The following is a 57,671-nucleotide window of genomic DNA, read 5'->3' on the forward strand; positions in this document are numbered from 1 at the left end:
TCCACATAAATCCCCGGCGTGTGGATATGGTCGGGATCGAGGCTGCCGATCGGCACGATCTCCTCGACCTCGGCGACCGTCACCTTCGCCGCCGTGGCCATCATCGGGTTGAAGTTGCGGGCGGTCTTGCGGTAGATCAGGTTGCCTTCCACGTCGCCCTTCCACGCCTTGACGATGGCGAGATCGGCGGTGAGCCCCGTCTCCATCACATAGTCTTCGCCGTTGAACTGGCGGATTTCCTTGCCCTCGGCGACGATGGTGCCGACGCCGGTGCGGGTGAAGAAGGCCGGAATGCCGGCGCCGCCCGCCCGGATGCGCTCGGCGAGCGTGCCCTGGGGATTGAACTCGAGCGCGAGCTCGCCCGACAGATAGAGCTTCTCGAACAGCTTGTTCTCGCCGACATAGGACGAGATCATCTTCTTGATCTGTCCCTTGCCAAGCAGGATGCCGAGCCCGAAGTCGTCGACGCCGCAGTTGTTCGAGATGAAGGTCAGATCCCGCGTGCCTTTGCGGGCAATGGCGGTGATCAGATGCTCCGGGATCCCGCACAGGCCGAAACCGCCGGCCATGATCACCATCCCGTCAAACAGAACATCGTCCAGTGCTGACGAGGCGTCCTCGTAACGCTTATTCCGCATGTACCCTCCCTCACCTCGATCTTGCGATCTCAAGGCGTCGCTGTGCGCTTATGGCCTCACACGTTCGAACACGCTATGCGACACTCGATCATGCTGCACAAGCTAAAATGCTAACAGCCGATCTTCGCCCGTGCAGCAATCGCGTCGAAGATAACCGCGGAGTGAAACAACGCCAATGAGATATGCACGCCTCGCAGGCGCATGCGACAGATAGGGCTTGACGGCCTGACCGGCAGCCGGAAAACCCGGACGGCGCCGTCCATGACGGGCTTTGGAAAATGCCTGTCGTGACGCGTTAGGTCTATGAAATGTCCTGTAGAAATGCGCCGTGGTCGATCCGGCCCAGCATCAGCCGGGACCGGATGTCGCGAGCAGGCTCGCCATGTTGCCGCCAAGCACCGCGGGCAGGTCGGCCGCGGCAAAAGGTCCGTGGCGGGTGAGCAGGGCCAGACACTGCTTGTAGGTCATATGCTTTCGGGACACGGGGAAGTCGGAGCCCCACAGGATCCGCCCAGGGCCGAAGGCCGCGGCGATATCGGTCAGGATCCATGCGAGCGGCGTATAGGGGTACACCTGGTCCGGCGCCGCGACATTGCCAAGCCCTGAATATTTGATGTGGATGTTCGGGCATGCCGCTGCGGCAAGCACAAGGTCTCGCGCATTGTGCGTGGCCGCCGTCCGGGGACCGAGGAAGGCGAAATGGTGGAGGAGGATCGGCAGATCCGGCAAGCGCTCCGCCAAGGCGATCACGGCGGGCATCTGGTGCGGCAGCACCGACAGGCTGACGACGAGCCGGCGCGCGGCTGCCCCGCCAAAGAACGCGAGCCCTCCGGGGCTCGCAAGCCACGTTCCGTCATCGCCCTCATCCAGATAATGCGTGAAGCCTTGGAAATTCCAGCGTGAACACGCCTTCTCCAGACGCGCCGCCGCACCGGGCCTGTGATAGTCCGCCGACCAGCGGCAATCGATGTCGGGAAAGACGGCGAAACGGCCGGGATAGGCGTTCGCGACGCTGAAGGCGTAGTCGACATTGCCAGGATTATCGCCGATGCCAGCGCAGATGATGACGGCGCGATCCACGCCATGCGCATCCATTTCATAAAGCAGTTGGTCTGCGCGCCCTCGGCCGGCGGCATGGGGGTTGTCCGGCTCATAGGGCCAGTTCTCCCAGACATGGCAGTGGCTGTCGATGATCATGCCGGCACCGTGAGCGATGCCGCGCGATCGCGTTCGGCGCTGATGGCGAGCTGGATGGCCGCCGCCGACGTGGGCGCCTCTCCAGCCCGCAGCGGGGCGGCGATCGCCCGGAGCGGCTCGATCTGATAGAGCCCCACCGCGCCATCCGCCGGCAGGTAGCGCTCGGGCGAGGCCGTCTGTTCGTCGAGGTTCCAGGGCTTGTCCGGGTCAGGCGAAGGCACCGCCTCGATCAGTGCGCGCGTATAGGGATGAGCGGGGCGATGGATGACGTCCTCGGCGGGTCCTACTTCCATGACATGGCCGCCGTGCAGCACGACGATCGAATCCGCGACCTGATAGGCCGTCGTCAGGTCATGCGTCACATAGATCAGCGAGATGCCGAGATCGCGGTTCATCTCGTAGAGGATCGCCAGGATTGTCGAGCGCAGGGAGGCATCGACCATCGACACCGGCTCATCGGCGAGAATGATGGCGGGATCGAGCAGCAGTGCGCGCGCGATCATCACACGCTGGCGCTGCCCGCCCGAGAGCTGGTGTGGATATTTGCCGAGCGTCTCCGAGGGCTTCAGGCCGACGCTTTCAAGCGTCCGCTCAATCCTGGCATAGGCCTCGTCCCGCGACTTCACGAGCCCGAACAGCTTGAGCGGCGTCAGCAGCGGATGGTCGATGCGATAGAACGGGTTGAAGACATCGAAGGGATCCTGGAAGATCGCCTGCACCTCCCGCCGGAAGCTGGCAAGCAAGGCGTGATCCCCTGATGCAATGGGCTTCCCGTCATAGAGGACCGATCCCCGTGTCGGTTGCTGGAAGCCGAGCAGCAGCCGGATCAGGGTTGTCTTGCCGCTGCCGCTTTCCCCGACCACCGCGGTGATGGTGGGGCGCTTGCCGCCGACTGCGAGCGAGATATTGGACAGCGCCTTTTTCTCCTGGCTGCCTCCAGCGGAGAAGACGACGTCGGTATCGCGGACTTCGAGGATTTTCGCCATCAGACGCGTCCCCGCTGCAACACCGGGGACCGCTTCGCCGTGCGAAAACTCGCGAGGCGATCGAAGGACGGCAATGAATCGATCAGCATCCGCGTATAGGGATGCTGCGGGTTGGTGAAGATCTCGCGCACGGGTCCGGTCTCCACGAGTTCGCCGCGATACATCACACCGAGACGGCCGACGAAATGCGCCATCAGCGCCATGTCGTGACCGATGAGGACGATCGCCGCGCCAAGCTCTCTCTGCACACGGCCGAGGGTGGCGAGCACCTGCTTCTGTACCATGACGTCGAGGGCGCTGGTTGGCTCGTCGGCGAGAATGAGGCTGGGTTTCAGCGCGATCGCCATGGCGATGCAGACGCGTTGCTTCATGCCGCCCGACAATTCATGCGGGAAGCGATCCTGCACCTCCGGCGCGAGCCCCACCCGCGCCAGCAGGTCCCCGATGATGCGCCGCCGTGCCTCCGGTGTGTGGCGCACCCGATGATCCGCGAAGATGTCGCCGATCTGCCGGCCGATCTTCAGCACCGGGTTGAGCGAGCTCATGGCGCCTTGCGGCACCAGTGACATCTCGGCGAAGCGAATGGTGCGATAGCGCGCATCGGGAACGGCAGCGAGGTCCCTGCCGTTCAGCAGAAGCTCGCCGCCGGTGATCATCCCGCCGCGCAACATGCGCATCAGCGCCAGGATGGTCGTCGACTTGCCCGAACCGGATTCGCCGACGAGCCCGAAGCGCTCGCCCGCTTCCAGCGAAAAGCTGACATTGCGCACGGCATGGAACGGGCCGCGCGGCGTGCGGTATTCGACGGTGAGGTTGCGGATATCGAGCACAGTCATGAACCGTTCGCCATGCGTTTGTTCACGAAGGAATCGAGCCCGACTGAGGTCAGCATCAGGCCGATGAAGATCAGCGATATCAGGAGGATGGGCGGCGCCCACCACCACCACATGCCGCGCAGGATGGCGCCATAGAACTGTGCCCAGTAGATCGTCGTGCCGAGGGTCAGCTCCTTCTGCGGGCCGAGCCCGAGCGCCTCGAGCCCGATCGTCGCGAGCATCGCGTTCGACACCGCGATGACGAAGCTCGCCGCGATGAAGGGCAGGAGATTGGGCAGGATCTCGACGAAGACGAGCCGGGCCGTCGAGGAGCCGTTGAGGCGCGCGATCTGCACATAACCGCGCTCGCGCAGGGACAGCGTCTGGGCGCGAATGGTCCGCGTCGTCACCATCCAGGAGAGCGAGGCGACGATGACGGCCATGATGGCGACGGTCATCTCGCGCACATTGGCGGCGACAAGCACCAGGATGGCGATGCCGGGGATGGTCATCATGACGTCGGAGGCAAGGCGGATCACGGTATCGGCCACGCCGCCGGCGAAGCCGGAGACAAGGCCGAGCGCCACCCCGACGGAAAGGCTGATGAGGCCGGCCACGAGGCCGATCTTCAGGGTCTGGGGCATGGCGAGCATCAGCACGGTCACCATGTCGCGACCCTGCGAGTCCGTCCCGAGCCAATGCGCCGCCGAGGGCGGCTGTCGCGGCAGCGTCGCACCGACGCGGGCCAGCGCCTCGTCCGTGACGAAGGGGCCGATCGCCGCCGTGAGACAGAGCAAGGCCAGGATGAGCAAGCCGAAGGCAAGCGGCGGATTCCTGAGGAGGCGGGCAAGACCGTTGGACACAAGACCGTTGGACAAGGTGGCCATGGTTACTCCCTCCCCGTCGTGATGCGCGGATCGATGAGCGGATAGGCAAGGTCGAGGATGAACATCGCAATGGCGATCGACACCGACAGCAGCAGCACGATCCCCTGGATGACGAAGTAGTCGTTCGCCTGGATCGCCTGATAGAGGCGGAAGCCTATTCCGGGATAGGAGAAGATGACCTCGACGAGAATCGCGCCGGATACGATGTGCCCGAGCGTCATGGCGAGTTTCGTCAGCTGCGGCAGGAGCGCGTTGCGCAGACCGTACCAGCGGAAGATCCGGCGCGGCTTCAGGCCCTTGGCCTCCGCCAGCGTGATGTAGTCCTCGCCGAGCACGCTCACCATCATGCCGCGCATGCCGAGCGCCCAGGCGCCGATCTCGGCCAGGATGATGGAGGCCGCCGGCAGGGTCCCGTGCCAGGCTATCGCCGTCAGCGTCTGCCAGTTGAACCCGGCCGACTGGCCGAAGGGCATGCCGCCGCCGGCCGGAAACCAGCGAAAGACGATCGCGAAGAGGTAGAGCAGCACCATGCCGATCAGGAAGTAGGGCACGGACGAGAACAGGATGAGGCCGGAGCCGAAGGCGCGGGCGATCCGCGGCGTCCGCGGCCAGCCCAGCAACCCGCCGAGCCAGGTGCCCAGAACGAAGCTGACCAGGGTGGCAAAGCCAAGGAGCCCCAGCGTCCAGGGCAGGCCGGCGAGGATGGCATGCGAGACCCGCTCCGGATAGGCCGCGAGCGAAACGCCGAGATCGAGGCTGAACACCGACCGCCAGTAGGAAAAATATTGCGCCAGAAGCGGCTGATCGAGCCCGAAACGGGCGCGATAGGCGTCCACCATGGCGCTGATGTCGCCGCCGCCCCCGCCGGTTGCCAGCAACTGGTTGAGCTGCGCCTCCACCGGGTCGCCCGGCATGAGCCGCGGGAGAAGGAAATTGATCGACACCGCGAGCACGACGACGAGAAGCATCATGCCGAAGCGGCGCGCTACATACTGTGCATACATTGTCAGCTCTCCGGCTCAGAGCACCAACGCTTCAAGCGTCTTTTCCGTGAGGCCGAGGCCGAAACCCGGTTCGTCGTTGGGCACGAGCCATCCCTGCTCCGGAACCGCCATGCCGGGAAAGACCCGCGCCTCCGCCAGCGGCTGGCCGGGGGCCGATCCGATGAAGAACTCGCCCCAGCGCATATTGGCGGAGGCGAAGGTGAGGTGCTGGCCATAGGGGGTGTTCATGCCGGCATGCAGCATCACCTTGATGCCGGAAGCCTCGGCAATGTGGTTGATCCGCTGACAGCCGGTGAATCCACCGGCCCAGCAGATGTCAGGCTGGAAGACGTCGAGCAGCTGGCGGTTCGCCGCCTCGAGAAACTGCGCGGGCAGATACCAGTGCTCGCCGCCCGCCAGCGTCATCCACGGCAATCGGCTGCGCAGCGCGGCATGGGCATCCATCGGCTCGGGTAGCAGCGCATCCTCGATCCAGCCGAGGTTGTAGGGCTTCAGACGCTCGGCGAGGCGGACCGCGAAATCGACATCGAGCGCGAGCCAGCAGTCGAGCAGCAGTTCGACATCGGCGCCGACAAGGCCCCGGGTGCGCGCGACGAGGTCCTCGTTGCGGGCGAGCCCGTCGAGGCCCGAGAACGCGCCATAGGGGAGCGCGAGCTTGGTCGCGCGGAAGCCGAGCTCCATATGCCAGTCGGTATCGTTGCCCGTCGCATAGCAGAACACACGGTCATGGGTCGGGCCGCCGGCCAGCGCATAGACCGGCGCGCCCAGGATCTTGCCCTTCAAATCCCATAGCGCGAGATCGACGGCGCTGATCGCATAGGCGCCAAGCCCCCCCGAGCCATAGGGTGACGATGCGCGCATCATGATGTCCCAGGCGCGCTCCGTGGCGAGCGCATCCTCGCCGGTCAACAGGCCGGCGAAATGGTCGTTGATCAGCGCGATCACCGGCTGGCCGTGGCGGGTGACGCCGAAGCCGGTCGTCCCGTCTTCCGCCGTGACGAGACAGCCGACCGATCCGTCGAAGCGCCAGCTCGAGCGCTTGGCCTTGAACCGCGGATAACCCGACATAGGACCCGCGACTTCCGCATCCCGCGTCCAGGGCGGACGGGTGGCGGCAACGCCATTCGCCAGTGTTGCGTCCTTGTAGAGCGCGCCCACCATCTCGTTGCGGATGGTAAAGGCGCGGACGTCCTTGATTTTCACCACGGTGATCTCACGCGAAAAGGGGCCAGGGCCGATGGATCGGGAAACCACGCGGCTCCGGCGGCCCTTGCCGCCGGAAGCGCATGGCCCTTGCCGGTCACTGCTTCGGCTGGAGGCGATGAATGACCAGCGCAAAGCCTTCCCACGGCAGAGGCTGGGCCACATAGGGGTCCTTCGACGAGGGAAAGCCCGTCCAGTAGGTCGTGTTGAAGGGCTGTGTCTGGATTTCCTCGAACAGGGCAATCTCCGGCAGGTCACGGGCGATGATCGCGGTTGCCTGTTTGGCAAGGGCGACATAGTCCGCATCCTTCGGCGAGGGCTGCCGCGCCTCGAGCTTGTCGAGGATTGCGTCGAGCTCCGGGTTGGCATAGCGGGTCGGCGCGCGCAGGTTCTTGGCCGCCTCGCCCTCCTTGGGCGCGTATTTGGAGTGGAAATGCTCCAGCGTCTGCCAGGGATCATAGAGGCTGCCGCAATGCGGGTAGACGCTGAGCCCGAAATTGCCCGCCGTCAGCGCCTCGGTCTGCGCGGTGATCTGCTGGACATTCACCACCGTATCGAAGCCGGCCGAGCGGAGCTGCTCGCCGAGCACCGGGCCGACGGGATCGCCCTGGCCGACCGACACACGGATCTCCAGCGGCGAGCCATCGGGCCGCTGCCAGCGACCGGCTGAATTCTTCTTGTAGCCGGCCTTGGTCAGGATCTCGGCGACACGCTCGACACTGCTCTTGTCGAGGGCGGCCGCCTGGATGATATCGCCCATGCCGTCGACATAATCGAGCATGCCGCGATAGGAGGAGAACGGCAGCACCGCCTTTTTCACCGAGCCCTCGTAAGCGAGGTTCACGATCTGGTCGCGGTCGATCGCCGCATTGACCGCCTGGCGCAGGGCGACGTCATTGAACGGCGCTTTCTGGACATTGAAGCGGATGCCGATCACGCAGCCGTTCGGCGCCCCCCACACCGGTCCCTGCGCATTCCAGGCGGTGAGGTTGGGGTTCTGGACCTTGATGGCCTCGAATACGCCGGACTGGATGTTGCGACCGATGTCGATCTGGTTCGTCGCATAGAGCTGCGGCATGGCTTCCGCCGTCGCCGGGACGTAGATGATCCGTTCGACCTTCGGCATCTCCTTGACCAGGCCGACGTCCTTGGCCCACCAGTCGTTGCGGCGGTCGAAGAACAGCGAGCTCGCATCGGATTTCACGAGCTTGTAGGGGCCCGTGCCCATGGGCAGGCCTTTCGCCAGATCGAAGTTGTTGAACGTCTTCGGGTCCTTGCCCTCCCAGATATGCTTGGGCACGACGACGAAGCGCGTCGACTGGCCGGTCGCCAGGAAGTCGGCCGCCCAGCGTGGCCCGGGCTTCTTGAGCTTGATCGCGACGGTCAGCGGATCGACGGCTTTCGCGGAATCAACCCATTCCGCGATGGCCGAAGAAAACAGGAGCTCCGGCGCCGCACCCTTTAGCATGTCGAAGGTAAAGACGACATCGTCCGCCGTCAGGGGTTTCCCGTCGCTCCACTTGACGCCATCACGCAGCTTTACCGTGAGCTCAGTGAAGTCCTTGTTATAGGTGTAGCTTTCGGCGATCCAGGGGATCAGCTCATTGGTGAAGTGGTTCGTATAGAAAAGCGATTCATAGACAGTGTAGTGCATGCTGTTGCGCTGGTGCAGCAAGACACCCGCATAGGGATTGAAGTTGTCGATCGACGGGACCTGGTTGTAGAAGTCCCATCCCTGGCTGATCAGAGTGCGATTGCGCGGCACTTTGGGCAGCTCTTGCGCTGCGGCCAGCCCCGTTCCCCAAACCAGGACCGCCAAGGCGGCACCGGCTGTCAGCCAGCGGGCCAATCCATACTGTCTCTTCATGGTCTGCCTTCCTCCCGTATCGTGTCAGTGGACGTATTCCGCCCGGTTTTCTCGCGGTTAAGACCTTTTCGCCCGGAAGCGCTTGCGGGAACGGCCCCGCACAGCGCCCCGATACGACCGTCAGGAACTGCGACAGATCCCTTCGTCGAATTCCATGTGAAAGACGTGCTCGAGCGGCTCGCGCAGCGGCTCCTCGCCTTCCATTTCCAGCACATCGGCCATAAAGGCGCGCCAGCGCAGGATCACTGGATCCTCAGGTGCCCCCGGTTCCGGCGCGCGGCTCCGGAAGAGATGGCCAAACACCATCAGGTTCGGCTCATTCAGGAAGATGTCGTAGCTGACGACGCCGGATCTGCGCAGCGCATCCAGCATTTTCGGCCAGATCTCGGCGTGGCGGCGCCTGTATTCGTCGGTTTTCCCGGGGCGGATGCGCAGGAGAAAGCCGGAGACATGAAGCTTGGGATCGCTCATAGCCGGGCGTTCCTTCCGCGAATGGCCTGCGGCGCACCGCCGGCCCTTGCCGATTGCAGGAGCGAGGCGATGGTCGCGGCTGTCGTCGCGCCGACCGCACCCGGAGACAGGTTCGCTCCTCTCCCCTGAGCCAGATCAACCAGCGCATGGACGGGGCCGTCGCAGCGATACACCCAGTCGTCGGCCTTGAGCGGCAGATGTTCCACCTCTCCGGAGAAGCGGCGGATTTCGCAGAGATCGCGGTCGAATTCGGCGGTGAGCAGGCCCGCGTCGCCGGTGATGAACAGGCGCAGGAGCGCGCGATTGCCCTGGGGCATGGCGGCCGCGCCCGAAATGCTCGCCACCGCGCCGCTGGTGAAGCGCAGCGCGCCCGCTTCCGCGATATCCACATGGTCGGAGGCAACGGAAAAGGCGGTGATGGCCTCAGGCTCAAGGCCGGTCAGGAAATACATCATCGCCAAGGCGTGGGAGAGCTGGCCATAGGCGAAACCGCCGCCATTCGCCGGGTCCTGCCAGGTCGACGGATCCGGGCGAAAGAAAGTCGTGCGCCAGGAATTGAGGCCGCGATCGCCTGTGAAGACATCCCGCGTCGCCGAGATGAAGCTCACCATCACATGCTCGATGGCACCGATTGCCCCGTCCGCGATGCGTCGCCGCAGATCATCGACCTGCGGCAGGTATTGATAGCCATTGGCGACGACGAGATGCCGGCCGCAGGCTTCGGCCTTGGCGACGAGATCCCAGGCCTCGGCCGGGTCAAGCGTCAAAGGCTTCTCGCACAGCACATGGGCACCGGCCTCGAGGGCGGCCTGGGCATGCCTGTAATGAAGGTGATGCGGCGAGGCGACGACGACGATATCGGGCTTGCGCGCGAGCACGTCTTCGAACCGCTCGGACGCAAAGGCAAAGCCGAAGTGGCTGCGCACGCGCTCCAGCTCCGCCTGCCCGAGCCGGCAGACGCCATCGAGAACGACCTCCGGTCGTGCGGCAAGCACCGGGATATGGTTCTGTGCGGCATACCAGCCGGCACCGATGACGCCGGCCCGCAACACACGCTCGGGCAATCCCCCCTCCCTCAATCAGCCGCGCCGTTTTGGATAGCGCTGTCCATTCGTGACAATCAAAACCGCGACCCAGTGATTTTTTCTGTGACAGCGGCAAGTTTCAAGGTAGAAGAAATAGAGATGGACATCGTTGTCCATGAGCAGAATGAGTAGGCCTTGAGCGAATTCGAGTCAAGCCGTCAATCGGGGATGGAGGGCCGCACGGGTCCGGTGCCCGTTCGCCTGGAAGACGTGGCCGCCGCCGCCGGTGTCTCGACGATCACCGCGTCGCGCTGCATCAGCAACCCCGGTCGCGTTTCCGAGCGCACGCGCAAACATGTGCTGAAGGTCGCGAACGCCATGGGCTACGTCCCGAACCTCGTGGCCTCCAGCCTGGTGTCCGCGCGTTCGAACGTCATCGGCGTGGTGGTGCCGACGCTGGCCAACCCGATCCACGGCATGGTGCTGCAAGGCGCGGCCGACATTCTGGAGCCCGCCGGCTACAAGCTGCTGCTGGGGAATTCGCATTTCCACCGCCACAACGAACTCGAGCTGGTGCGCACCTTCCTCGGCCACCGCGTCGACGGCATCCTGCTGACGGGCAAGGACCACGCCGAGGAATGCCTGGACCTGCTGCGCCGCTCGGGCACGCCGCTGGTCGAGATGTTCGACTATAATCCCAACCCGCTCGACATGAGCGTGGGCTCATCGAATTTCGACGCGGGCGCTTCGCTCGGGCAGTATCTCCTGGCGCGCGGGCGCAGGCATCTCGCCTATGTCGGGCACACCGGCCTCGACGACAGCCGCATGATGGGCCGCCTCGAGGGCTTACGCTCCGTCTGTGCGCTCCATGACGCCACGCCCCCCCGGCACTACGAAATCACCAGCGATCCCGGCTCCGGCAACGGCGGCGAGGTGGTGAGCACGATTCTGCGCGATGCGCCGGAGGTGGATGCCGTCGTCTTCGCGGGCCATCAGGTCGCCGTGGGCGCCATTCGTCACGCGCTCGACACCGGCATCGACGTCCCCGGGCGGCTGGCGATCGCCGGTTTCGGCGAATCGCCGATCGCGCGGTGGATATCCCCCTCACTCACGACGGTACAGTTTCCCGTGCGCGAGACGGGCGTGGAAGCCGGCAGGCTGTTGCTCGGCCGCCTGCAGGGTCAGGCGCCGGCCCAGCGTGCGGTCAGGCTGAGTTTCGAGATCCTGAGCCGCGAAAGTGCGTGACGAGATGCGCCTTTACACCTCAGGTGCAGTGACAGGCCGGGCGATCGGTGCGCGAACGAGCCAGGTTACGGACACAAAGGCGCCGATCCAGGAGCCGGCGGCGGCAAAGACCACGTAGATCGCATGTTCCGTAAAGCTTATGACGGCGAAGGCAGAGAGCATATACCAGATGGCGCTCCAATTCGCCGCGCGGATGCGATGCCGCGCACCGACTGCAGCGTTGAAGAAAACATAAGCCGCGTCGGTGGCGGCGGTGGCAAGGACAACACCCATTGCAATAATAGGATCAAAGCCAAACATGATTTTCACCATTCTTATTTATTCTTAAATACAATATATATATATATTTAAACTGAATTCTGACTTTCGTCACGCGACAGTGATCAATCTAGTGGAGCGAATTTAACATTTGAGTCCCGCCTCACATCAGGCTCCAGATCAAATGTCAAATTCAAAAGCTCCACTAGAACCAATAACTTGCTAGTGGTTCTCTTGACTCCGACATTTGCTCCGAGGCCCGTATCAGGCGGATGCAAATGTCGGAGCAGAACCACTAGGGTGTGCATATACCTGCATTGCCTTTGCCATGCCGAGCGCAAGGACAGAAAAGCCAGGGTACGGCATCGGCTTGGCATGCACGACAGCCATGGAATCGAAGGCGCAACGCGCGCGTCGCACGAAACGCGCTTGCCAAGGCCCTTAACTTGAAGCGCCCTTCACTTGAAGAGCGTTCGTTTGACAGGCCGACCGATCGGTCAGGAGGAGCGAGGCGCGCTCAGTTCCGCCAGCATGCGCGCATGCCGGGTCCGGATAACCTCGAAGCGGCCAAGCAGAGCTTCGGCATATTGGGTTGAACAACCGGCCAAGCGCAACTGCTCGACGAGGTGGCGCTGGCGCTCGATCGTCAGCTCGACGTCGCCCAACTCGCAGAGCGCCCTATCGAAGGCCGTGTTCCCAGCGATCCGTCTACCCATGGCCGCAATAGTCTCTGTATAATGCTCGGCACGGTCTTACAGGGCTAATGGTGCCGACGCCACCCGCCCTGCATGGTCTGACGCCGGTAGCCTGGACGCGCGGTTATTCTTTGGGCCCGCCGGTCACGGGGACACCGTTGATGCGCTCGAACAGTCTCGCAACGGATGCATCGTCATCCCGCCCCATTCCCGCCGCCGAGGTCATCAGAAAGAGTTGCATGGCCGCGCTGGCAACGGGTACGGGCACGCGGTCCTTGCGGGCGATGTCCATGACGATGCCGAGATCCTTGACGAAGATGTCGACCATGCTGCGCGGCTTGTAGTCGTTGTCGAGCACATGCGGCATGCGATTCTCGAACATCCAGGAATTGCCGGCGGAATGGGTGATGACCTCGTAGACCCGTCGCAGGTCGAGTTTCTGCGCAGCGGCGAAGGCCATCGCCTCGCAGGCCACGGCGATATGCACGCCTGCGAGCAGTTGGTTCACGATCTTGAAGGCGGAGGCATCGCCGACCGCTTTGCCGAGCTCATAGACGCGCTCGGCCATCGCATCGAGCACCGGCCGCGCCGCCGATAGCGTCTCCTGCGCGCCCGACACAAGAATGGTGAGTTCGCCGGCAGCCGCGCGCTGCGCACCACCGCTGATGGGCGCATCGAGATAGGCCCGGCCCTTGGCCTCGACTTCGGCGGCAAACGCCCGCGCCTCTTCGGGGGCAAGGGTCGCCGATGACAGGAATACGGCGCCGGGCTCCATCGCATCGAGACATCCGCCCTGACCGAGCAGGACCTCTCGCGTCTGGGCGGCATTGACGACGACGCAGACAACGATCTGCGCCCCTGCAACGGCCGCAGCCAGACTGGCCGCGCGATGGCCGCCATCCTGCTCGAAGCGGGACAGAATCTGGGAGCTGACGTCGTATCCGACCACATCGAACCCGTGACGCAGCAGAGTTGTTGCCATGCCGTAACCCATCGACCCCAGTCCGATCACGGCAACCCGTGTCGCTGGTCGCGCTGCATTCTGCCCGGTCATCCGTGGAAGTCTCCCATCTTTGCGGTGCATGATAGGGCAGAGCGGCGGCCTGTCCAGATCAACGCTGCTCCGCCGACGGCGATGGCGGGCGTCCCCGGTCGGCGCCGCCGTGGTGGGGATTTTATCGCGACCGCTTGACGAAGCCCGTGAAACTGGTGACATTGGCTCACGGAAAGTCCGCTATTGGTTGCAATTGGTTTGCAGGCCGTTCTGCGCATCGGCACAATCCGGGACTTGCGAGAGGAGTTCGCATTGGCGCGCGTTCGAGATATCCGCTTCATTCCCCTCTCCTGCCCGCTTCCGCAGCCGTACGGCATGGCGAAATCGCTGGCGAACGCGCGGCAGACGACCCTGGTTGTCGTTGAGACGGATGTGGGCGTCACCGGCATCGGTGAGGCCTGGGGTATGCCGGCGGTCAATCTCGCCTATCTGCCGCTTGTCAAAGACTATCTCGTCGGCACCCATGTCTGCGATGTGGAGCTCGTCTTCGCACGGATCATCGCGCGCCATTACCACTTCGGCGTGCAGAACCAGTTGATGGGGGCGATCAGCGGCATCGACATGGCCGCCAAGGATGCGCTCGGCCAGGTGGTCGGCCTTCCCGTCTGCCAACTGATCGGCGGTCGCGCCAGCGAGAGCGTACCTGTCTATGCGTCCGGAGGCTACATCACCGAAAGCCCGGACGAAGACTTCGCGCCGCAGATCGAGGCCATGGCGGCGGCGGGTCACGGTGCGGTCAAGATCAAGATCGGTCTCGGTCCGGATTCCGATGAATTGCGTGTGAAAACGGCGCGGCGCATCCTGGGTGATAACGTCGACATCATGGTCGACATCAATTCCAACTACACGCTCGATCTCGCGAAAGCATCGATTGCGCGCCTCGCACCCTACCAGATCGCCTGGGTGGAGGAGCCGCTGACGCCGCAGGATATCGACGGTTACGAACTCTTGCAGCGTGCGAGCCCGGTTCCCATCGCCACCGGCGAGGCCCTCTACACAGTGTTCGACTTCAAACGCCTGACCGATCGGCATGCGGTCGACGTACTGCAGCCGGATCTCTCGCTGTGTGGCGGCTTCTGGCAGGGACGGCGGATCGCCGACCTCGGCGAGGCCAACCATTTGAGATTGTCCCCGCATGTCTGGGGCTCCGGGATCGGGCTGGCTGCGGGCGTCCATTTCGTCGCGTCGCGCTCGCCCTATCCACACGGACAAAACGCGCCCTGGCCCACATTGGTGGAGTATGATGTCGGCGAGAACCCCTTGCGGGAAGCGCTCCTGAGCGAGCCGCTGATCGCGGTCGATGGCCGGATCGCAGTGCCGACCGCTCCCGGCCTCGGGATCAGCCTCGATTGGGATGCCGTCAAGCGGTTCATGCAGTAACGGCATGGGATATCAGGCGTTTCGCCTTGCACCGCCGGCTGACGGCCGCATAGGACGCTCCCGGTCCACGGAGATGACAAGCGTTGCGATGACCTCTCAGGCAGCAATCCCCCCCACTGGATCCGACGTTCTCGTCATCGGCGGCCGCGGATTCGTCGGCTCGCATGTGGTGCGCGCATTGATCGCCAACGACTACCGGCCCCATGTCTTTGGTCCGGCCATGGCTGCGGACCTCCTCGCCGACAAGGCCGGTGCGTTTGGAGAGACGGTCGGCAGCCTCGAGGATCGGGACCTGGTGCGCCAGGTGCTTGCCACCGTGAAACCCGCGGCGGTCGTCTCCTGTGCGGCCTTCGGCGCGGGCGACCAGGGTCTGATGCGCTCCGGCGAGAGCGACGCCGACAAGGCCTTCGCCATCAATGTCGATGGTTTCAGGCATCTCATCGCCGCGGTCGCCGAGGCCGGCATCCAGCGCCTCGTCTGGACAAGCTCCACGGTCGTCTACGGCCCGGCGAGCGACTATACCGCGGAGCCTGTCGATGAGGACGCCGCGAAACGCCCACGCACGGTCTATGGCCTCACCAAGCATATCGCCGAAGAGGTCGCCGATTTTGCCGCGCTGCGGCACGGCCTGTCGATCACAGGCTTGAGGCTGCCGCTCATCCTGGGGCCGGGCCTCTGGTACAAGGGCGCCGCGGCCGCCCTCGCTGAACTTCTTCAGGCCGGGAGCGATGGCGGCACGCATCACATCGCCTTCCACGATCACCCGATCGATCTGATGCATGTCAGCGACGTCGCCGCCGCCTGCCTCGCGGTCCTCAAGGCGCAGAAGCCGCTGGCGACGGTCTACAACATCAACGGTTTCACGGCCTCGGCGCGGGATATGGTGGCGGCTGTCGAACGGCAGCGACCGGGCGTTTCGGTCGCGCTCGACGTCACCGCGCCAATGATGCTCTTCCCGCTCATCAGCGATGCCCGCTTCCGCCGCGATACCGGTTTCACGCCGGCCTTCGACCTCGCCGCCCTCGTCGCGGACTTGGCGATATCCCCCGGCACGGCGTCATCCAAGGAGGCCCCATGATCGCGCAGAAACTGGCAAGTCTCGGGCTCACTCTGCCCGAGGCCGCCAAACCCTCCTTCAATTATGCGGCGGTCACGCTTCATAACGGCATTGCCTATGTCAGCGGCCAGTTGCCGAAGGTCGATGGCGAGGTCCGGGTGTTCGGCAAGGTCGGCGCTGATGTCAGCCTGGATGCGGCCCGCGAAGAGGCGCGCATCTGTGTCCTGCAAGGGCTCGCCTGCCTCGCGGAGGCGCTGGGTGATCTCAACCGCATCGACCGCATCCTGAAGGTCAACGGCTACGTCGCCTCCGCGCCGGGCTTCAATGCCCAGCCGAAGGTTCTCGATGCGGCGTCGGATCTGCTCGTCGAGATCTTCGGTGAGGCCGGGCGCCACGCCCGTGCGGCGGTGGGCGTCGCGGAACTGCCGCGCAACGCGGCCGTCGAGATCGAGTTCATTGTGAGTTACGCGGATTGAAGCGTCCGCGATGCTGTTGCGAACCATAATTCAGAGGAGAAAAGAGCAATGAGTGTCGGAGTTCAACCGTCTCACCCCCGACGGCGCCGGTGGCGAGGCGCGGCGCAAGCCCTCGCTGCGGCGATTGCCCTGACGATCGCGGCGCTTCCGGCGCGTGCGGCAACCGCCGACCTCTACGGCCCGAAGGCGGCTGACGCGGTCAAGGGCGGCACCCTGACCTTCGGCTCGCTCGTCGAACCGCCGGGTCTCGACCCCTACCATCAGGCGGCCGACGGACGCATCCGCTTCACGGTGCTGATGTACCAGGGCCTGTTCTATGAATCGGAGACCGGGCAGGCTGTTCCACTGCTCGCCACGGGATACGAGGTGTCACCGGACGGGCTCGTCTACACCATCAAGCTGCGCGACGGCGTCAAGTTCCACACCGGCCAGCCGATGACGGCGAAGGACGTCGCCTACAGCTACAACTACCTGCGCGATCCGAAGAATGGTTCGCCGGGCGCCGGCGATCTCACGCTGATCCAGTCGATCGATGCGATCGACGATGCGACCGTGCGGATCACCCTGTCGAAGCCCAACGGTGCCTTGCCGATGACGCTCGGCAACAAATATGGTGGGGTCGTTCCGGCCGGCTATTTCGATGCAGCCGATGCCAAGCAGGCCTTCAATACGAAGAGCGTCGGCACCGGCCCCTTCAAGCTCGCCGAGTTCAAGCCGAACAGCCATCTCGCTCTCGTCAAGAACGACGCCTACTGGGAGGCAGGTGCGCCCTATCTCGACCGCATCAACATCCTCTTCATTCCGAACAGCGCGAGCATGATCGTCGCGCTGCGCAACAAGCGTGTCGACCTCGCCCTCCTCACGCGTCCCCAGGACATCCAGCAGGTCGTCAAGGCGCCGGGGCTCGTCATGGAGCGCTGGCCGTCGCTGAACCAGAAGGCGCTCGATCTCGGCTCCGAGCTTTCGCCTCTCGGCGATCCGCGCGTGCGCCAGGCGATCGCCCTGTCGATCGACAAGGACGAGATCATGCGGGCCGCGGTCGGCGGCTACGGCAAGGTCATCGGCACCATGGTCCCAGCCATGCAGGACGCCTGGGGCGCGCCCCTCGACCAGCTCGCCAACCAGAAGGTCGATATCGAGAAGGCCAAGAAGCTCCTCGCGGATGCCGGCCACAGCGACCTCAAGCTGACGCTGACAACCATCAACGGCTATGACTGGATGGATCCGGCGGCCGTCACCATGAAGCAGCAGCTCGCCAAGGCGGGGATCGATCTCAATATCCAACGCGTCGACCTCGGGGTGTGGATCAAGAACTTCCAGTCGAAGCAGATGGGCTTCACCTTCAACGACTGGGCGACCCAGCCCGATCCGCATCTTCTCTACTATCGTCACTTCCACAAAGCCCCGGAAGGTGCCGATTTCCGCAACTGGAACAACGCGGAAGCGAGCGCCCTCCTCGACAAGGGCCTCGGCGAGACGGACCAGGCCAAGCGCAAGGCGATCTATGTGGATTTCCAGAAGATCCTCGCGGAATCCGTGCCGACCGTCATGCTGTTCAGCGCCGATCACGTCAGCGTGCGCAACGAGAACGTCATGAATTACACGCAGCACCCGACCGGCTGGTTCTTCGGGCTCGCCCGCGCCTACATCAAGAAGTAACGGCGCGACGCGGTGCCAGGCCTCCGGCTGACGGTACCGCGTTCCCGCCGCGGAGATCCTTTCCATGGGTGGTTATCTCGCCCGGCGGCTGGCGGCGTCGGCCGTTACGGCCTTCGTCGCCTCGATCGCTGTTTTTCTCATCGTCCGGGCCGTCCCGGGCGATGTGGTCGCGCAGATGCTCGGCCAGGTGAGCGACCCGCAGGCCGCGGCCTCGCTGCGAGGCTTCCTGGGCCTCGACCAGCCTGTCTGGATCCAATATGGCCGCTGGATCAGCGCCGTGTTTTCCGGCGATCTCGGCACGAGCTGGACGGGGGGGCGGCCGGTGGGGCCGGCCGTGTTCGATGCCTTCCTCGTGACGCTGGAAATCGGCCTTCTGACGCTTGCTCTCGCGACCATTGTCGGCGTGCCGCTCGGCATCGTTTCCGGCATCTATGAAGGGCGCTGGCCGGACAACCTCATCCAGATCTTCAATCTCCTCGGCCTGGCCGCGCCGGTCTTCTGGACGGGGCTGATGCTGCTCGTCGCAGTCTCCTCATTCGCCGGCTGGTCGCCGCCGCTGATCTATGCGTCACCCGCCGAATCGCTGTGGGACAACCTGTCCATCCTGATGCTGCCGATCCTGTCGCTCGGGCTGCTGCAGGCGGCCGCCTATAGCCAGTTCGTGCGGCAGAACGTGGTGACCTCACTCAATCAGGACTACGTGCGCACCGCCCGCGCCAAGGGTGTCACCATCCGTATCCTGTTCTTCACGCATATCCTCAAGAATATCCTCATCCCGCTGATCACCTTCATGGGTCTTGTTCTCGTGCAGATCCTCGGCGGCGTGGTGATCGTGGAGACGCTGTTCTCGATTCCCGGCCTTGGCCGCCTGCTGATCAGCGCGATCGAGACCCGCGATTATCCCATGCTGCAGGGCGCATTGCTGGTGGTGGTGGTGACGGCGATGGCGGTCAACCTGATCATCGATCTCCTCTACAGCGTCATCGATCCGCGCGTGCGGTTGTCCTGAGGTGAGCGACATGTCCCCTATCTCCTCGCCCCTCACCCCTGCGATGGCTCCGCGCGAAACGAGCGGCCTCGTGAAATTCGCCCGCCGCCTCAAGCGCGAGCCCGGCCTCCTCTGCGGCCTCGCCGTGATGGCGCTGCTCCTCGTCATCGTGGTCGCGCCTGGGCTCTTCACCGCCCAGTCGCCCTATACCATCAGCATCGATGACGCTTTGCAGCCACCGTCAGACGCGCATCTGTTCGGCACCGACGATACAGGTCGCGACGTCTTCGCCCGCGTCATCTACGGGGCGCGTGTCACGCTGCTGATCTGCGCCGGCTCGCTTCTGATCGCCGCCCTGATCGGCGGGCTGGTCGGCGCGCTATCCGGATTTTTCGGCGGCTGGGTTGACCAGATCCTCGGGCGTATCGTCGACGTCGTGCTGAGCTTCCCGCCGATCATTCTCGGCGTCATCATCACCGGCGTGCTCGGCCCGGCCACATCCAACCTGATCCTCGCGCTCAGCATCATCCATATCCCGATGTTCTTCCGCATCGCGCGGTCAGGCGCGCTGGGGGAGGCCGGCAAGACCTATGTGGAAGCGGCACGCTGCGTCGGGCTCAATGAAATCACGGTGCTCTACCGGCATGTGCTGCGCAACGTGCTGCCGCTCGTGCTGGTGCAGTACATGGTTCTGTTCCCGCTGGTCCTGCAGATTCAGGCCGCGCTCGGCTTCCTCGGTCTGGGCGTACAGCCGCCCACGCCCGATTGGGGTGCGATCCTCCAGCAGGGCAAGGACACGATCCTGCTGGCCCCGTGGATCTCGCTCTTCCCAGGCATTGCCGTGCTGATCACGGCCTTCGCGCTGATGCTGACGGGACGCGCCCTGCAGCGCAGCTCCGATCGCCGCTGATGTCAGGCGCCGGACACGGAATAGAGGGTGCGCACGAGATAGTCGCGCATCAGTTCCCGGGCGCGGGCGGCATCCCTTGCGCGCAACGCGGCGACGATGGCGGCGTTGTCGCGGCAGGCGGTCTCGCGGACGAGGGCCAGCGGACCGGGATGACCGCCCGGGCGACCCCAGCCGGCCGCCCTCCGCGAAGCGATGATCATCTCGAGCACGCGCGCGATGAAGCGATTGAGCGAGGCCCGCGCGATCGCCAGATGCAGGGCGTATTTCGCTTCCTTATAGGCGATCCAGGTGTCGGCTGCCTTCATGTCGGCGAGCGCCGCGTCGAAGGCCGCGAAATCCGCCTCGGTGGCACGCTCGACCACGAGGTCGACAAGCGCAGGCTCGAACAGGAGGCGTGCCTCGAACAGTTCCGGCAGGGAGAACTCCGGCTCGGCAGGCGCCACGCCGGCGGGCTTCGTGTCGGTCACGAAGGTGCCGCGGCCAACCTCGCGGATGATCAGGCCTTCATCCATCAGTTGCGCCATCGTTTTGCGCACCGTGTTGCGGGCCACCCGATACTCCGTCGAAAGCGCCCGCTCGGTCGGCAACTGCGCCCCCGGCGGAAAACGCCCCTCGGTGATCGAGGACTTGATGCGCGCGTAGAGCGCGCGCGACTCGACCTCGGATCGGGCGCGGACGCCAACTGTCGGGGGCGACATCTGGTCCTGGCTGGAAACGGCGGTATCGAGCAAGCTCTTCATTCCTCTGTCTGAGAACGGCAACCGGAATTTGGGCAAGTATGAATTTGGGCAAGTGGGAATTTGGGCCATTGAAACTCGGCCGAGACGGAATTGGGCAGTGTGTACCATGCCGTCAAATGCCTGCCCTGCGCAAGTCTTGGTCGCCAACTTGGTAAGGGAGGGGTTGTCAATTGGGTCGGAATTGGAGAATAAATGGTTCCTAATTGGTCCATCAAGCGACCCCATTGGCTAGTCCCTGGGGGATCGCATGCAAGGAGACGCTCATGACGGCTGAAGTCGCCGCGACGGACGGTGCGGCAACACGCCGGTCCGGCGCCGAGATCCTGGTGGATTGTCTGCGCCGGCAGGACGTTGATCAGGTGTTCTGCGTGCCCGGTGAAAGCTATCTCGCGGTGCTGGACGCCCTGCATGACGTCGCCGACGACGTGCGATTGGTTGTCTGCCGCCAGGAAGGCGGCGCGGCCAATATGGCCGATGCCTATGGCAAGCTCACCGGCCGGCCTGGCGTGTGCTTTGTCACGCGGGGACCGGGCGCAACCAATGCCTCGATCGGCGTGCATACGGCCTTCCAGGATTCGACGCCGATGGTCCTGTTCATCGGTCAGGTGGCACGGGGCTTCAAGGACCGCGAGGGCTTCCAGGAGGTCGATCTCGTCGCGATGTTCCGTCCGCTCGCCAAATGGGCCGCCGAGATCGACGATCCGCGACGCCTCCCGGAATACGTCCATCGCGCTTTCCAGACCGCCATGGCCGGCCGCCCGGGCCCGGTCGTCCTCGTCCTTCCCGAGGACATGCTGAGCGAACGGGTCGCCGTACCCGTCGACGCGGGCCGGCGCGCGGACCCCGTTCCGGCCGCGCCGCGGCCGGACCAGATGGAGGCTTTCGCCGCGCTCGTCGCGGAGGCAAAGCGCCCGCTGATGATCCTCGGCGGCGGGGGGTGGACGGCGAAAGCGCGCGACGACCTGCTTGCCTTCGCCGATCGGGCCCAGGTGCCTATTGCCGCCTCCCTCCGCTGTCAGGACTATGTGCCCAACACGCATCCGCTCTATGTCGGCCATTTCACCATCGGCGCCGAACCGCAGCTCGTGAAGCGGCTGGCGGAGGCTGATCTCGTCGTCGCCTTCGGGACACGGCTCGGCGAGATGACCACGGCGGGCTATCGCCTGCTGACCGCGCCGCGCACGCGCCAGACGCTCGTGCATATCCACGCCGACCCCGAGGAACTCGGCCGCGTCTACCAGGCCGACCTGCCGATCAACGCCGGGCTTGCCCCCTTCGCGGCAGCCCTCGCGGCGCTCGACGCAGGGGCCGGCGCGCCCATGCGGCAGGACTGGGTGCAGAGCCTGAAGGCCGAGCATGATGCGAGCTATGTGCCTTTGCCGAATGCGGGCGCGGTCGATCTCCCGGCGGTGTTCCAGCACCTGCAGAAAGTCCTGCCCGACGACACCATCGTGACCAATGGCGCGGGCAACTATACCGGCTGGGTGCACAAATACTGGCGCTTTTCGGCCTTCCGCTCCCAGCTCGCGCCGACCTCCGGCGCGATGGGTTACGGCGTTCCGGCTGCGGTTGCCGCCAAGCTCACCTGCCCCGACCGCACCGTTCTCTCGGTCAATGGCGACGGCTGCTTCCTGATGAACGGCCAGGAGATGGCGACGGCCGTCCAATATGGCGCGCCCATCATCTATCTCGTCATCAACAACGGCATGTACGGGACGATCCGCATGCATCAGGAGCGCGAATACCCAGCCCGTGTCTTCGGCACGGACCTGCACAATCCGGATTTCGCGATGCTCGCGCGCTCCTATGGGCTCGCCGGCCTCCGGGTGGAGCGAACCGAGGATTTCGCACAGGCCCTCGATACGATCCTTCAAAGCCCGACCGGTGGCCTGATCGAGCTCATCGTGCCGCAGGAGGCGCTCTCCATACGCTCGAGCCTCTCCGCACTGCGCGCCGCGGCCCTCGACAGGCAAGCTGCACAGCACAACGCCATAACCCATCCAGCAAGCAACCAGGGGAACCGCCGATGACCGACGCGCCGCGCCTGTGGTCGTCCTTGTCCGCCGACGAGCACGAGTTTCAATACAACCCGCAGAAGGCCTTTCCGCATTTCAAGGACTATCAGGCCGCGCGCGCCGAACCGAACCGGAAGGCGCGGGAAGAGCTCGTAGCGCATCGCGACATCGCCTACGGCGACCATCCCCTGCGCAAGCTCGATGTCTATCCCGCCGCGGGTGTCACCGGCGCCGCGCCCGTCCACGTCTTTTTTCACGGCGGCTACTGGCGGGCGCAGGACAAGGAGAACTTCGCCTTCATCGCCGGCGTGCTGGTGCCGCGCGGCGTGACAACCGTCATCGTCAACTACGAGCTCTGCCCGGCTTCCACCCTTGACGGGGTCGTCGACTCCGCGCTCGCGGCGGTGGAATGGACCCACCGCTCGGTTGCGGATTTCGGCGGTGATCCCGATGCCGTCACCCTCTCGGGGCATTCGGCGGGCGCGCATCTCGGCGCGGAAGTCATCGCCACAGACTGGCGGGCGCGTGGCATCGACCCGGCCTTCGTCAGGGGTGCGGTGCTGATCAGCGGCATCTACGATCCCGCCCCGGCGATCGGCACGAGCGTGAATGCCGAGCTCAATCTCGACGCTGCGATTGCGGCGCGGCACGATGTCGAGCGGCGCGCACCGGTGATCGACTGCCCGGTGTCCATCATCGCGGGCGGCATCGAACCCTGGCACTGGATCGACCAGTCGTTCCGCTATGCCCATCATCTCCACAGGCATGGCCGCGATCCGGAGACCCACGTGGTCCCCGGCTACAACCACTTCGATATCATCGGCCAGTATCTCGATCCCGAGAGCCCGGTCATGCGGGCCGTGCTGGGGCAGACGCTCGCCGGCAGGAGGCCCGCACAATGACCGACAGCCACGCTGATCTGCCGCGCATCACGCTCTACGAGTATGATCTCGGTGCAACCCCCGTCGATCTTGCCGCCGGCCCCTATCGTTTCGCCTATGTGGAAACGGGGGCTCTCAGGGTGGAGGACGCGAGCGGAGCGCGGACCTGCGCCGCCGACGACGGCCTGTTCCTGACCGGACCGGCGCAGCTCAGCGGCAACGGCCGGATCTGGGTCTATGAAGTGGACCCCACCGGCGCCGCGTTCAAATGGCATCGCAGCATCATCCTCTCGCATCCCCTCGCGGTCGCCTTCGATGGCCCGTGGCTGATGCGCGCGGACCGGATCGAGTCGCCCTCGGGCGCCGCAACGCCGCGCCATGGCCATCGCGGGCCGGGGATCCGCCGGCTCGTTTACGGGCGGCTCCTCGCCGAGGTCGGCGATCACTTCGCTCGCATCGCGGCGGGCCAGGCCTGGTTCGAGACCGGCCATGATCCGGTCATCGGCACCAATATCAGCGACGGCAACAGCGCCTTCGTGCGCGTGATGGTGCTGCCGGCGGAGCTCGAAGGTGGCAAGAGCTCCTTCATGCCGACGACGCCGGCGGATGCCGGAAAGCCGCGCGCCGTGACGAACCGTCTGTTCGGTGAATGTCTCATCCCGCGTTCCTGATCTCACCTGCCTGAATCTGTGACGGAACCCGTCTTCTCATTACGCCAGAGACAGACCTTCGCTCGCATATTTCTGCAAGCCACCGATTGCTCTACAAATTTTCCGAGCAATCGGAGACGGCCATGGACCTGCGGCAACTCGAGTATTTCCTGCGTGTCGCCCAGCGCGGCAACATCTCGCTGGCGGCCGCGGAGCTCAATATCACCCAGCCGACGCTGACCAAGAGCATCAGGCTTCTGGAGGATGAGCTCGGGGTCAAGCTGCTCGAGCGGCTGCCGCGCGGCGTCGCTCTGACGGATGTCGGACTGCGCCTTCTGCGTCATGCCGAGGCGGTGCATGTGCAGGTCAAGGACGCCAGCCGAGAGATCGCCTCTCTTCGCAGCGGCACTTTCGGTGTCGTCGCCATCGGTGCGGGCCCCGCCTGGTTGCGGCGCAACCTCCCCCAGGCCGTCGCGGAGGTGCTCAAGCAGCATCCCGGCATCCAGCTGCGCGTCGAGGGCGGGTTCGACGAGGCCTTGTTCCGCGCCTTGCGTGACGGTGAACTGGACTTCGTGGTCGCGGAACTTCCCTCGCCCGAGGATAGGCGCGACGTCGAAGTCATCCCGCTCACCGCCGATAATCTCGGGGTCGTCTGCCGCGCGGGGCATCCCCTCGCGCGCCGCCGCCGTATTCCCATGCGCGATCTGCTACCTTTCCCCTGGGTGATGCCGCCGCGCATGACGCGCGCCCATCGCCGCTTCGACGCGCTCTTCGTCGCGCATGATCTGCCGCCGCCGACAAGCTCGCTCGAGACCGGCTCGCTCGCCTTCCTCATCAATGTTCTCCTCCATTCCGACGCCCTGACCTTCACCGTGTCGAAATCCCTGTCGACCCGCGAAGGCAAGGATCTCGTGATGCTGGATGTGCCCGATCTCACCGTGCGACGCGAGGCGGGCATCGTCATCCGGCGCGGCGGCTGGCTCTCGCCGGCGGCGCAGCATGTCGCGGACGCGCTCAAGGCGATCTGCGCGACCGAACCCGAGAACTGACCCATTCCTTTTGGCTATGGCTCCGGCATTCGAAGTTGTTTGTGCGCATAGCGCGGATATGCGACGCTCTCCATCCAAAATAAGTGGCCGCGATGGCGCCGGCCCGCCTTGGGAGGATGTTCATGGACAACAACAGGACCTTCTTGAGCCGCCGCGACATGCTGGCTGGCGCGGGGGCCGGGATCGCGCTGTCGACGCTGGCGCCGGGCAGCGCAAGGGCCGCGTCGGTTTCCCCGTTCACCATCGTCATCAACCAGTCGCCCTGGTTCGACAGTTTCCGCAAGACCGTCGAACTCTACGAGAAGGAAACCGGCAACAAGGTCGAGCTCGACGTCAATCCCTTCGCCGGTTCGCTCGAGAAGCAGCGCAATTCGGTTCGTGCGGCGAAGGGCCAGTACGACCTGCTGATCATGAATTCGGGCTGGTTCGCCGAGATGTATTTCGGCGGTTTCGTCGAAGCGATCTCCGACATCGATCCCGGCTTCAAGCTTGATCCGGACGTCTATTCCCTCGGCGAGACGATCTATTTCGATCCGGTGAAGAAGACGATGACGAAGAACGGCAAGCTGATGTCGATGCCGATCTCGCCGCTCATTCCCCTTCTTTACTATCGGGGCGATCTCTACAAGGAAGCCGGCCTGAAGGCGCCCGAAACCTTCGCCGAGCTCGAGGCGAATGCGCGCCGCTTCAACAATCCCCCGCGGATGTATGGCATCGTGCAGCGTGGCGCGCGGGGCCCGCATACGGTCGCCTATGATTTCTATCCGTATCTCTATGGCTTCGGCGGCTCGATCTTCAAGGATCAGTCGGCCGGCGACTATTCCGTCATGCTCAACGACGAGAAAGGCCGCGCAGCGCTCGATTACTATCTTCGCCTGGCGCGCGAGGCGGGCCATCCGAAGACCGCCTCGCTCGACCAGGCCGAGGTCATCCAGAACATGGTGACCGGCAAGGCCGCCCATACCATGATCGTGATCGCGGCATGGTCGCAGATGGACGATCCCGCCAAATCGGCGGTCGTCGACAAGGTCGAATTCGCCCCGACGCCGCATGTGCAGGGCGTGCCGACGGCGCCCGGTCTCGGGCATTGGCTCGGCGGCATCGCCCGCAACGTGCCTGATGATCGCAAGCGCGCGGCGGTCGAATTCCTGCGCTGGTTCCAGACCAAGGACGCGCAGGTGGCGGCGGCCAAGTTCGGTGCCATCCCGATCAATGCCGCGGCTTACCGGGATCCCATTTCCCAGGAACGGCAGTTCCGCTGGATGAAGCCCCTGGCGGAATCCCTGCCGCATGCGGTGAACATCTACCAGTTCCCGGAGGCCAGCGAGGTCATCGCGATCCTCGAGCTCGGCCTCAACCGCGCGGTCGCCGGCGAGATCACGTCGGTCGATGCGCTGAACACCATGGCGGATCAGATTGAGACGGTCATGGCGAAGTACAACTACAACACCGGCAAGTTGCCGCCGCTGCGCTGAGGCCCGTGATCGATGGCCTCACGCAGTCTCGCGATCCCCGCGCCGGATGTCGCACCGCGACATGCCACAAGGTCGGCCAAGTCTGGTCACGACCGCCATGGCGATGACCGGACCTGGCGCTGGGTGACCTTCGGCCCGGCGCTGGCGTTGATGCTGGCGCTGAGCGTCCTGCCCTTGGCGAACCTGCTGGTCACGAGTTTCTATGATGTGACCTGGGCGCAGGGCCAGGCCGTCTGGTCGCCGGTCGGTCTCGCGCATTATCTGGCCCTGCCGGGCGACGAGCTGTTCCGGGCCGGGCTCCGCAACACGCTCATCTTCGCCATAGGCGCGGTGGGCGGGCAAATGGTGATCGGCTTTGCGCTCGCCCTGCTCTGCAGCCGCGTCGCCCACGGCCGTGTCGTCTACCGCACCATTTTCATCCTGCCGATCCTCATTCCCGGCATCGTCGTCGGCGCCATCTGGAAGCTGATGCTGAACTACGATTTCGGCCTCATCAACCAGGCGATCGGCCTGATCGGCCTTGATCCGCGCGACTGGCTCGGCGCGAACGAGACGGCGCTGGCCTCCGTCATCGTCGTCGACATCTGGCATTGGACGCCTTTCTGCTTTCTCTTGTTTCTCGCGGGCATCGAATCCCTCCCGCAGGATGTCTACGAGGCCGCCCGCGTCGACGGCGCGAAAGCCTGGCAGGAGCTTGTCTACATCACGCTGCCGATGATGTGGCCCGCCATTCTCGTGACCTTCGCCTTCCGCCTCGTGCTCGCCTTCAAGGTCTTCGACGAGGTCTATCTGCTGACGAGCGGCGGACCGGGCACAGCGACCGAGGTCGTGAGCTTCACGCTCTACCAGCGCTTCTTCACCGAGGATCGCGTGGGCTATGGCGCTGCCATGTCGGTCGCCGTGATCTTCATCGTCTCGCTCCTGCTCGTCCTCGCACTGACGACCCGGCGGCGCTCGGAGGCCTCCGCATGAGAACGGACACCGCCGCCCCCCGCCAACTCGGCAGTCATGTGATCCTGATCGCAGCCGCCATCGTGGTGATCGTGCCTGTCCTGTGGGTCGTCGCTGCCGGGTTCCGCACCCAGATTTCCCTGCTCACCGGGGCGTTCTTCTTCACGCCGGTGCTGACGAGCTTTATCGAAGTCCTCTTTTCGAAGACCTCCGACTTTCTGGTGAACTACCGGAATTCGCTGATCGTCGGCCTCACGAGCACGGCGCTCTGCCTCGTCGTCGCCACGCTGGCGGCCTGGTCGTTGCACCGCATGCGCTGGCCGGGATGGGTGGTTCATATTTTCCTCGCCTGGGCACTCCTGTTCCACATGATCCCGCCGATCGCGCTCGCCGGTGCCTGGTTCACGATGGCGCGCGCGGTCGGGCTCGACAACACCTTCACCGCGCTGATCCTGGCGCACACCGTGCTGAACCTCCCCATGGCGCTCTGGCTGATGGGCGTGTTCGTGCGGGAGGTGCCACGGGAACTGGAGGAAGCCGCGGCCATCGACGGCGCCTCCACGCCGCTTCTCCTGTGGCGGATCGTATTGCCGATCATCGCGCCGGGGCTCGCCGCCACCGGCGTCCTCACCTTCGTCTTCAGCTGGAACGAATTCGCGGTGGCGCTCAACCTGACGATGAAGCAGACGGCAACCGTGCCGGTGGCCATCGCCAAATTCGCCCAGGATTTCGAGATTCTCTACACGCAGATGGCGGCGAGTGCAGCGCTATCGATCCTGCCGGCCCTCATCCTGCTGCTCATCGGCCAGCGCTATATCGTGAAAGGCCTGACCCAAGGCGCCGTGAAATAGCCTCGGCTCGCCCGCGCGCGCCGGTCCAACGAGATTGACCATGAAAGCTGTCTTCGTCCTCTTCGATTCCCTCAATCGCCATATGCTGGGGGCCTATGGCGGGACCCGCGTGCCGACGCCCAATTTCGATCGGCTCGCAGCCCGCAGCCTCACCTACGACACCCACTATGTCGGCAGCCTGCCCTGCATGCCGGCCCGGCGCGACATGCTGACCGGCCGGCTGACCTTTCTCCACAGGAGCTGGGGTCCGCTCGAGCCCTTCGACAATGCCTTTCCCGAGCTTCTGCACAAGGCTGGGGTCTACAGCCATCTGATCACCGACCACTTCCACTATTGGGAGGATGGCGGCGCCACCTATCACAACCGCTACGACACCTATGAATTCGTGCGCGGGCAGGAAGGTGACCCGTGGAAGGCGATGGTGCAGCCGCATTGGGAGCGCCTGCGCGAGATGTATCACGCGCGCCAGTTCACGAGCGAGCGGCGCGAATATTTCTCGCAGAACATCATCAACCGCGAGTTCATCAAGGAGGAGAAGGACTTTCCCTCCGTTCAATGCTTCGCGCAAGGCTTCGAGTTTCTTGATCGCAACCGGGATGCCGACAACTGGCTGCTACAGATTGAGACCTTCGATCCGCACGAACCCTTTACCGCGCCGGAGCGCTTCAAGAAGCCGTTCGACACCGGCTGGACCGGGCCGATCCGTGATTGGCCGCGCTACGGCCGCGTCGACGAACTGCCCGAGGAATGCGAGGAACTGCGCGCGAATTATTACGCCATCGTCTCGATGTGCGATTTTCTTCTGGGCGAATTGCTCGATTACTTCGACAAGCATGACCTATGGAAGGACACGGCCCTCGTCGTCACGACGGATCATGGCTTTCTCCTCGGCGAACATGATTTCTGGGCGAAGAACCGCATGAATCTCTACGAGGAGATCGCCCATATCCCGCTCTTCCTGCACGATCCCCGCACGCCGCGACATGGCGAGCGCTGCGCCGCGCTGACCCAATCGGTCGACCTTGCGCCCACTTTTCTCGATCTCTTCGGGGTGGCATCGGCGCCGGAGATGGAAGGGCGCTCGCTGCTCGCCGCCGCACGCGGGGAGACGCTGCGCGAAGCGGCCTTGTTCGGCTATTTCGGCGGCGCCGTGAATATCGCCGACGGGCGCTATACGTATCATCGCTTCCCGGCGGATCTCAACAACCAGGACATCTACCAGTATACGCTGATGCCGACCCATATATTCTCGCCGTTTTCGACGGAAGAACTGTCGCAGGCGAGCTTGTCCGACGGCTTTCCCTTCACCAAGGGCGCCAAGCTGCTGAAGGTCCCGGTCACCGATCGCTCGCCGATGTACAACGTCTACGGTCCCGGCGCGCTCATCGAGGACGGAACGCGGCTCTATGATCTCGTCAGCGATCCCGGGCAGGAACGGCCGCTGGAGGCGCCCGATACGGAGGCGCGGCTGGCATCGTTGATGAGCCGCCTGATGGCGGACAACGAGGCCCCGCCCGAGGCCTTCGCGCGTCTCGGGCTGACCGCGCCCGCATTGCAGGAGACGGAGGAGGCGACGACAGGGCCATGAAAGCTGCCCCGATCAGGATGCGATCCGGCGACCTGCGCCAGTTCGCGGCCGTGCGCCGGATCACGCTGGACGACGGCCCGGAACGCGGCGTCAGGGCGCTCGCCTTCTCGACCGGCGGCGGGCTCGATTTCTGGGTGCTGTCGGACCGCTCGCTCGACATCGGCCCGCTATGGTGGCGCGGCCTGCCGCTCGCCTGGCAGGCGCCTGCCGGTTTCAGCAGCGCGAGCCTGCACAATTCCGAGAGCGATCAGGGCTTCGGCTTCAACAGGAGCTTCTCCGGCTTCCTCGTCACCTGCGGGCTCGAGCATATCCGGCGGCCCGCCGACGGCCATCCGCTGCATGGGCGGCTGCCCTTCACACCCGCGCGGGTGACCGCCTATGGCGAGGACTGGGACCGTGACGAGCCTGTCCTGTTCTGCGAGGGCGAGGTCGTGCAGGCGCGCCATGACGGGGAGGCCTTCCGGCTTAAAAGGCGTATCGAGGCCGCCATCGGCGGAAGCCGTCTCACGCTCACCGATCGCGTCGAGAATATCGGCACCGACCCGAGCCCGCAGGCAAGCCTTTATCACTTCAACCTCGGCTTTCCCGCGCTCGCCGATGGAACCCGCGTCGAGCGGAATGGCGAGACCTTGCTGGGGCCGCTCGCGGTGCCGGACGCGGCAGCGTCCCGCGATAGTGCCACCACGGCGATCCCAGACGATGCCGTCGCAGGCTGCCGTGTCGTCGCGCCGTCGCTTGGACAGGCCGGCGTCGGCATCGACTTCACCTGGGAACGCGCCACCCTGCCCTATCTGCAGCTCTGGCACGATCTCCGGCCCGGCGTTTGCGTGCTCAGTATCGAGCCCTGCACGAGTGCGCGGCTGGAGGGCGGAAAAAGTGGCCGGGAACGCGTGCTGGCGCCCGGCGAGTGCCGCATTTACGAAATACAAGTGTCTTTGTGTGAACTATCTGAATCAGTTCAAGTTATCGAGTCATAGAGATCAAGGCCATGAGGATCTGGGCAAAAGCGGCGCAGGACGCGCGGATAGGCGGACGTTTCGCGAGGCTGACCAAATTGGTACAGACGATACGGGACAAGCGAGACGGCTACCGGCCGGAGCGGCACTACATGCGCGGGCCCGGCCCGAAGGCCTTGGCGAAGGGCCGTCCGCAGGGCGTCCAGTAGCAGCGTTCCTTCCCACGCGATAGGAGCGGCGCCGGTCATCAGCGCCGTTCCCCTCTCCATTGCCGTCCCAGAGATGCGCCGCTCAGCGTATCGGACAGACGGCTAGAGCATTTTCGAGCGAAGTGGACACCGGTTCGCGTGAAGAAAATGCGCTAAAACAAAGACCTGGAGCATTTTCGCGATTCGGAGAAACGCGAAAATGCTCTAGCTCGCCTGTTCCAGCACGCCGCGCGCGGTGGCGGACCGCAGCATCGCTGTGGCGGCTTCGTCGATCGCCAGCGGCGCGGTGCGGATGGCCACGGCATAGATGTCGCGTGCCGCCTCGATCGATACGAGACCGGCGCGCACATCGCTGAGCACGCGCGCGGGATCGCGCAGCTTCGGGTCGCCGAAGCCACCGGCGCCGGCTGTCCGCATGCTGAGCACGTCCCCCTTCTTCAAGGCATAGGTGCCCTTGGAATGGAGATAGCGCTCCCCAGGTGTGTCCGGGTTGAGGACGGTGGCCGCGCAGGTGCCCGACAATCCGCCCTCCAGGCCATAGGGCTGGTTCTCGTAGCGGTCGCCGAGATTGGTGACGAGCCCAATATCAGCCACCAGGCGCAGATCCTTGCGCAGCGCCATGCCGCCGCGGAAACGCCCTGCCCCGGCTGAATCGGGAATGAGTTCCATGCGCTCGATGAAGACCGGCGCATTCATCTCCTGAACCTCGACGGGCGTGTTCGTGCCGTTGGTCGGCGAGGTCGTGGCCTCCTGCCCGTCACGATGCCGGTGCGCGCCGACGCCGCCGACGGCCGACATCCAGGCCAGGAAGGGCTTGCCGGTGAAGGGGCTGACGGACCCGCTCACCTTCGGATTGCAGAAGCCCGAGCTTGCGGAAATGACCCGGTCGGGCACGACCTGGGCGAGCGCGCCCATCACCACCTCGTAGATGCGGTTGGCGGTGACGGCCCGCGCGCCGCTGGCAGCGCCCGGCTTCGGATTGACGAAGCTGCCCTGCGGGGCCCGGATCTCGATGCAGCGGATGATGCCGAAGTTCTGCGGCGCGCGCGGCAGGGTCACCGATTTGACGGCGGCGATGCAATAGGATCGCGTATATTGCATATAGGCGTTCATGCCGGCTTCGCGCTGCGGGCCTGTGCCCTCGAAGTCGCAGATGATCCGGTCCTCGGCGATGGTCAAAGCCATCTGCATATGCACGGGTTCGGTGCCCGGGCCGACGTCGTCGAGCTTATCCGAGAAGTGGTAGGTGCCCTTGGGCAACTCGTCGATGGCGGCCAGCATGGCTTCCTGGCTCTGGACCAGGATCTGGCGCATGCAGGTCGCAAACTGCTCGGGGCCGTACTGCTCGGCCAGGGCGCGGATGCGGTTGGCGCCCACCATATTGGCGGCGAACTGGGCATGGAGGTCGCCGATCACGTCCTTGACGCGCACATTGGCTTCGATGATCCGCAGGATCTCGCGGTTCGGCTCGCCGTTCTTGAAAAGCAGTGTTGGAAGGAAGCGGATGCCCTCCTGGCAGGTCTCGCGGACGCCGACGACCTCCTCGCTGCCCGGCGCGCTGCCGCCGACATCGATATGGTGGGCGATGTTGACGGCGTAGCCGACAAGCCGCTCACCGAGATAGACCGGGGTCACCATGAAGAAGTCGGGGAGATGGCCGGAGCCGATGGTCGGGTCGTTGCAGATCACAGCATCGCCCGGCCCGAGGCTGCCGACGGGATAATAATCCAGCATCTGGCGCACGGTGAAGGCCATGGAGCCGAGATGGCCGGGGCTGTAATCGCCCTGCGCCACCATGTTGCCTTCCGCATCGAAGACGCCGGTGGAGAAATCGGATCCTTCGCGCACCGTCATGGAATAGGCCGTGCGCAGGAGCGTGCTGCCCATCTCCGCGGCGGTCGAGAGAAGACCGCCCCAGACCACCGAGAAGGTCACGGGGTCGATGGTCGTGTCCAAGGGTTCGATAGAGCTCATGGCCTGCGCCCTCACAGTTCGGTGACAAGATTGCCGTGCGGATCGACACGCGTGGTGCTGTCGGGCGGCAGGACGATGGTGGATTCGCGTTCCTCGACGATGGCCGGTCCCGACACGACGTCGCCGGCACTGAGGCGGTAGCGGTCATAGACCGTGCAGGGCGTGAAGCCTTCCGTTTCAGGAAACCAGACCTGCCGCACGTCCTTGATTGCCCGCGACACGTCGCCATCGAGGCGCTCGAGATCCTCCATCGTCAGCACCGACCCGATGGCGGTCGCCCGCAGGCGCCAATGCACGCCGACGACGTCCCAGCCGGTCTCGAAGCTGCGCGCGCCGTAGGAACGCGCATAGGCCTCGAAGAAGGCCTCGCGGAGCGCGGAAAGATCCGCCACCGTATAGGGATAGGGCGGCAGGTCGACCGCGATCTCATAACCCTGGCCGGCGAAGCGCATGTCGCAGCTTGCCGTGAAGCGCTGCCGCTCGGGAACGATGCCGGAGCGTTCCATCTGCTCACGGGCGCGCATCTCGAGGTCCGCGAACAACGCGTTGAGCGTTGGGATCGCGGCCTCGTCGAGCGTCATGACCTGCGTGCGGGCGAGATCGAGCGAGGTCTCCGCCATCAGGAGGCCGACGGCGGACTCCACACCGGCAGCCCGCGGGAAGACGACCTTCGGGCAGCCGAGCATGCGGGCGAGCCGCGCGCCATGGACCGGGCCCGCGCCACCGAACGGCACGAGCGCAAAGCTGCGCGGGTCCTTGCCGCAACTGATGGTGACCGCGCGGGCGGCCTCAGCCATCTGCTGGGTGACGATCTCGTGGATGCCCCATGCGGCCTGCATGGTGTCGAGCCCGAGCGGCTGGGCGATCTCGCGGTCGATGGCCTCCTTGGCGCCCGCCGCATCCAGGCTCATCTCGCCGCCGAGGAAATAGCCGGGGTTGAGATAGCCGAGCGTCAGGTCCGCATCCGTCACCGTCGGCCGCTTGCCGCCGCGACCGTAGCAGACCGGCCCTGGCACCGAGCCCGCGCTTTCCGGCCCGATCGAGATACCGCCGAGCTCAACCTTGGCAATCGAGCCGCCGCCCGAGCCGATCTCGATGAGATCGACCGCGGGGATGCTGACGGGAAGGCCGCTGCCCTTCTTGAGATGGGTCATGTCCACCTCGAACTGGCTCGTCAGAAGCGGCTTGCCGCCTTCGACCAGGCAGAGCTTGGCGGTGGTGCCGCCCATGTCGAAGGAGATGAGATTGTTCGTGCCGGCGGCCGGCGCGAAGCGCGCCGCCGTGAGCACGCCCGCCGCCGGCCCGCTCTCGATGATGCGGATCGGGAAGCGCTTGACCACGTCGGCGGTGGCAACGCCGCCGTTCGACTGCATGATCAGCATGGGCCCGTCCACGCCCATGCGCTTCAGCTCCTCGTCGAGACGCTCCACGTAATTGGCGACGCCGGGCATCACATAGGCGTTCATGACCGTCGTGCTGGTGCGCTCGAACTCGCGATAGAGCGGCGAGACGTCGGAGGAGATCGAGACCATGATCTCGGGCACCTCCTCCTGCAGGATGGCCTGAACACGCTGTTCATGGTCGGGGTTGGCGTAACTGTGCAGGAAGCAGACCGCGACGGCGACGATGCCGTTGGCCCGCAGCTGCTGCGCCACGTCCCGCACCGCCGCCTCGTCGAGCGCGGTCTCGACGGAGCCGTCCCAGAGCATGCGCTCCGGCACCTCGAAGACGTGGTGGCGCGGCACCAGCGGCGCCGGCCGACCGGCGGCATTGTCATAGAGCTCCCAGCGCTTCTGCCGGCCGATCAGGATGACGTCGCGGAAGCCGCGCGTGGTGATCAGGGCCGTCGGCGGACCCTTGCGCTGGATCACCGTGTTGGTGGCGATCGTCGTCGCGTGGACCACCTCGGAAACCGCCGTCATGTCGCGGGCGCTCGCCGCCATCAGGCCGCGCAACCCTTCGAACACCGCTTCGGCGGGATCCGCCGGCGTGGACAATACCTTGCCGATGGCGAAGCTGCCCGTCTCCGGATCCAGCACGGCAAAGTCCGTGAAAGTACCGCCGATATCGATGCCGATACGCAGACCCATCTCACACCCCTCTCTGGGACGATTTGTTTAGCTACTTAACAACGTCGCCGTGACCAGATCAAGCCCTCCGCCGACGCGCGGTGTAAATTTTTGTCAAAAGTTCCAAATCGTTAGGCGTAACAATTGGCATCGCACGGCAACGCCGCGCGACGGCCGTCGTTAGGCTGGTCTGTGCTGATAGAGCCGCCACTAAACGACGGCCTGGGCCCTCTCCGCCTTGTCGCGCCCGAGGCCGAGATAGGCCTCCTGGATGGCGGGATCGTTGCGGAGTTTAGCCGCCTCCCCCTCCAGCACGACGACGCCGTTGCGCAGGACATAGGCGCGGTCGACCAGTTCCAGCGCGTGGTTGGCGCTTTGCTCGACCATGATGATGGTCAGCCCCTGCGCCTTCCAGCGCGCCAGGATCTCGTAGACGCGGTCGACCATCAGGGGCGACAGGCCCATGGACGGCTCGTCGATGCACAGGATCTTCGGCCGCCTGAGCCAGGCGCGTGCCATCGCCACCATCTGCTGCTCGCCGCCGGACAGGGTGCCGGCGAGCTGGCTGAGACGCGCACCGAGCCAGGGGAACTCGGCGATGACCCGCTCCAGATCCGCGTCGAGCTTTTTCGCGTCACCCTTGCGGCGCGAGAAGGCGCCCATGAGCAGGTTGTCGCGCACCGTCAGTTCCGCGAACATGCGCCGCCCTTCCGGAATGGAGGCAACGCCCTGGTCGATCACTTCGGCCGTCGTGCGCGCTTCCAGCGGCTTGCCGAAGAAATCGACCTCGCCCTTGCGCGGCTGCACGAGCCGCAGCACGGTCTTGATGGTCGTCGATTTGCCGGAGGCGTTGCCGCCGAGCACCGCGACCGCCTCGCCGCGGTTGACATGGAGGGATACGTCGAACAAGGCCTGAACGGGCCCGTAGAAGATATCGACGTTCTTGAGCGCCACGGCGGGCGTCGACGGGTCGCCGGGCAGGTCCTGTTCCGGGCCATGCTGGAGATGGCCGCCGCTGGCTGCCGCAGCGGATGCGGGCACACTGCCGGTCGCCTTGCCGAGATAGGCCGCAGTCACCTCCGGATGGGCGAAAGCCGCATCTGGCGTGTCGTCGATGATCGCCCGGCCATGTGCCATGACGATCGTGCGTTCCGCCAGCCGGCGCACGATGTCGAGCTTGTGCTCGATCATGATGATCGCCATGGCGGGAAAGGTCTTGCGCAGGTCGATCAGGAGATCGGCCAGCTCATGGCTCTCGGTCGGGTTCATGCCCGCCGTCGGCTCGTCCAGGAGGAGAACATCCGGCGCGGCGGCGAGCGCCCGGGCGATATCGAGGCGCCGGCGGTTGGCATAGGAGAGGCTGTGCGCCGGCTTGTCCTTGCGCGACAAGAGACGATCGCCGAACAGCGCCATCACCTCATCGGCGCGCTGGCGTGCCTCGTCCTCGGCACGGCGATAGGCCGGCAGCCCGAACAGGGCGGCGATCGGCTCCGCGAAGGCGCCGAAGCGCTTCGGTCTCGCACCACCACCGATCAGCGTGCGCTGGGTGCCGACCATCACGCTGTCGGCGATCGTCAGCGCGGGAAACACCCGGCTCGTCTGGAAGGTGCGCGCGACGCCGAGCGCGGAAATCGCCTCGGGCGAGCGCCCGTCGAGCCGGTTGCCCTTGAAGGTTATCCGCCCGGCCGTCGGCCGCACGAAGCCCGTGATGGTCTGCACCAGGGTCGACTTGCCGGCCCCGTTGGGGCCGACGATGCCGATGAATTCGCCGGGGCGCACGTGGATGGTGACGTCGTCGATGGCCTTGAGGCCGCCGAAGCTCACGCTGACATTCTCAATGGCGAGCCCGTCGGCGGCCTGGGCCGGCGCGGACACGGGGCGATGGAGCACGGCGACCGTCATCAGCGAACTCCCGCAATGCCCTGCGGACGGAACCGCAGCGTGAGGTAGAGGATCGCGCCGAACAGGATCATCCTGTAGTCGGCGAAGTCGCGCAGCACTTCCGGCAGCACCAGAAGAAGCACGGCGCCTATCAGGGCACCGGTGAGATTGCCGAGCCCTCCCAGGACGATGATGGCCACCATCAGGAAGGAGCTGTCGAGCCGGAAGCTGTCGGGACTGATGAAGCGATGCAGGAAGGCGAAGGCGCCGCCGGCAAGGCCGGCGCAAGCGCCCGCCAGCGCAAAGGACGTGACGAGATAGCGTCGCACCGGCAGGCCGGCGGCATGGGCCGCGACACGATCCTCACGGATTGCGCGCCAGCTCCGACCGACCGGCGAGGCGAGGAACCGTCCCGCCGCGAAGATGGCGAGCACCAGCAACGCCAGGGCCTGCCAGTATTGCGCCGCGAGGCTGCTCATCGACACCCCCGGCGCCACCAGAAGGCGGGGGCGTGGAATGCCGAAGATGCCGTTCGGCCCACCGGTCACGTCCGTCCAGTTGAGCAGCACGAGCCAGATCAGCACGCCCATGGCGAGCGTCGCGAGGCCGACCACATGGCCCGTGAGCGAGGAGCACAAGAGGCCGACCAGGGCCGCGAGGATGGCGGTGGAAACGGCCGCAAGGACAAAAGCGAACTCGGCCGGCACGCCCCACATCTTGGCGGCCAGCGCGGCGACATAGGCGCCGACCCCGAAAAAGCCGGCGAAACCGAGGAACATGATGCCGGCGGCACCCGACAGCATCGTCAGGCCGACGCTGAGCAGCGCGAAAATGACGATCACCAGCCCGACCTGCACGATATAGTCGGACAGACCGACGAGCGGCAGCAGCGCCAGGACCGCCACGCCCGCCGCGAGCCAGCCGTAGGGTATGGTCAGGGGCCGGCCGGTCATCAGCGGCTGACCACCCTGCCCGATCATGATGCTGGTGGACGGCATGACGCCAGAGGCGCCCCGCGAGCCCCCGAGCGCATCGAGGCGCTTGTCGCCGAGCAGGCCCTGCGGCCGCACCGTGAGAATGAGGAGCAGCAGGCCGAAGGCGACCATGTCGCGAAAGCCTTCCCCGACATAGCCGACGGCCAGCGCTTCGAGCACGCCGAGCAGCAGACCTCCCACGACGGCGCCGGGAATGCTCGCGAGCCCGCCGAGCAATGCCGCTGTAAAGCCCTTGAGGCCGAAGGGTACGCCCATCTGCGGATAGAGGTTCTGATAATACATGGCGACCATGACGCCGGCGATGGCGGCGAGCGCGGCGCCGAGGCCGAAGGCGAGCTGCCGCAGCCGATCGGTCGGAACGCCCATCTGCCGCGCCGCGTCGAGATCCTGGGACATCGCCCTGAGCGCCCGGCCCGACCAGGTATGGGTCAGGAACCACCACAGGCCGACCATGATGATGAGCGACAGGATCAGAATGGCGATATCGACGCCGGTGATATAGGCCGCGCCGACGACCCAGCTGTAATTGGAGAAGGGGCTTGGAAAGCGATGCGCTTCCGGCGTCCAGATGATTTCGGCCGCCTGGTCGAGCATGAATGTCAGCGCCAGCGTCGACAGGAGCGGGGCGATCCAGGGCGCGTTCTCGAGCGGGCGCAGCGCGATGCGCTCGATCGCCATGCCGAGAAGCGTTGTCCCAAGGATCGATGCGATGACGGCCACACCAAGCGGCAGTCCGAGATTGACGCCGGTATAGGCCAGGAACGCGCCGAACATCAGCAGCGACCCCTGCGCGAAATTGATGAGATTGGTCACGCCGAAGATCAGCGAAAAGCCGATCGCAACGAGCGCATAGACGTTGCCGATGACTAGGCCGTTCAGGATCTGGCTGAAGAACTCGATCATGTGCCGCGTCGCTCCGGGATGGGAGGATCGGAAGACCCGCCGCGACAAACGCGGACAAGGCGCAAATAAATCAGGATCGGTATCGCGGGCAGATCGGCGAACGACCCGCCCGCGCAGGATACACTACTTATAGGGCGCGTATGTATTGCCCTTGACGACGATGTAGTTGATCTGGCGCGGGCCGAGATCGCCGGATCCCTCATATTTGAGCGTACCACTGACGCCCTGGAGCGGCGGCGCCGAAGCGATCTGATCGCGGATGGCCTCGCGCGTGATCGGCGTGCCCTTGGCATTCAGGGCCTCGATGGCCTTCGCGACGATCAGCATCGCATCGTAAGTAAAGGCCGAGTAGTAGTTCGGCGCCTTGCCGAACTTGGCCTCGTAAGCCTTGCTGAAAGCTGCCGCTTCAGGCGCTTCCGCCAGAAACGGCGTCGGCATCACGACGCCTTCAGCCGCACCACCGGCGAGTTCGATGAATTTCGGATCATTCAGCGTGTCGGTTCCGGCCACCTTCATCTTGGGATCGGCCTGGCGCAACTGCTGCATGAACAAAGCGGATTCCGCATAGTGGCTGACGAGGAAGATGCCGTCGGGCTTCGCGGACAGGATCTTGGTGATGAGCGGCCGGAAGTCCCGCGTTTCCGGAATCATCGCCTCCGACAGCACAACCTCGGCACCCGCATCCTTGAGGGCCTTGGAGACCATGGTATTCGTCACCATGCCCCAATCGTCCTTGAAATAGACGATGGCGATCTTCTTCATGCCCATCGCCTTTGTCAGGAGATCGACATGGGGCTGCACCATGGACGCATGTGTCGGTGTTGTGCGGAACTGATATGGACTGATCTTGACATAGTCCGGGTGGCCGGCTGTCGGCGCGACCTGGGCGATATGCGCTTCCGCGAGGATCGGACCGGCCGCCATCGATTCGGTGCTGGTTTGCCCGCCGATCACTGCGAGTACCGCCGGATCCTGCGCGAATTTCTGGGCAATATTCGCCGCTTCGCGCGGTACTCCGCGACTGTCTTCTATCCGGACCTCGAGAAGTCGGCCACCGATACCGCCCTTGGCATTGACTTCACCGACGAACATGTCAGCGGCTTCACGAAAACGCAGGCCCAGCGCCGAGCGCTCTCCGGTCATCGGGCCGAACATGCCGATCACCAAGGGATCGGCAGCGCGGGCCGGTGCCCCCGCGATCAGAGCGGCGAGCGTTCCCGCCAGCACGATTCCTAATCCACGCATGTGATGTACCCCTCTGGTCTCTCATTGCAGGAGACTTTGGCTCGCCGAGCGAGTGATAAAAGTTTAGCTATTAAACTCGCCGCGCAACAAGCTTAAATTTTGTCCAGCGCGAAATACTTTTATATCCCCACCGCCAGCGGCGATGAATGTGCTTATTTCCGAGTGTCTTACTGTATAGCAGCAAGGCTTTGTGCAGTGCGGCAATGCAGGCCTCCGCCAGGTTCGTTGTCAGCATCGGCGCCTTTTGCGCACCGCAAATGCCGCAAAAACATGCAAGAGCAATTCGTCTCGCTTAACGAGCGCCGTCGACAACTAAACATTTTACTTGCGAGCGGGCACATGGTCAGGCTCTTATATCGCCATGTCACGTATTGCCTCTCCCAGCGCTGTCGCAACGCCCTCCGGATCGGTTCGGGAATTCGAGCTCTATGACGAGCTCATGCCCGTTCGCCGCTACAAAATGCTGCTGCAGGCCTTCCTCAAAAGGCGCGGCTCCGGCAGCCGGCAGGCCATCGCCGAGGCGCTTGGCAACACGCGCAGCTTCATCACCCAGATCACGAGCCCGGCCTATGATCTCGCGATCCCGGCGCATCACGTGCGCACGATCGTCAAGATCGCGGGGCTCCAGCCGAACGAGGAGCGCATGTTCCTCGACGCCTATATCGCCGCTCATCCCGAGCGGGCTTCCGAGATCCTGGGGCGCGGCCAATCCGGCCCGGGCAGCACGACCATGAGCTTGACCCTTCCCCAACTGTCCAATCCCGCCGCCCAACGCCGCCTCGAAGCTCTGATCGAGCGTTTTGCGCGCGACGTGGCCGCCACCATGATCGCCAATGAGGCGGACACCGGCGGGCACGATGACCAGAGGGACCTGCCGTGAACAATCCGCTCGATCTCGGCGGCGTCATGCTCAGCGTGCTCGCCTGCGACCCACGCGACCAGACGCTCGGCATCGCGCTGGCCTCGTCGGCGATCGCCGTGGCGGCCCGCTGCCCGTATCTGGTCGTCGGCAAGGCCGTCGTCGCGAGCCAGGGGTTCAGCAACCTCAAGGTGGGGCCGCTCGCGCTCGATCTCATCCAATGCGGCCTGACCGTCCAGGAAACGATGCAGGCGCTGCGCCAGCATGATCGCTGGATGGATTACCGCCAGATCGCCATCGTCGCCGCCTCCGGTGAGGTCGAGGTGCATACCGGTCCAATGAACGTGAACTGGGCCGGCCATGTCAGCGGCAGCGGTTTCGTGTGTCTGGGCAATGGGCTGCCCGACCAGGACGTGCTGGCCGCCATGCAGCGACGCTTCATCGACGCGCACGGACAGCCGATGGCCGAGCGGCTCCTGGCGACGCTCGAGGCCGCGCGCGGTCATCTCGGGCCTGAAAGCCCGCTCCTCTCCAGCTCGCTTCTCGTGCGCACGCCCGGCGAGACGGTTCACATCGACCTCAGGGTCGACCTGGCGCGCGATCCGCCAGAGGCCGGCGGCTGCGCCCTGACTGATCTGCGCCGCCTGTTCGAGCGCTACCTGCCTCTCACTGACATCTACAAGAAACGGTCCATGTCGCCGCATCCGACCTGAACGGACGGCGCTGGCCAAAGGAGACAAAGATGACCTTCACCATTGTCGCCCGCGATCCTGACACCCGGCAGCTTGGTGTCTGCCTGGCCACCAGCCCCCTCGGCGTGTCGTCCCGCTGTCCGCATGTGCGCGGTGGCGTCGCTGCCATCTCCTCGCAGTGCCACAGCAACTGGCGGCTCGGCCATATCGGCCTCGACCTCGCGGCCCGCGGGCTGTCGCCTGACGAGATCCTGCGTCTGCTCGCGAGCTACGATCCGCATTTTGACGACTACCGGCAGGTGGGCATCGTGACGATGGACGGCGCCGCCGCCGCCCATAGCCCACCCAAGGGTGCGGCCTGGACCGGCCACCGTGTTGGCGAAGGATTTGTCGCCATGGGCAACGGCCTCGCCGGCCCGCAGGTCGTCGATGCGATCTACGACGGTTTCGCGCGTAGTGCCGGGGTCGATTTCGCCGAGCGGCTGGTCCGCGCCATCGAGGCAGGCTATGCCGCCGGCGGCGAACCGAAAGGACAGGCCTCGGCCGGGCTCATCGTTGCGGCGCCGGACTGCGAGCGGCCCCTCGTCGATCTGCGCATCGACATGGCCAACCCTCTGCCGAAGGATGGTGGCGATGCGGTGAAGGACCTGCGTCGCGCCTTCGATGCCTACAAGCCCCTCATCCCCTATTATGCCGATTACTGGCTCGATCATCCGGACGTCAGCTATACCGAATGGCAGAGCCGGGCGGCTTGACCGCCCGCTCGTCCCGTCAGGTCATGAGCCGACGTCGCCGGCGATTCCCTGGCGCGCCTGATCGAGTTCCTCGGAGTACCGCCGCAGGGCATAGGCTTCGGTGAGTTCGCCCAGGACCTTGCGGTCAGCGAGATTATCGATCACCGCGAGGGCGTCCGTTTCGGCCGCGTCGAAGGCCGCCATCGCTTCCTTCACATTCATGGACGGCAAGAGGACCTGGTCGCGGAAGCCCACGATGTCGGCGACGGTATGCGCTTCCGCGCCACCGTTGCTGCCAGCCGCATGGGCCTGCGCCACCGAGGCGATCCCGACGTAACGATCCTTGGCGTCGAGCACGATCGCCCGGGTGGCCGAGCCGAGCGGGAAGGCCTTGCAGAAGGCCTCCATCGGCATGTCGACGCGGGCGGTGCGGCTCGTCGGCCGCATCATGCGCCCGACCGTCAGGTTGCGGATCCATCCCACATCATAGGGGCTGCGGATCGTCTCGCCGCGCAGATGCAACCGCCATGTCGAGAAGGAGTAGCCGAAGAACTCACGCACGATCATGCTGGAGGCGATCGCCGCGCACAGCGCCAGGCTGCTGACGCCGATGCTGCTCGTTGTTTCGAGCGTGAGAAAGGTCATCGTCATCGGCCCGCCGACGACGGCGACCGCAAGCGCGCTCATACCGACGAAAGCCGACGTGTTGACGTGAATGCCGAATGCCGGCCATGCCAACAGGATCAGGCCGCCGAACAGCTTGCCGAGCAGGGCGCCGAGGAACAGCGAGGCAAAGAAAAGGCCGCCGCGAAAGCCGCATCCCAGGCAGATCGCCGCAGCCAGCGACTTCAGCAGAAAAACCCCGGCGAGGATGGCGAGCGGCGTGTGGCTGTTCAGCTCGACGAGAAGCGCGCCGTGGCCGGCCGACAGCACCTGCGGCGTCAGGAGCGCCATCAGCCCGAGGACCCCACCCCCGAACACCGGGCGCAGCAGCATCGGGATGCGCGTATAGCCGACCCAGCGCTCCACCAGCGAGACCCCCCGCATGATGACGATGCCGACGAAGCCGGCGATGGCGCCCAGCAGGATGTAAAGCGGAAAGTCTGCCGTCGTCACCGCCGGCAAGGGATCGAACTGCAGCGGCAGCGTGACCCCACCCAGCGCGTTGGTGACCAGCATGGCCGAGAACGCGGCCACCATGACCGGCGCCGCCGTCGCGATCGAATAGGCGCCGATGATCAGCTCAAAAGCATAGAAGCCCCCGGCAATGGGCGCGTTGAAGGCGGCCGCGATGGCGGCCGCGGTGCCGCATCCCACGAGCACGCGCATGTCCTGGCGCCTGAGCCGCAGCGCACGGCCGGCACGCGACGCGAGCGCGCCGCCGATCTGCGTATAGCCGGCCTCGAGGCCGACCGATGCGCCGACCCCATTGGACAGGACGGTCTGTCCCGCGACGAGAAGGCTGTCGCGGGTCGACATGACGCCGCCGTGGAGGGCATTCGCCTCGATCGGATCGACCGCGACCCGCATCTTGCGCGATCGCATCCAGTAGGCGATGGCGCCCAACAGGAGCCCGCCCGCCGCCGGAACGAAAAAGCTGAACGGCGGCAGATGCGTCGCGGCACTCAACCCCTCGTCCAGGGCGACGCCAAACAGGATATAATGGGCAAGATGCGCGACGCGCGTCATGGCGACGACCGCCATTGCGACCGTGCAGCCGATCCCCGCCGCGACGACGACAAGCAGGAACTCGCTGCGACGGACGAGCGAGCGGATGCGCTGGCGCCATTCACCCGGGACGCGAGGAGGGGAAAGGGTCATGGAAAACCAACTGACTGGACGCGAACGCGGATGGCCCGCGGTCCGGCGAGCTCTGGTGCTCCCTTAACCCACAATTGCGTCAAGTGCCACGGGCGGCGCAGCGATCATCGTGCATCGCAGACACCGCGATGGATCGGCTTCAAGGGGTTCCATGCAGTGCCCATCCTTGTGCGAGACAGGAACGTCGAACGCTCTACGAATTCTCCGTGACGATTATGCGTCACCGCGTTCCATGACATCCGCTCTGAGGGACAGCGCGGATCGTTGTTGTTCATTGGTCGGATCTTTTCCGCGCTACGCCAAGACAAGCGCCGTTCCATAAAGCCCGATCGCGAAGACGATATGCGCGATGATGCCGAGCGCCCTGGCCTTGGCCGGATTGGGCGCCTTGCTGCAGGCGACACCGTTGCCCATGCAGGGCTGCATGACGAACCATCCGAGGCCGACCGTTGCGAGCCCGACGATCAAGGCCGGGCCGAAAGTCGGCTCAATCGCCCAGGACGTGCCCCAGATCGCCAGCAAGGCGACGGCGAAGGAAATCCCGACCACGTAGTGCATGATCCAGCCGATGGCGTCTTCTCCCGGAAGCGGCGCGGCTTGGGCCACGCCATCGGGATGGACGAATTGGAGACGCGGCATATGGCCGAACCAGCGCCCGGGCAATGTCCAGGATGGCGCCGGACCCCGCAGCGCGAAGCGCAGGACCTGCTGCCAGATGTCAAAAAGCACGGTTGCCCCGATCCCGATCGGGATCGCCTTCGCAATCAATTCCCAGCCCCAACCCATGAATGCGTCCTCACTTGTTTTCACTATGTCTGATCGAATGTCCGCTGGCGCGCAATGCGCGGGGAGAGGCTGAGGCAGACAGTTTCAGGGAGCGGGGCGGCCGAGCCAGTCGATATGGCGCGCGACCGACGCCGCCATGGCCTCTTTGCCGCCGGTCGCGATGACGCGGTCCCAGAACGCGCCATAGATGGCATCGTAGGCAAAGGGGGCGACGCGTGCCGCGATCGCCTTCACCGCCTCCGCACCGAGGGGAATGAGATTGGGATAGGAGCGCATGAAGCCGAGATGCCGGCGATCGGGAACCACCTGCAAGAGATCCCCTGACAGGATGGCGCCGCGCCCGCCCGCACCCGCCGCCCAGTGCATCACGGTCCCCCCGTCGAAATGGCCGCCGGTCCGCACGAGCGTCATGCCGGGCGCGATCTCAAGCCGGTCGCCTTCCCAGAAGACGATGCAGGGATCGGGGCGGGTCACCCACTGCCGGTCGGCCGCGTTGAGATAGACGGGTATGCCGCCGAAGGCGTGGCTCCATTCCACCAGGGTCGTGTAGTAGTGCGGATGCGATATGGCGATGGCCTTGATGCCGCCGATGCCGTTGATGAGATCCACCATCGCGTCGCTGACGAGGCTGATCAAGTCCCACAGAATGTTGCCGCCATCCGATGGCACGATCAGCGCCCGCTGGTTGATCGCAAAGGCCGGCGCCATGCCGACCGCCATCAATTCCCCCTCGTAGCGGAAGATCGGCATATGCGACCCCTGCAGGCGCTTGAGCGTCGTCCAGGCTTGTCCGGTGACCGCCACATACTGCCGTTCCTCCGCGCAGATGATGCACTGGTGAGGCGGTGCATCGCCCGGCGCATATTGCGTTCCACAGGTGATGCAGATGAACGCAGTCATGGCACTCGCCTCCCGGATCCCGTTCTGTCCTGCCGCTAGTGGTTCTGCTCCGACATTTGCATCCGTCTGATACGGGCCTTGGAGCCAATGTCGGAGTCAAGAGAACCACTAGCAAGTTAATGGTTTTAGCGGAGCTTTTGAATTTGACATTTGATCTGGAGCTTGATGTCAGGCGGGACTCACATGTCAAATTCGCTCCACTAGTCCTATCGCGTCGTGGCGCTCTATTCCAGCGCCGCGGGTCGACACCCCGTTCGTCCGGGTTTGCCTCAGCCAGCGGCTGCTCGACCACCGGCACCGCGCCCTGAGTGTCGTTGTCCTCGGCGTCCTGGCCTGCATGCGCGGGTCGGTGTCGTCAGCAGCGGCTGGAGAAAGCATCCAACACACTCCGGGCAGCGTCGCTGCTCTCCCCGATTATTGCTTTTCGCCAGCCGAAGAAACACATGCGATATATTGAGACGTCATCGCGTTTTATTGAGATTGATTAGGATTTCGTTTATGAAATCAATTGCGCCAGCAAGGAGGGAGGTTCGGCATTCATGAGCGAGATCCATGCCCAAGTCATCCTCGCGCGCGTGGAGACTGACGCGGCGAAGTTGGCTGTTCTCACCGATGTCCTGGCGCCGATCGAGGCTGAGCGCGCGCAAGGCTTTCGCCAGCTCGCCGACCGCCAGCGTTTCGTCACGGCTCATGGGTTGCTGCGCGCGGCGCTCGGGATGAAGCTGGCGTGCCATCCGGCGTCCGTCTCCCTGGTCCGCAAGCCGAGCGGACAATGGATCTGCGAAGGGCGGGGCTTGCATGTCAGCCTTGCCCATTCGGGCAAGCGTGTCGCGGTGGCCATCGCCGATGGCGCGGTTGGGATCGATATCGAGGAGATGACAGGCGGCGACGTCCTGGCGCTGGCCCGCGACTGGCTCACGCCGGCAGAGGCAGCCGTGGTGGCCAAGGCAGGCCCGGCCGCGATGGAGCCTCTGTTCCTTCGCTATTGGACAGCCAAGGAAGCGGTGCTGAAGGCGGCCGGAACCGGTCTTTCGGTGCCGCTTGCGGACTTCTGCGTCGCGCCTCCTGGCCCGCGACCGCAGCCCATCACGCAGCTGAAGCCCCATGCCGCGCTCGCTGGCCTGGCGGTGGCCTCTCTGCCCGCCCCGGATGGCTATGTGGCGGCGCTCAGCCTGCCTGGCGGGACGTGGCGAATCGCGCAACGTGATGAGGAAGCGGTGGATGCGCTCGCCCGCGGCAAGGAGGTCGATCGCTAAACAGCGTCTGGTATCACGGCTGCCCTTTCCCCGCGAAGGATTGCTCAAGTGCTTCGAGGCCAACCGTCCGCGCCTCCGGCGGACATACAACAGCGGGAACTCAGGCCAACCGTCCGTCAAGGTTCGCGACAGGAGCCCTCTGGATGGCACCCGAGGTGCGGCCCTGCTTGCCACCCCTCCCTCGGCGGTGTAGCAAGCTCCCGCATGCATGCTGCCCGGAGCCGACAGACGCGATGATGAACGATAATACCGCGCCGGTCAGGCCGCTTTCCCCCTGTCGCCTTTCCACGCCCCTGGCTGCGGCGGCCGGCGCTGCGACTTGGGAAGGTGCTTTCCCGTCTTCGTGATCGTCTGTTGCCGCGGCGGTGAAATAGGCATGGGATTACTCGAAAGATCGCGAACCAAAACCGCGCTTGAAGTGGGCATGGCCGCCCTGCTCTGCCTTCTTAGTCTCGTCTATTTCTATGGAAGCCACCTCTTCAGCGGTCCGGAGCTGCGATACACGTTCGATCGATTCGATCCGATCATCCAGGCGTCGATTCTCGAGCACTGGTACGGCGTGTATCGCGGTCTGTATGACTGGCGCAATCCCATCATATTCTACCCCATCCAAGGGGCCCTGGGTTTCAACGACAGTTACGTCCTGACGTCCATTCCCTATTCGCTCTTACGGGCCGCCGGTCTCGATCCTCTCCTCGCCATGGAGATCCCCCACGCCGCGACGCGTGTGATCGGCTTTGCATCGGCCTGGATCCTCATGCGCCGCTATTTCGGCCTTTCCCTGTGGGCCACGGCCTTCGGTGCAGTCCTGCTCACGGTTGCCAACGGCATCTATCTCGGCACGATGCACACCCAACTGACAACCGTTGCCTATGCGCCGCTCCTGTTCTGTCTCATCGCCCGTATCCACGAACTACTGGTCGACGAACGTCGCGGAGCAGCGCTCTTCACCGGCTGCGTGACAGGTTTGCTGCTGGCCTTTTGGCCCCTGACCTCCTTCTACATGTTCTGGATGACGGGCCTTTTCACCATCATCGTCCTGGGCGTGGCGTTGCTGCTGAATAGACGTCTGCTCATTGCCATGATCGGTGAAGCTCTCGTCGCTCAGCGCTGGCTGACGCTCGTGCCGGGCCTGATCATCTTTGCCGCGGGGCTCTATCCACTCTGGCTGATCTACGGTCCGACAGCCGCGCTCACCGGGATGCATCAATTTATTGCGGTGATCCATAATGCGCCGCATCTCGTCGACTTGATCAATGTGGGCCCGGACAACCCCATCTGGAGCGAGACATTCGAGCGACTGCGCTTTGAGACGGTGGGAAGCGGACTAGGAGAGTTCGAGCTGTGGCGTGGCTTCACCCCCGTTCATCTCGCCTTGCTCGCCCTCGCTCTCCTCGCTGCCTTCAAACTCCCGACCGGGCTCCCGGCACGCCAGGATTTCGCCTACCGATGCCTGCTGGTGACATTGGCAGTCGGCCTCCTGCTCCTCGTGCAGGTCGGTGGCTTCACGTTATGGTGGATTGTCTACACGGTCGTGCCCGGGGCAAAAGCGGTGCGCGTCATCGTGCGTTTCGAGCTGCTGCTCGTGACATTCGGCGCCATTGCACTGGCGATCGCCCTGGACATCCTGGCGCGCTACCGCGCGCCCTGGACCAGCTTGGTCGCGGTTGTCCTGGCAGCGTCCGTGCTTGCCGAGCAGTATTCCAGCTTTCCCACGGCGCGCTTCAAGGCGGCTGATGTCAAGGCGCTCGCAGACATTCCGCAGCCGCCCCGCGCGTGCAGAACCTTCTATACCGTCAATCCGTACAGAGCCGACGGCGAAAGCGCCGTCAACATGAAGTACTATATCCATAGTACGGAAGCGATGCTGATCGCCGAACGCATCGGGCTCCCAACCCTGCTTGGCATGCACACCTTCATTCCGCCCGGCTGGGATCTCACGGATCCATTGGCCCCGGATTACGAATGGCGCGTGTATCGTTACGCGGAGAAGCACCATCTGACGGAAGGGCTCTGCGCCTTCGACCTGCAAGACCTCACCTGGCGCGTGGTCACGACGCCGCCCGATCGCCCGGCGACACCACCGCCGGAACTGGCGTTGGCGGGGCTCATCAGTCCTGCGGGTCCGATCTCGCTCGACCTGCGCGCGCCGCTGGCACAGCGCTATGGAGGCAGTTCGCTGCGTCTGCCCTGCCGTCCCATGGCCGCGACAGACACCTCCCTTCTGGTCTGCGCGGGCGAGCCCGCAAAGGATGCCGGCGGCGTTGGTGTCGCGCTCGCTTTGCGCGATGGCGAGCATGTTTCCTTCGCGCGCGGAGAGCCCGGTACCCTTCTCTTGGCGGATGGATGGTCTCCTCCAGAAAGCTGGGGCACTTGGGCGAGCGACCAGCAGGCGAGCCTCGTCGTTCGCCTTGATCGCAGCCTCTTTGCGGATGGCGCACGTCTCGTCCTCACCGCGCATGCGTTGCTGCCATTGCAGGACACGAGCAAGGTTGTCCATGTCTCGATCGATGATGCGCCCTTGGGCAGCCTGAATCTGACAGGCGACCCCTCGCAGCAGGACCTCTGCATCCCGGCCGCCCGGCTTCCGGAAGGTCGCGCCTTCACCCTGACGCTCCGGACGGACAGGGCCGCGCAGTCGCCGGCAGCGCTGAAGCTGTCGGGCGATGCGCGGCCTCTCAATTTCGCCTTATCGGGATTAACCGTGGGGCACTGCCAGCCAAGCCCCTGACCAGTCAAGCCCCTGACGGTTCAAGGCACCATCGCCGTTTTGGCAGCACGGGGAGAGAGCGCTCGCCCTCGCCAGGTGCTTCTTCTCCCTGCAAGTGCTTCTTCTCCCTGCAAGTGCTTCTTCTCCTTGCAAGAGCTTCTTCCACTTTCCAAGTGCTTCTTCCACTTACCAAGTGCTTCTTCCACTTGCCAACCGCCGCGGATGATGCCCTAAGAACGTGGATGCCCGGCATCCTTCGACGAACGCCTACTTCTCTGTCACGCAACGAAGATCAGACAAGCATGTCATCCGAACCACGCATCGCCGTTTTGATCCCCTGCTACAACGAAGCTGCGTCGATCGCCGCCGTCGTCCGGGATTTCCGCGCGAGCCTCCCGCAGGCGGACATCTTCGTCTACGACAACAACTCCGCGGATGACACCGTTGCCATTGCCACGGCCGCAGGCGCCATCGTGCGCAGCGAAACCCGGCAGGGCAAGGGCTTCGTGGTTCGGCGGATGTTCGCGGATATCGACGCCGACGTCTATGTCATCGTCGACGGCGACGACACCTACGACGCCGCGGCCGCGCCCAAGCTCGTCGAATTGATCCTGAAGGAGAACTGCGATCTCGTGAACGGCGCGCGCGTTCCAACGAATGAGGCCGCCTTCCGCGCCGGGCACAAATTCGGCAATCGGCTACTCTCCACGCTCGTCAGCATGATCTTCGGCAAGCGCAACACCGACATGCTCTCGGGCTACAAGGCCTTGTCGCGGCGTATGGTGAAATCCTTTCCGATCAAGAGCAGCGGGTTCGAGATCGAAACGGAGCTCCTCATTCACGTGCTCGAGCTCGGCCTGCCCGTCGACGAGATTAAGACGCCCTATCGCGAGCGTGGTGAAGGCTCCGAAAGCAAGCTGCGCACCTATCGCGACGGCTTCCGGATCATCTGGTTGATCAGCCACCTGATTCGCGACGAGAAGCCCCTGCAATTCTTTGCCGCCGTCGCCGCTGTCCTGGCGCTCATCGCGATCCTTCTCGGAGTGCCGATCGTCGTGACATTCGCCGAAACAGGCCTGGTGCCGCGCTTGCCGACCGCTCTGCTGGCGACCGGCCTCGTCATTTCGTCGCTTCTGGCGCTGACCGCCGGGCTGGTCCTCGACAGCGTCGCCCGGGCGCGCCGCGAGTTCAAGCTGCTCAGCTATCTCGGCATGGCCGCGCCGTCGGCGAAGCGCCGGTAAGCGGAGCCGTGTTGACCAGGGAGCAGGCGGCCAAGGTCGCGGCGTTTCTCGTCGCCGGCGGCATCGGCTTTCTCGTCGACGCAGGCCTGCTCTGGGTTGGCCTCAACACGCTTGAGCTCTCGGCGCTCGCGGCCCGCGCCATATCCTTCACAGCCGCCATGCTGACCACCTGGGTTCTCAACCGCAGCCTTGCCTTCGCCAGTCAGCGGGATCGCGCGCGCGGCCATGGATCGGAACTGGCCCTTTACGGGCTCGCCACGCTTTTCTCGGGCGCGATCAATATCGGCCTCTATCTCGTGGTGATCGAGGCGCTCGGGCGCGGGGGCATCTACCCCTTCATCGCCCTCGCGGCCGGGGTCGGCGCGGGGCTCGTTTCCAATTTCCTGCTCTACAACTTCGTCGTCTTCCGGGGTTCAGCGACGCGGCCGTGATCTTTCTTACGCTCTGAACCCTGAGATCCCGCCTGAAAGGCCGCGTAGATCTCCGGCAGCGCGCCGATGAGGTAGTCGCCGAATCCGGGCTCCGCCTTCTTGTCGATCATCAGTGTCAGCGTCGTGGCATCGTCCTTGATACGCAGGAGGCGCTTGCCCGCAATCGGCGACCAGACGGCCGGCTCGGCCGATCGGCGCTTCGGCGCGACCGCCTCGAGGATCTGCAGGAAGCGATCGTCGGAGGACGCCGCCGCGAAATCCGGCCGGGACGATGCCTCACGCGCCCGTTCCGCGGCGCCCGAGGCTTCAAGGCGCTCCGCAAGCGCCAGCCACCGGTCGCGTCCGGCCTTCGGGGCGGGACCGATCGCCGCGATGATGTCGCGCGGCACCTTCACCGCCGCCGAGATCAGGCGCGACAGACCTGTCTTGTCGACGCTGAGGGCGGCCATCAAAGTATCGCGCTTGAAGCCGGCCTCCTCCAGCCGCGCCGCGAACAGGGCCTTCTCGATGAAGGACAGATCCGTTCGGGCGCTGTTCTCCTGTCCCTGGGCGACGACCAGCTGCTCGTCCGTCAGCGGCTTCACCATGGCCCGCAGCCGGATGCCGAGCTCGGCCACGGCGCGCAGCCGGCGGTGGCCATAGGCGATCTGGTAGCGACCCTCCCTCGCGGGGTGGGGCCGCACGAGGACGGGAACCTGCTGGCCATGCTCCCGAATGGAGGCGACGAGGCTCCGGTGATCCTCGGCGGAGCCCTCCAGGCGGTCGGTGATGAACGAGCGCTCGACGAGATCGCAGTCGATCTCCACCACCGCATGCGCCTTCAGCTGCTCGATGGAGCGGGTGACCGCGCCGATCGCGCCGCGCGTCCCCATGACCCCGAAATGCGGCGCCGGCTGGCCGGCGGCCGCCGCATGCGTTGCCGTCTCGGAAATCGCATGACCCGATGCCGCCTGTGCTTCGCCCGCCGTCAGCCCGACGAGAAGATTTTTGCGCGCCATCAGGCCCTCCCCCACGCCGCGCGAATGAGCTGCGCGATCTCGCCATTGACATTGTCGAGCGCTTCCATGGCCCGGTCATAGGTCGAGCGGGTGAACTGGTCGCGCGTCACCTCGTACAGGGTCTGCTTGGTGATGCCGGCATCCGAAATCGCGGTGCTCTTCAGCATCGGATAGTTCAGCACGTGGTCGCCGAACATGGCGCGCATGAAGGACACCATCTGGTTCTGGGGGCCGTCGCCGGGCTCATAGCGGGTCACGAGATAGCGCATCCAGTCGTAACTCATGTTGCCGCCGGCGCTCGCCACCACGCTGAGCAGGTCGGACGTCATGATCAGGAACTGGCACATCGACATAACGTCGAGCATCTGGGGATGCACCGTGACCAGCACCGCTGTCGCCGCGCAGAGCGCCGAGAGGGTCAGGAAGCCGAGCTGCGGCGGGCAATCCACCACCACGACGTCATAGCTGTCCGCGACCGAAGCAAGCGCCGCATCCATGCGCGTGAAGAACATGGTGTCGGCCGGATCACGCCCCATCAAGGCCTTCGGCGTCTCGTGCTCGAACTCCATCAGCTCGATATTGCCGGGCACGAGGTCGAGATTGGTGAAATAGGTCTTGCGGATGATATCGCGGAGATCGCGTCGCGCGCCGTCGTAGCGGATGGCGCCGTAGAGCGTCTCGTTCTCGCCGACATCGAACTCGGGCTGATAGCCGTGCAGCGCCGACAGGCTCGCCTGCGGGTCGAGGTCGAGCGCCAGCACGCGATACCCGTTCAGCGCCAGATACTGGGAGAGATGGGCGGCCGTCGTCGTCTTGCCGCTGCCGCCTTTGAAATTGACCACCGTAATGACCTGCAGGTGATCGCCGGGGCTGCGCCGCGGCGAATAGCGCCGCTCGGCCTTGCCGCTGGCATCGAGATAAAGGCGCAAAGCCTGGATATCCTCGACCGAATAGGACCGGCGCCCGCCCGGTCCGACCTGCGGCTCGGGACCCTTGCCCTCGAGCGAGAGGCGCCGGAGGTAGCCGTCGTTGATGCCGATGAGCTTTGCCGCTTCGGTGGAGGAAAAGGGGCGCAGCGTCTTGCGCGCCTCAGGGGGGAAAAGTTGGAGCCGGTGGGCCTGGAGCTTCGACGAGAGTTCGCGCGCGTGCTGCCCGACCAGTTCATGGATCTGCCGGAAAGACCCGGCAGGATGAGAAAGGCTGATATCCACGTCAATCTCGCGTAAACACGCTGAAAAGCGCAAATGGCGCCTTTTTCCGTGCCGACCACATCTGATTCATCGCGATGTGGCAAGCGATTATGGGTTAACGGAAGGTTAACGCCCGCCCTGTCGCTTGCATGCCGCGCCGTTGCCGGCCGGCAACCGATGGGTGGCGGACTGTCGCAGCCTTATCGGGCCTCCACCGGCAGGGAGCGGGTATCCGCCTGCTGCCTTTGGGCGTGCCGCCCTTGCAGACGGGCGAGGTAGAGATAGATGACTGGCGTCGTATAGAGCGTCAGAAGCTGGCTGAGCAGCAGGCCGCCGACCATGGCATAGCCGAGGGGCTGCCTGAGCTCGGAGCCCGTGCCGTTGCCGAGCATCAGCGGCACGCCGGCGAGCAGCGCCGCCATGGTCGTCATGAGGATCGGCCGGAAGCGCAGCCGGCAGGCCTCGCGGATGGCTTCCTCCGGCGTCAGCCCGCTCTCGCGTTCGCCGACGATCGCGAAATCCACCAGCAGGATGCCGTTCTTCTTCACGATGCCGATGAGGAGAATGATGCCGATGATGCCGATCACCGAGAGATCGAACCCGCCGGCCCAAAGGGCGAGCAGCGCGCCGACGCCCGCCGAGGGCAAGGTGGAGAGGATCGTCAGCGGATGGACGAAGCTCTCGTAGAGCATGCCGAGGATGACATAGACCGCGAAGAGGGCAGCGGCTATGAGGGCCGGCTCGCTCGCCAACGCACTTTGGAAGGCCTGGGCATTGCCCTGAAAACCTCCCGTCAGCGTGGACGGCGCGCCGATCGAACGCGCGGCCGTGTTGATGGCGTTCACCGCGTCGCCAAGTGAAACGCCCGGCTTCAGGTTGAAGGACAGGGTCACGGCGGGAAACTGGGCCTGATGCGAGACAGACAGCGGGCCGACGCCCTTCGCGTCCACCGTCACGAAGGTGGACAGCGGAATGGCTTGCCCCGACGACGGTGATTTCACGTAGATCTGGTCAAGGGTACCGATATGACCGAGCAGATCGGGCCTGGCCTGCAGGACGACCGAATAGGAGTTCAGCTGCGTGAAATATTGCGTCACCTTCTGCTGGCCGAAGGCGTCGTTCAATGTCGCGTCAATCAGGGCAGGCTGGATGCCGAAGCGCGCGGCGCGATCGCGGTCGATAGTCACCTTGAGCTGCGGGGCATTGCCTTGCTGGTCGCTCGACACGTCGGTCAGCTCGGGCAATTGCCTTAACCGTGCCAGGAGCTTCGGCGCCCAGCTGTTGAGTTCATCGAGATCCGCGGCGGTGAGCGTATACTGATACTGCGCGCGCGAGACACGGCCGCCGACGGTGATATCCTGCGCCGGCTGGAGAAAAACCGCCGCACCGGCAACCTCGCCCAGTTTCGGCCTGAGACGATTGATGACCTGCGCGGCCGACGCGTCGCGCTCCTCGCGCGGCTTCAGCGCGATGAAAAAGCGGCCGTTGTTGGTGGTATTGGCACCGCCGGCGCCGAGGACGGAGCCAAAGGCGGCCACCGCCGGATCCTGGGCGATGACGGCGCCGAGCTCCTGCTGCAGGCGCTTCATCTCCTCGGGCGAGACATCCTGCGCGGCCTCCGACAAACCCATGATCAGGCCGGTGTCCTGCGTTGGAAAAAAGCCTTTCGGGATGATGACGAACAGCCAGCCGGTCAGGGCGAGGGTCAGGATAAAGACAGTCAGAGTCACGCGCCGATACCGCAAGGCGACATCGAGCGTGCGCATGTAGAACGCCAATATCGCGTCGAAGCCACCCTCGATGACCCGATAGATCAAGCCATGCCGATGGCTCGGCGGCTTCAGGAAGCGCGAGCACAGCATCGGCGTCAAGGTCAGCGAAATGAACACCGACACCGCGATCGCCGCGGTGACGGTCAAGGCAAATTCGCGAAAGAGTCGCCCGACGATGCCGCCCATCAGGAGAAGCGGGATGAAGACCGCTACCAGCGACAGGCTGATGGACAGGACCGTGAAGCCGATCTCGCGCGCGCCGCTCATGGCCGCGGTGAAGGCGTCCTGCCCCTCCTCCATGTGACGCACGATGTTCTCGACCACGACGATAGCATCGTCGACGACGAAACCCACCGCAATGGTCAGCGCCATCAGCGACAGGTTGTCGATGCTGAAGCCAAGCGCGTACATGACAGCCGCGCTGCCGGCGAAGGACAGGGGGACGACCACGGCCGGAATGGCGGTCGCCCGCAGGTTGCGCAGGAACAGCAGGATGACGAGCACGACCAGCGCGATCGTCAGCACCAGCGTGAACTGCACATCGGCGACCGAGGCGCGGATCGTCACGGAACGGTCGACGACGGTGTCGACCTTGATGCCCGCAGGCAGCACGTTGTCGAGCTGGGGCAAGGTCGCCTTGATGGCATCGACGGTGGCGATAACATTGGCGCCCGGCTGCTTGAAGACCAGCAGCACGACAGCGCGGCGGTTATTCTGCCAGGCTGCGACGTCGGTGTTTTCCGGGCCGACGACCGCCTTCCCGACATCCCGCACCCGGATCGGCGCACCCTCGCGATAGGCCAGGATCACGTTGTCATAGTCTTCCGGCTTGGTGATCTGGTCGTTGGCCGCGATCGTGAAGCTGCGCACCGCGCCGTTGACCACGCCTTTGGCGGCCTCGGCGGTGGCGTTGGCGAGCGTGCCGCGCACATCCTCCAGCGTCAGACCCGTCGCGGCGAGCTTGGCGGGATCGACCTGAACGCGGATCGCCGGCTTCTGCTCGCCGCCGATGACGACCTGGGAGACGCCCTCCACCTGCGACAGGCGTTGCGCCAGGACATTGTCGGCGAAGTCGTCGACATCGGTCAGAGGCATCGTTTCGGAATGCGCGGCAAGGATCATGATCGGGCTGTCGGCCGGATTGACCTTGCGATAGCTCGGCGGCGACGAAAGATCGTCCGGCAACTGCCGCTGGGCGACCGTGATCGCGGCCTGGACGTCCTGCGCGGCCGCATCGATGTTGCGATCGAGCGAGAACTGGATGGTGATGGACGTCGAGCCAAGCGTGCTCGTCGAGGTCATCTGGGTGATGCCGGCGATCTGCCCGAACTGGCGCTCCAGCGGCGCCGCGACTGATGATGCCATGACATCGGGGCTCGCGCCCGGCAGCCGCGCCGACACCTGGATGGTTGGGAAATCGATCTGCGGAAGCGGCGCCACAGGCAGGAGCGGATAGGCGACAATCCCCAGCATGACGATCGCAGCCATGAGCAAGGTCGTCATAACCGGGCGAGTGATGAAGGGAGCGGAGATGTTCATGGATCTCTCCCGGCCGGGCACGACCGCCCTGGACTTTCCGGTGTCAGGGCGTGTCTTTCGCTTTGGCAACACCCGGCGCCTGCGCGGCACCTGAATTCCGCGACAGATCCGGGTTCCGCGACAGATCTTGGCTCCGCGACAGATCCTGGCTGACCGCCCCGATCGTCTCCGTCGCCACGCTTGGCCCGGGGGCAATCTTGCGCGGGGCGGTCGTACTGCCGTCCGGCCCTCTGACCGTCACATGCGTGCGCGGCCGCAGACGGTATTGCCCGCCTGTGACAACCTGATCGCCGTCGCTCAGGCCCTTCGTCACGACGGTCAGATCACCCTCCGTCGCCCCGGTCTCGATCGGCCGCATCTGGGCGATGCTGTCGCCATCGACGACCCAGGCATAGAGCCCGTCGGGCCCGCGCTGGACGGCCGCATCCGGCACGGTCAAGGCATTCTTCAAGACGGAGACGGTCACTGCGACATGGACAAACGCGCCCGGCCACA

Annotated in this window: 50 protein-coding genes (1 of these 50 running past the window's edge); 24 read left to right on the forward strand and 26 right to left on the reverse strand. The window is 64.9% G+C overall.

Annotated features, from left to right (window positions below; translation table 11 throughout):
* The 10 genes from C7450_RS04690 to C7450_RS04735 form a co-directional block, all read right to left on the reverse strand.
* On the reverse strand, window positions 1-638 hold a 638-nt coding region (locus tag C7450_RS04690; protein WP_110373265.1), incomplete at its 3' end, for a CoA transferase subunit A.
* Between the two features lie 348 nt (window positions 639-986).
* Window positions 987-1,835, reverse strand: coding sequence for an amidohydrolase family protein (locus C7450_RS04695; RefSeq protein WP_110373266.1), 849 nt, complete (start codon window positions 1,833-1,835; stop codon window positions 987-989).
* Entirely contained in the window at window positions 1,832-2,821 is a 990-nt protein-coding gene (locus C7450_RS04700; protein WP_110373267.1) for an ABC transporter ATP-binding protein, read from the reverse strand. The genes C7450_RS04695 and C7450_RS04700 overlap by 4 nt, the downstream gene beginning before the upstream one ends.
* On the reverse strand, window positions 2,821-3,657 hold the full coding sequence (locus C7450_RS04705) for an ABC transporter ATP-binding protein (protein WP_110373268.1): 837 nt from the start codon (window positions 3,655-3,657) through the stop codon (window positions 2,821-2,823). The genes C7450_RS04700 and C7450_RS04705 overlap by 1 nt, the downstream gene beginning before the upstream one ends.
* On the reverse strand, window positions 3,654-4,523 hold the full coding sequence (locus C7450_RS04710) for an ABC transporter permease (protein ID WP_110373269.1): 870 nt from the start codon (window positions 4,521-4,523) through the stop codon (window positions 3,654-3,656). Before C7450_RS04710 ends, C7450_RS04705 begins: the two co-directional genes overlap by 4 nt.
* Before the next feature lie 2 nt (window positions 4,524-4,525).
* Window positions 4,526-5,527, reverse strand: a complete 1,002-nt coding sequence (locus C7450_RS04715; protein WP_110373270.1) for an ABC transporter permease — start codon at window positions 5,525-5,527, stop codon at window positions 4,526-4,528.
* A 15-nt stretch (window positions 5,528-5,542) separates the two neighbouring features.
* Complete coding sequence (locus C7450_RS04720) at window positions 5,543-6,733, reverse strand: enolase C-terminal domain-like protein (RefSeq protein ID WP_170147056.1); 1,191 nt, start codon at window positions 6,731-6,733, stop codon at window positions 5,543-5,545.
* Between the two features lie 94 nt (window positions 6,734-6,827).
* Window positions 6,828-8,597: an ABC transporter substrate-binding protein gene (locus tag C7450_RS04725; RefSeq protein WP_110373272.1), complete on the reverse strand. Its 1,770-nt coding sequence runs from the start codon at window positions 8,595-8,597 to the stop codon at window positions 6,828-6,830.
* 120 nt (window positions 8,598-8,717) lie between these two features.
* Window positions 8,718-9,068: an L-rhamnose mutarotase gene (locus C7450_RS04730; protein ID WP_110373273.1), complete on the reverse strand. Its 351-nt coding sequence runs from the start codon at window positions 9,066-9,068 to the stop codon at window positions 8,718-8,720.
* Window positions 9,065-10,132 (reverse strand): Gfo/Idh/MocA family protein, encoded by a 1,068-nt coding sequence (locus C7450_RS04735; RefSeq protein WP_170147057.1) that lies wholly within the window; start codon window positions 10,130-10,132, stop codon window positions 9,065-9,067. The genes C7450_RS04730 and C7450_RS04735 overlap by 4 nt, the downstream gene beginning before the upstream one ends.
* A gap of 156 nt (window positions 10,133-10,288) precedes the next feature.
* Here C7450_RS04735 and C7450_RS04740 point away from each other — a divergent pair, with 156 nt between their 5' ends.
* A complete protein-coding gene (locus C7450_RS04740) occupies window positions 10,289-11,338 on the forward strand; it encodes a LacI family DNA-binding transcriptional regulator (RefSeq protein ID WP_146227259.1) in 1,050 nt (349 codons plus the stop codon).
* 12 nt (window positions 11,339-11,350) lie between these two features.
* On the opposite strand, the gene C7450_RS04745 is transcribed toward C7450_RS04740, so the two are convergent.
* From C7450_RS04745 to ltnD, 3 genes are all read right to left on the reverse strand, one after another.
* Window positions 11,351-11,638 (reverse strand): hypothetical protein, encoded by a 288-nt coding sequence (locus C7450_RS04745; RefSeq protein ID WP_110373276.1) that lies wholly within the window; start codon window positions 11,636-11,638, stop codon window positions 11,351-11,353.
* Window positions 11,639-12,093: 455 nt separating this feature from the next.
* On the reverse strand, window positions 12,094-12,312 hold the full coding sequence (locus C7450_RS33440; RefSeq protein WP_146227260.1) for a hypothetical protein: 219 nt from the start codon (window positions 12,310-12,312) through the stop codon (window positions 12,094-12,096).
* Between the two features lie 103 nt (window positions 12,313-12,415).
* On the reverse strand, window positions 12,416-13,345 hold the full coding sequence (gene ltnD / locus C7450_RS04750) for an L-threonate dehydrogenase (protein ID WP_110373277.1): 930 nt from the start codon (window positions 13,343-13,345) through the stop codon (window positions 12,416-12,418).
* Between the two features lie 252 nt (window positions 13,346-13,597).
* Here ltnD and C7450_RS04755 point away from each other — a divergent pair, with 252 nt between their 5' ends.
* The 6 genes from C7450_RS04755 to C7450_RS04780 all read left to right on the forward strand — a co-directional run bounded on the left by C7450_RS04755 (window position 13,598) and on the right by C7450_RS04780 (window position 19,815).
* Complete coding sequence (locus C7450_RS04755; RefSeq protein WP_245449485.1) at window positions 13,598-14,725, forward strand: mandelate racemase/muconate lactonizing enzyme family protein; 1,128 nt, start codon at window positions 13,598-13,600, stop codon at window positions 14,723-14,725.
* Window positions 14,726-14,813: 88 nt separating this feature from the next.
* The gene (locus tag C7450_RS04760; protein WP_170147058.1) at window positions 14,814-15,803 is read left to right on the forward strand and encodes an NAD-dependent epimerase/dehydratase family protein; all 990 of its coding nucleotides are present in this window, start codon (window positions 14,814-14,816) and stop codon (window positions 15,801-15,803) included.
* A complete protein-coding gene (locus C7450_RS04765) occupies window positions 15,800-16,258 on the forward strand; it encodes a RidA family protein (RefSeq protein ID WP_110373279.1) in 459 nt (152 codons plus the stop codon). The genes C7450_RS04760 and C7450_RS04765 overlap by 4 nt, the downstream gene beginning before the upstream one ends.
* Before the next feature lie 48 nt (window positions 16,259-16,306).
* The gene (locus C7450_RS04770; protein WP_110373280.1) at window positions 16,307-17,917 is read left to right on the forward strand and encodes an ABC transporter substrate-binding protein; all 1,611 of its coding nucleotides are present in this window, start codon (window positions 16,307-16,309) and stop codon (window positions 17,915-17,917) included.
* Window positions 17,918-17,981: 64 nt separating this feature from the next.
* Window positions 17,982-18,926, forward strand: a complete 945-nt coding sequence (locus C7450_RS04775; protein WP_110373281.1) for an ABC transporter permease — start codon at window positions 17,982-17,984, stop codon at window positions 18,924-18,926.
* 10 nt (window positions 18,927-18,936) lie between these two features.
* Window positions 18,937-19,815 carry an ABC transporter permease gene (locus C7450_RS04780; protein ID WP_245449486.1) on the forward strand — a complete coding sequence of 293 codons (879 nt, stop codon included), beginning with the start codon at window positions 18,937-18,939 and terminating at the stop codon, window positions 19,813-19,815.
* A 2-nt stretch (window positions 19,816-19,817) separates the two neighbouring features.
* On the opposite strand, the gene C7450_RS04785 is transcribed toward C7450_RS04780, so the two are convergent.
* Entirely contained in the window at window positions 19,818-20,555 is a 738-nt protein-coding gene (locus C7450_RS04785; RefSeq protein WP_245449487.1) for a FadR/GntR family transcriptional regulator, read from the reverse strand.
* 263 nt (window positions 20,556-20,818) lie between these two features.
* Between C7450_RS04785 and C7450_RS04790 the strand changes: the two genes are divergently transcribed.
* The 10 genes from C7450_RS04790 (at window position 20,819) to C7450_RS33865 (ending at window position 31,180) form a co-directional block, all read left to right on the forward strand.
* Window positions 20,819-22,585, forward strand: coding sequence for a thiamine pyrophosphate-binding protein (locus C7450_RS04790; RefSeq protein ID WP_110373283.1), 1,767 nt, complete (start codon window positions 20,819-20,821; stop codon window positions 22,583-22,585).
* The gene (locus C7450_RS04795) at window positions 22,582-23,472 is read left to right on the forward strand and encodes an alpha/beta hydrolase (protein WP_110373284.1); all 891 of its coding nucleotides are present in this window, start codon (window positions 22,582-22,584) and stop codon (window positions 23,470-23,472) included. The genes C7450_RS04790 and C7450_RS04795 overlap by 4 nt, the downstream gene beginning before the upstream one ends.
* The gene (locus C7450_RS04800; RefSeq protein ID WP_110373285.1) at window positions 23,469-24,122 is read left to right on the forward strand and encodes a cupin domain-containing protein; all 654 of its coding nucleotides are present in this window, start codon (window positions 23,469-23,471) and stop codon (window positions 24,120-24,122) included. The genes C7450_RS04795 and C7450_RS04800 overlap by 4 nt, the downstream gene beginning before the upstream one ends.
* A gap of 122 nt (window positions 24,123-24,244) precedes the next feature.
* Entirely contained in the window at window positions 24,245-25,150 is a 906-nt protein-coding gene (locus tag C7450_RS04805; protein WP_146227261.1) for a LysR family transcriptional regulator, read from the forward strand.
* Window positions 25,151-25,272: 122 nt separating this feature from the next.
* Window positions 25,273-26,625, forward strand: coding sequence for an extracellular solute-binding protein (locus C7450_RS04810; RefSeq protein ID WP_170147059.1), 1,353 nt, complete (start codon window positions 25,273-25,275; stop codon window positions 26,623-26,625).
* A gap of 12 nt (window positions 26,626-26,637) precedes the next feature.
* A complete protein-coding gene (locus tag C7450_RS04815; protein ID WP_110373288.1) occupies window positions 26,638-27,597 on the forward strand; it encodes a carbohydrate ABC transporter permease in 960 nt (319 codons plus the stop codon).
* Window positions 27,594-28,427, forward strand: a complete 834-nt coding sequence (locus C7450_RS04820; protein ID WP_110373289.1) for a carbohydrate ABC transporter permease — start codon at window positions 27,594-27,596, stop codon at window positions 28,425-28,427. Before C7450_RS04815 ends, C7450_RS04820 begins: the two co-directional genes overlap by 4 nt.
* 40 nt (window positions 28,428-28,467) lie before the next feature.
* Window positions 28,468-30,015, forward strand: coding sequence for a sulfatase (locus C7450_RS04825; RefSeq protein ID WP_110373290.1), 1,548 nt, complete (start codon window positions 28,468-28,470; stop codon window positions 30,013-30,015).
* A complete protein-coding gene (locus C7450_RS04830) occupies window positions 30,012-30,992 on the forward strand; it encodes a DUF4432 family protein (protein WP_110373291.1) in 981 nt (326 codons plus the stop codon). Before C7450_RS04825 ends, C7450_RS04830 begins: the two co-directional genes overlap by 4 nt.
* 11 nt (window positions 30,993-31,003) lie before the next feature.
* Window positions 31,004-31,180 (forward strand): hypothetical protein, encoded by a 177-nt coding sequence (locus tag C7450_RS33865; RefSeq protein ID WP_170147060.1) that lies wholly within the window; start codon window positions 31,004-31,006, stop codon window positions 31,178-31,180.
* Between the two features lie 204 nt (window positions 31,181-31,384).
* Here the strand turns inward: C7450_RS33865 and C7450_RS04835 are convergent, their stop codons facing one another.
* The 5 genes from C7450_RS04835 to C7450_RS04855 all read right to left on the reverse strand — a co-directional run bounded on the left by C7450_RS04835 (window position 31,385) and on the right by C7450_RS04855 (window position 40,247).
* The gene (locus C7450_RS04835) at window positions 31,385-33,154 is read right to left on the reverse strand and encodes a hydantoinase B/oxoprolinase family protein (protein ID WP_110373292.1); all 1,770 of its coding nucleotides are present in this window, start codon (window positions 33,152-33,154) and stop codon (window positions 31,385-31,387) included.
* Window positions 33,155-33,165: 11 nt separating this feature from the next.
* Window positions 33,166-35,244, reverse strand: a complete 2,079-nt coding sequence (locus tag C7450_RS04840) for a hydantoinase/oxoprolinase family protein (protein ID WP_210206368.1) — start codon at window positions 35,242-35,244, stop codon at window positions 33,166-33,168.
* Window positions 35,245-35,433: 189 nt separating this feature from the next.
* A complete protein-coding gene (locus tag C7450_RS04845) occupies window positions 35,434-37,125 on the reverse strand; it encodes an ATP-binding cassette domain-containing protein (protein WP_110373293.1) in 1,692 nt (563 codons plus the stop codon).
* Window positions 37,125-39,002 (reverse strand): ABC transporter permease, encoded by a 1,878-nt coding sequence (locus C7450_RS04850; RefSeq protein ID WP_110373294.1) that lies wholly within the window; start codon window positions 39,000-39,002, stop codon window positions 37,125-37,127. The genes C7450_RS04845 and C7450_RS04850 overlap by 1 nt, the downstream gene beginning before the upstream one ends.
* A gap of 123 nt (window positions 39,003-39,125) precedes the next feature.
* The gene (locus C7450_RS04855) at window positions 39,126-40,247 is read right to left on the reverse strand and encodes an ABC transporter substrate-binding protein (RefSeq protein WP_110373295.1); all 1,122 of its coding nucleotides are present in this window, start codon (window positions 40,245-40,247) and stop codon (window positions 39,126-39,128) included.
* A gap of 361 nt (window positions 40,248-40,608) precedes the next feature.
* Here C7450_RS04855 and C7450_RS04860 point away from each other — a divergent pair, with 361 nt between their 5' ends.
* From C7450_RS04860 to C7450_RS04870, 3 genes are read left to right on the forward strand one after another with little or no spacing between them, the layout of a single operon-like run.
* The gene (locus tag C7450_RS04860) at window positions 40,609-41,127 is read left to right on the forward strand and encodes a hypothetical protein (RefSeq protein WP_110373296.1); all 519 of its coding nucleotides are present in this window, start codon (window positions 40,609-40,611) and stop codon (window positions 41,125-41,127) included.
* The gene (locus C7450_RS04865) at window positions 41,124-41,819 is read left to right on the forward strand and encodes a DUF1028 domain-containing protein (protein ID WP_110373297.1); all 696 of its coding nucleotides are present in this window, start codon (window positions 41,124-41,126) and stop codon (window positions 41,817-41,819) included. The genes C7450_RS04860 and C7450_RS04865 overlap by 4 nt, the downstream gene beginning before the upstream one ends.
* A gap of 29 nt (window positions 41,820-41,848) precedes the next feature.
* The gene (locus C7450_RS04870) at window positions 41,849-42,553 is read left to right on the forward strand and encodes a DUF1028 domain-containing protein (protein WP_110373298.1); all 705 of its coding nucleotides are present in this window, start codon (window positions 41,849-41,851) and stop codon (window positions 42,551-42,553) included.
* Between the two features lie 21 nt (window positions 42,554-42,574).
* Here the strand turns inward: C7450_RS04870 and C7450_RS04875 are convergent, their stop codons facing one another.
* The 3 genes from C7450_RS04875 to C7450_RS04885 form a co-directional block, all read right to left on the reverse strand.
* Window positions 42,575-44,353: a chloride channel protein gene (locus tag C7450_RS04875; protein ID WP_110373299.1), complete on the reverse strand. Its 1,779-nt coding sequence runs from the start codon at window positions 44,351-44,353 to the stop codon at window positions 42,575-42,577.
* A 294-nt stretch (window positions 44,354-44,647) separates the two neighbouring features.
* Complete coding sequence (locus tag C7450_RS04880; protein WP_110373300.1) at window positions 44,648-45,139, reverse strand: DUF2938 domain-containing protein; 492 nt, start codon at window positions 45,137-45,139, stop codon at window positions 44,648-44,650.
* Window positions 45,140-45,223: 84 nt separating this feature from the next.
* The gene (locus C7450_RS04885; RefSeq protein WP_110373301.1) at window positions 45,224-46,039 is read right to left on the reverse strand and encodes an MBL fold metallo-hydrolase; all 816 of its coding nucleotides are present in this window, start codon (window positions 46,037-46,039) and stop codon (window positions 45,224-45,226) included.
* 539 nt (window positions 46,040-46,578) lie between these two features.
* On the opposite strand from C7450_RS04885, the gene C7450_RS04890 reads away from it, so the two are divergent.
* The 4 genes from C7450_RS04890 to C7450_RS04905 all read left to right on the forward strand — a co-directional run bounded on the left by C7450_RS04890 (window position 46,579) and on the right by C7450_RS04905 (window position 51,677).
* Window positions 46,579-47,295, forward strand: coding sequence for a 4'-phosphopantetheinyl transferase family protein (locus C7450_RS04890; protein WP_110373302.1), 717 nt, complete (start codon window positions 46,579-46,581; stop codon window positions 47,293-47,295).
* Window positions 47,296-47,719: 424 nt separating this feature from the next.
* Window positions 47,720-50,026, forward strand: a complete 2,307-nt coding sequence (locus C7450_RS04895) for a hypothetical protein (RefSeq protein WP_110373303.1) — start codon at window positions 47,720-47,722, stop codon at window positions 50,024-50,026.
* Window positions 50,027-50,307: 281 nt separating this feature from the next.
* Complete coding sequence (locus C7450_RS04900; protein WP_110373304.1) at window positions 50,308-51,246, forward strand: glycosyltransferase family 2 protein; 939 nt, start codon at window positions 50,308-50,310, stop codon at window positions 51,244-51,246.
* A gap of 11 nt (window positions 51,247-51,257) precedes the next feature.
* Window positions 51,258-51,677: a GtrA family protein gene (locus C7450_RS04905; RefSeq protein WP_170147061.1), complete on the forward strand. Its 420-nt coding sequence runs from the start codon at window positions 51,258-51,260 to the stop codon at window positions 51,675-51,677.
* Here the strand turns inward: C7450_RS04905 and repB are convergent.
* The 4 genes from repB to C7450_RS04925 form a co-directional block, all read right to left on the reverse strand.
* Window positions 51,635-52,675: a plasmid partitioning protein RepB gene (gene repB / locus C7450_RS04910; RefSeq protein ID WP_110373306.1), complete on the reverse strand. Its 1,041-nt coding sequence runs from the start codon at window positions 52,673-52,675 to the stop codon at window positions 51,635-51,637. The genes C7450_RS04905 and repB overlap by 43 nt on opposite strands.
* Complete coding sequence (gene repA, locus C7450_RS04915; protein ID WP_245449515.1) at window positions 52,675-53,880, reverse strand: plasmid partitioning protein RepA; 1,206 nt, start codon at window positions 53,878-53,880, stop codon at window positions 52,675-52,677. The genes repB and repA overlap by 1 nt, the downstream gene beginning before the upstream one ends.
* Before the next feature lie 185 nt (window positions 53,881-54,065).
* Window positions 54,066-57,176 carry a multidrug efflux RND transporter permease subunit gene (locus C7450_RS04920; protein ID WP_110373307.1) on the reverse strand — a complete coding sequence of 1,037 codons (3,111 nt, stop codon included), beginning with the start codon at window positions 57,174-57,176 and terminating at the stop codon, window positions 54,066-54,068.
* A 43-nt stretch (window positions 57,177-57,219) separates the two neighbouring features.
* Window positions 57,220-57,671: the end of an efflux RND transporter periplasmic adaptor subunit gene (locus C7450_RS04925; protein ID WP_110373751.1), read on the reverse strand. 871 nt of this gene lie beyond the right edge of the window; only the last 452 of its 1,323 coding nucleotides appear in the window; its start codon lies beyond the right edge, outside the window — the gene reads right to left on this strand; its stop codon occupies window positions 57,220-57,222.

The sequence above is a fragment of the Chelatococcus asaccharovorans genome (assembly GCF_003201475.1).
Lineage (GTDB): Bacteria > Pseudomonadota > Alphaproteobacteria > Rhizobiales > Beijerinckiaceae > Chelatococcus > Chelatococcus asaccharovorans.

Coding starts and splice junctions, on each gene's coding strand:
- C7450_RS04725 (WP_110373272.1), bottom strand. CDS start 8,597: ATGAAGAGACAGTATGGATTGGCCCGCTGGCTGACAGCCGGTGCCGCC.
- C7450_RS04780 (WP_245449486.1), top strand. CDS start 18,937: ATGTCCCCTATCTCCTCGCCCCTCACCCCTGCGATGGCTCCGCGCGAA.
- C7450_RS04730 (WP_110373273.1), bottom strand. CDS start 9,068: ATGAGCGATCCCAAGCTTCATGTCTCCGGCTTTCTCCTGCGCATCCGC.
- C7450_RS04835 (WP_110373292.1), bottom strand. CDS start 33,154: ATGAGCTCTATCGAACCCTTGGACACGACCATCGACCCCGTGACCTTC.
- C7450_RS04850 (WP_110373294.1), bottom strand. CDS start 39,002: ATGATCGAGTTCTTCAGCCAGATCCTGAACGGCCTAGTCATCGGCAAC.
- C7450_RS04920 (WP_110373307.1), bottom strand. CDS start 57,176: ATGAACATCTCCGCTCCCTTCATCACTCGCCCGGTTATGACGACCTTG.
- C7450_RS04695 (WP_110373266.1), bottom strand. CDS start 1,835: ATGATCATCGACAGCCACTGCCATGTCTGGGAGAACTGGCCCTATGAG.
- C7450_RS04880 (WP_110373300.1), bottom strand. CDS start 45,139: ATGGGTTGGGGCTGGGAATTGATTGCGAAGGCGATCCCGATCGGGATC.
- C7450_RS04710 (WP_110373269.1), bottom strand. CDS start 4,523: ATGGCCACCTTGTCCAACGGTCTTGTGTCCAACGGTCTTGCCCGCCTC.
- C7450_RS04870 (WP_110373298.1), top strand. CDS start 41,849: ATGACCTTCACCATTGTCGCCCGCGATCCTGACACCCGGCAGCTTGGT.
- C7450_RS04810 (WP_170147059.1), top strand. CDS start 25,273: ATGGACAACAACAGGACCTTCTTGAGCCGCCGCGACATGCTGGCTGGC.
- C7450_RS04890 (WP_110373302.1), top strand. CDS start 46,579: ATGAGCGAGATCCATGCCCAAGTCATCCTCGCGCGCGTGGAGACTGAC.
- C7450_RS04765 (WP_110373279.1), top strand. CDS start 15,800: ATGATCGCGCAGAAACTGGCAAGTCTCGGGCTCACTCTGCCCGAGGCC.
- C7450_RS04815 (WP_110373288.1), top strand. CDS start 26,638: ATGGCCTCACGCAGTCTCGCGATCCCCGCGCCGGATGTCGCACCGCGA.
- C7450_RS04770 (WP_110373280.1), top strand. CDS start 16,307: ATGAGTGTCGGAGTTCAACCGTCTCACCCCCGACGGCGCCGGTGGCGA.
- C7450_RS04840 (WP_210206368.1), bottom strand. CDS start 35,244: ATGGGTCTGCGTATCGGCATCGATATCGGCGGTACTTTCACGGACTTT.
- repB (WP_110373306.1), bottom strand. CDS start 52,675: ATGGCGCGCAAAAATCTTCTCGTCGGGCTGACGGCGGGCGAAGCACAG.
- C7450_RS04860 (WP_110373296.1), top strand. CDS start 40,609: ATGTCACGTATTGCCTCTCCCAGCGCTGTCGCAACGCCCTCCGGATCG.
- C7450_RS33865 (WP_170147060.1), top strand. CDS start 31,004: ATGAGGATCTGGGCAAAAGCGGCGCAGGACGCGCGGATAGGCGGACGT.
- C7450_RS04745 (WP_110373276.1), bottom strand. CDS start 11,638: ATGTTTGGCTTTGATCCTATTATTGCAATGGGTGTTGTCCTTGCCACC.
- C7450_RS04715 (WP_110373270.1), bottom strand. CDS start 5,527: ATGTATGCACAGTATGTAGCGCGCCGCTTCGGCATGATGCTTCTCGTC.
- C7450_RS04825 (WP_110373290.1), top strand. CDS start 28,468: ATGAAAGCTGTCTTCGTCCTCTTCGATTCCCTCAATCGCCATATGCTG.
- C7450_RS04700 (WP_110373267.1), bottom strand. CDS start 2,821: ATGGCGAAAATCCTCGAAGTCCGCGATACCGACGTCGTCTTCTCCGCT.
- C7450_RS04705 (WP_110373268.1), bottom strand. CDS start 3,657: ATGACTGTGCTCGATATCCGCAACCTCACCGTCGAATACCGCACGCCG.
- C7450_RS04790 (WP_110373283.1), top strand. CDS start 20,819: ATGACGGCTGAAGTCGCCGCGACGGACGGTGCGGCAACACGCCGGTCC.
- C7450_RS04900 (WP_110373304.1), top strand. CDS start 50,308: ATGTCATCCGAACCACGCATCGCCGTTTTGATCCCCTGCTACAACGAA.
- C7450_RS04805 (WP_146227261.1), top strand. CDS start 24,245: ATGGACCTGCGGCAACTCGAGTATTTCCTGCGTGTCGCCCAGCGCGGC.
- C7450_RS04855 (WP_110373295.1), bottom strand. CDS start 40,247: ATGCGTGGATTAGGAATCGTGCTGGCGGGAACGCTCGCCGCTCTGATC.
- C7450_RS04845 (WP_110373293.1), bottom strand. CDS start 37,125: ATGACGGTCGCCGTGCTCCATCGCCCCGTGTCCGCGCCGGCCCAGGCC.
- C7450_RS04800 (WP_110373285.1), top strand. CDS start 23,469: ATGACCGACAGCCACGCTGATCTGCCGCGCATCACGCTCTACGAGTAT.
- C7450_RS04830 (WP_110373291.1), top strand. CDS start 30,012: ATGAAAGCTGCCCCGATCAGGATGCGATCCGGCGACCTGCGCCAGTTC.
- C7450_RS04785 (WP_245449487.1), bottom strand. CDS start 20,555: ATGAAGAGCTTGCTCGATACCGCCGTTTCCAGCCAGGACCAGATGTCG.
- ltnD (WP_110373277.1), bottom strand. CDS start 13,345: ATGACCGGGCAGAATGCAGCGCGACCAGCGACACGGGTTGCCGTGATC.
- C7450_RS04875 (WP_110373299.1), bottom strand. CDS start 44,353: ATGACCCTTTCCCCTCCTCGCGTCCCGGGTGAATGGCGCCAGCGCATC.
- C7450_RS04885 (WP_110373301.1), bottom strand. CDS start 46,039: ATGACTGCGTTCATCTGCATCACCTGTGGAACGCAATATGCGCCGGGC.
- C7450_RS04895 (WP_110373303.1), top strand. CDS start 47,720: ATGGCCGCCCTGCTCTGCCTTCTTAGTCTCGTCTATTTCTATGGAAGC.
- C7450_RS04820 (WP_110373289.1), top strand. CDS start 27,594: ATGAGAACGGACACCGCCGCCCCCCGCCAACTCGGCAGTCATGTGATC.
- C7450_RS33440 (WP_146227260.1), bottom strand. CDS start 12,312: ATGGGTAGACGGATCGCTGGGAACACGGCCTTCGATAGGGCGCTCTGC.
- C7450_RS04795 (WP_110373284.1), top strand. CDS start 22,582: ATGACCGACGCGCCGCGCCTGTGGTCGTCCTTGTCCGCCGACGAGCAC.
- C7450_RS04775 (WP_110373281.1), top strand. CDS start 17,982: ATGGGTGGTTATCTCGCCCGGCGGCTGGCGGCGTCGGCCGTTACGGCC.
- C7450_RS04760 (WP_170147058.1), top strand. CDS start 14,814: ATGACCTCTCAGGCAGCAATCCCCCCCACTGGATCCGACGTTCTCGTC.